The organism is Haloarcula regularis (assembly GCF_029338315.1).
Classification (GTDB): domain Archaea; phylum Halobacteriota; class Halobacteria; order Halobacteriales; family Haloarculaceae; genus Haloarcula; species Haloarcula regularis.
The window spans coordinates 3,361,243-3,415,866 of record NZ_CP119794.1 but is presented as its reverse complement, the minus strand read 5'-3'; the positions used below and the strand labels follow the sequence as shown (position 1 = coordinate 3,415,866).

At 68.0% G+C, this 54,624-nt stretch carries 53 protein-coding genes, 1 tRNA gene and 11 pseudogenes (2 of these 65 cut by a window edge); 29 read left to right on the top strand and 36 right to left on the bottom strand.

Features of this window, described 5'->3' with window-relative positions:
- Together P1N55_RS18470 and P1N55_RS18465 are read right to left on the bottom strand one after the other, a co-directional pair.
- A pseudogene (locus tag P1N55_RS18470) lies at positions 1–1,176 on the bottom strand (Glu/Leu/Phe/Val family dehydrogenase); it reaches 79 nt to the left of the window's first position.
- Positions 1,177–1,248: 72 nt separating this feature from the next.
- Positions 1,249–2,088, bottom strand: a complete 840-nt coding sequence (locus tag P1N55_RS18465) for an HpcH/HpaI aldolase/citrate lyase family protein (protein ID WP_276276922.1) — start codon at positions 2,086–2,088, stop codon at positions 1,249–1,251.
- Positions 2,089–2,164: 76 nt separating this feature from the next.
- Between P1N55_RS18465 and P1N55_RS18460 the strand changes: the two genes are divergently transcribed.
- The 3 genes from P1N55_RS18460 to P1N55_RS18450 all read left to right on the top strand — a co-directional run bounded on the left by P1N55_RS18460 (position 2,165) and on the right by P1N55_RS18450 (position 3,437).
- Positions 2,165–2,614 carry a MaoC family dehydratase gene (locus tag P1N55_RS18460; protein ID WP_276276921.1) on the top strand — a complete coding sequence of 150 codons (450 nt, stop codon included), beginning with the start codon at positions 2,165–2,167 and terminating at the stop codon, positions 2,612–2,614.
- Positions 2,614–3,015: a DoxX family membrane protein gene (locus P1N55_RS18455; protein ID WP_276276920.1), complete on the top strand. Its 402-nt coding sequence runs from the start codon at positions 2,614–2,616 to the stop codon at positions 3,013–3,015. The genes P1N55_RS18460 and P1N55_RS18455 overlap by 1 nt, the downstream gene beginning before the upstream one ends.
- 62 nt (positions 3,016–3,077) lie before the next feature.
- Positions 3,078–3,437: a DUF5518 domain-containing protein gene (locus P1N55_RS18450; RefSeq protein ID WP_276276919.1), complete on the top strand. Its 360-nt coding sequence runs from the start codon at positions 3,078–3,080 to the stop codon at positions 3,435–3,437.
- Between the two features lie 18 nt (positions 3,438–3,455).
- On the opposite strand, the gene P1N55_RS18445 is transcribed toward P1N55_RS18450, so the two are convergent.
- Positions 3,456–5,135 carry a PAS domain-containing protein gene (locus P1N55_RS18445; protein WP_276276918.1) on the bottom strand — a complete coding sequence of 560 codons (1,680 nt, stop codon included), beginning with the start codon at positions 5,133–5,135 and terminating at the stop codon, positions 3,456–3,458.
- Position 5,136: 1 nt separating this feature from the next.
- Between P1N55_RS18445 and P1N55_RS18440 the strand changes: the two genes are divergently transcribed.
- Positions 5,137–5,418, top strand: a complete 282-nt coding sequence (locus P1N55_RS18440) for a hypothetical protein (RefSeq protein WP_276276917.1) — start codon at positions 5,137–5,139, stop codon at positions 5,416–5,418.
- A gap of 236 nt (positions 5,419–5,654) precedes the next feature.
- Here the strand turns inward: P1N55_RS18440 and P1N55_RS18435 are convergent, their stop codons facing one another.
- Both P1N55_RS18435 and P1N55_RS18430 read right to left on the bottom strand, forming a co-directional pair.
- Positions 5,655–7,133 (bottom strand): ATPase domain-containing protein, encoded by a 1,479-nt coding sequence (locus P1N55_RS18435; RefSeq protein WP_276276916.1) that lies wholly within the window; start codon positions 7,131–7,133, stop codon positions 5,655–5,657.
- Positions 7,134–7,285: 152 nt separating this feature from the next.
- Positions 7,286–9,046, bottom strand: a complete 1,761-nt coding sequence (locus tag P1N55_RS18430) for an acyl-CoA carboxylase subunit beta (RefSeq protein WP_276276915.1) — start codon at positions 9,044–9,046, stop codon at positions 7,286–7,288.
- A 180-nt stretch (positions 9,047–9,226) separates the two neighbouring features.
- Here P1N55_RS18430 and P1N55_RS18425 point away from each other — a divergent pair, with 180 nt between their 5' ends.
- Positions 9,227–11,143: a PKD domain-containing protein gene (locus tag P1N55_RS18425; protein WP_276276914.1), complete on the top strand. Its 1,917-nt coding sequence runs from the start codon at positions 9,227–9,229 to the stop codon at positions 11,141–11,143.
- Here P1N55_RS18425 and P1N55_RS18420 read toward each other — a convergent pair.
- Positions 11,137–12,012, bottom strand: coding sequence for a class 1 fructose-bisphosphatase (locus P1N55_RS18420; protein WP_276276913.1), 876 nt, complete (start codon positions 12,010–12,012; stop codon positions 11,137–11,139). The genes P1N55_RS18425 and P1N55_RS18420 overlap by 7 nt on opposite strands.
- A gap of 260 nt (positions 12,013–12,272) precedes the next feature.
- On the opposite strand from P1N55_RS18420, the gene P1N55_RS18415 reads away from it, so the two are divergent.
- From P1N55_RS18415 to P1N55_RS18400, 4 genes and pseudogenes are all read left to right on the top strand, one after another.
- A complete protein-coding gene (locus P1N55_RS18415) occupies positions 12,273–13,130 on the top strand; it encodes a 3-hydroxyacyl-CoA dehydrogenase family protein (protein ID WP_276276912.1) in 858 nt (285 codons plus the stop codon).
- Positions 13,131–13,222: 92 nt separating this feature from the next.
- A pseudogene (locus P1N55_RS18410) lies at positions 13,223–14,363 on the top strand (acyl-CoA dehydrogenase).
- Between the two features lie 58 nt (positions 14,364–14,421).
- A complete protein-coding gene (locus P1N55_RS18405; protein WP_276276911.1) occupies positions 14,422–15,180 on the top strand; it encodes a hypothetical protein in 759 nt (252 codons plus the stop codon).
- Positions 15,155–15,436 (top strand): hypothetical protein, encoded by a 282-nt coding sequence (locus P1N55_RS18400; RefSeq protein WP_276276910.1) that lies wholly within the window; start codon positions 15,155–15,157, stop codon positions 15,434–15,436. Before P1N55_RS18405 ends, P1N55_RS18400 begins: the two co-directional genes overlap by 26 nt.
- On the opposite strand, the gene P1N55_RS18395 is transcribed toward P1N55_RS18400, so the two are convergent.
- The 3 genes from P1N55_RS18395 to P1N55_RS18385 are packed head-to-tail and all read right to left on the bottom strand — an operon-like array spanning position 15,433 to position 17,184.
- Positions 15,433–15,714 carry a helix-turn-helix transcriptional regulator gene (locus P1N55_RS18395; RefSeq protein ID WP_276276909.1) on the bottom strand — a complete coding sequence of 94 codons (282 nt, stop codon included), beginning with the start codon at positions 15,712–15,714 and terminating at the stop codon, positions 15,433–15,435. The two genes, P1N55_RS18400 and P1N55_RS18395, sit on opposite strands and share 4 nt — an antisense overlap.
- Positions 15,715–15,754: 40 nt before the next feature.
- A complete protein-coding gene (locus P1N55_RS18390) occupies positions 15,755–16,564 on the bottom strand; it encodes a hypothetical protein (RefSeq protein WP_276276908.1) in 810 nt (269 codons plus the stop codon).
- A complete protein-coding gene (locus P1N55_RS18385; RefSeq protein WP_276276907.1) occupies positions 16,522–17,184 on the bottom strand; it encodes a hypothetical protein in 663 nt (220 codons plus the stop codon). The genes P1N55_RS18390 and P1N55_RS18385 overlap by 43 nt, the downstream gene beginning before the upstream one ends.
- 93 nt (positions 17,185–17,277) lie before the next feature.
- Here P1N55_RS18385 and P1N55_RS18380 point away from each other — a divergent pair, with 93 nt between their 5' ends.
- The 5 genes from P1N55_RS18380 to P1N55_RS18360 all read left to right on the top strand — a co-directional run bounded on the left by P1N55_RS18380 (position 17,278) and on the right by P1N55_RS18360 (position 20,304).
- Positions 17,278–17,565, top strand: coding sequence for a DUF7111 family protein (locus tag P1N55_RS18380; protein WP_276276906.1), 288 nt, complete (start codon positions 17,278–17,280; stop codon positions 17,563–17,565).
- Between the two features lie 50 nt (positions 17,566–17,615).
- Positions 17,616–17,753: a hypothetical protein gene (locus P1N55_RS18375; RefSeq protein ID WP_276276905.1), complete on the top strand. Its 138-nt coding sequence runs from the start codon at positions 17,616–17,618 to the stop codon at positions 17,751–17,753.
- A 52-nt stretch (positions 17,754–17,805) separates the two neighbouring features.
- Positions 17,806–18,228: a cobalamin B12-binding domain-containing protein gene (locus tag P1N55_RS18370; RefSeq protein WP_276276904.1), complete on the top strand. Its 423-nt coding sequence runs from the start codon at positions 17,806–17,808 to the stop codon at positions 18,226–18,228.
- Complete coding sequence (gene meaB / locus P1N55_RS18365; protein ID WP_276276903.1) at positions 18,225–19,283, top strand: methylmalonyl Co-A mutase-associated GTPase MeaB; 1,059 nt, start codon at positions 18,225–18,227, stop codon at positions 19,281–19,283. The genes P1N55_RS18370 and meaB overlap by 4 nt, the downstream gene beginning before the upstream one ends.
- Positions 19,284–19,365: 82 nt before the next feature.
- The gene (locus P1N55_RS18360; RefSeq protein WP_276276902.1) at positions 19,366–20,304 is read left to right on the top strand and encodes an alpha/beta fold hydrolase; all 939 of its coding nucleotides are present in this window, start codon (positions 19,366–19,368) and stop codon (positions 20,302–20,304) included.
- Between the two features lie 12 nt (positions 20,305–20,316).
- Here P1N55_RS18360 and P1N55_RS18355 read toward each other — a convergent pair whose 3' ends face one another.
- The 3 genes and pseudogenes from P1N55_RS18355 to P1N55_RS18345 form a co-directional block, all read right to left on the bottom strand.
- Positions 20,317–20,703: a Zn-ribbon domain-containing OB-fold protein gene (locus P1N55_RS18355; RefSeq protein ID WP_276276901.1), complete on the bottom strand. Its 387-nt coding sequence runs from the start codon at positions 20,701–20,703 to the stop codon at positions 20,317–20,319.
- Positions 20,700–21,865, bottom strand: a pseudogene (locus tag P1N55_RS18350) (thiolase C-terminal domain-containing protein). Before P1N55_RS18350 ends, P1N55_RS18355 begins: the two are co-directional and overlap by 4 nt.
- 167 nt (positions 21,866–22,032) lie before the next feature.
- Complete coding sequence (locus P1N55_RS18345; RefSeq protein WP_276276900.1) at positions 22,033–22,230, bottom strand: DUF5800 family protein; 198 nt, start codon at positions 22,228–22,230, stop codon at positions 22,033–22,035.
- Positions 22,231–22,351: 121 nt separating this feature from the next.
- Here P1N55_RS18345 and P1N55_RS18340 point away from each other — a divergent pair.
- Positions 22,352–23,385: pseudogene (locus P1N55_RS18340) on the top strand (polymer-forming cytoskeletal protein).
- A 1-nt stretch (position 23,386) separates the two neighbouring features.
- On the opposite strand, the gene P1N55_RS18335 reads toward P1N55_RS18340, so the two are convergent.
- Positions 23,387–23,815 (bottom strand): hypothetical protein, encoded by a 429-nt coding sequence (locus P1N55_RS18335; protein ID WP_276276899.1) that lies wholly within the window; start codon positions 23,813–23,815, stop codon positions 23,387–23,389.
- A gap of 96 nt (positions 23,816–23,911) precedes the next feature.
- Here P1N55_RS18335 and P1N55_RS18330 point away from each other — a divergent pair, with 96 nt between their 5' ends.
- Entirely contained in the window at positions 23,912–25,090 is a 1,179-nt protein-coding gene (locus P1N55_RS18330; protein ID WP_276276898.1) for a redox-regulated ATPase YchF, read from the top strand.
- Positions 25,091–25,102: 12 nt separating this feature from the next.
- Here P1N55_RS18330 and P1N55_RS18325 read toward each other — a convergent pair whose 3' ends face one another.
- The 5 genes from P1N55_RS18325 to P1N55_RS18305 form a co-directional block, all read right to left on the bottom strand.
- The gene (locus P1N55_RS18325; RefSeq protein ID WP_276276897.1) at positions 25,103–25,852 is read right to left on the bottom strand and encodes a DUF5305 domain-containing protein; all 750 of its coding nucleotides are present in this window, start codon (positions 25,850–25,852) and stop codon (positions 25,103–25,105) included.
- A gap of 49 nt (positions 25,853–25,901) precedes the next feature.
- Complete coding sequence (locus P1N55_RS18320) at positions 25,902–26,225, bottom strand: hypothetical protein (protein WP_276276896.1); 324 nt, start codon at positions 26,223–26,225, stop codon at positions 25,902–25,904.
- A 74-nt stretch (positions 26,226–26,299) separates the two neighbouring features.
- Positions 26,300–27,463 carry a signal peptidase I gene (locus P1N55_RS18315; protein WP_276276895.1) on the bottom strand — a complete coding sequence of 388 codons (1,164 nt, stop codon included), beginning with the start codon at positions 27,461–27,463 and terminating at the stop codon, positions 26,300–26,302.
- Between the two features lie 279 nt (positions 27,464–27,742).
- Positions 27,743–28,324 (bottom strand): DUF1102 domain-containing protein, encoded by a 582-nt coding sequence (locus tag P1N55_RS18310; protein WP_276276894.1) that lies wholly within the window; start codon positions 28,322–28,324, stop codon positions 27,743–27,745.
- A 360-nt stretch (positions 28,325–28,684) separates the two neighbouring features.
- Positions 28,685–29,203, bottom strand: coding sequence for a hypothetical protein (locus tag P1N55_RS18305; RefSeq protein ID WP_276276893.1), 519 nt, complete (start codon positions 29,201–29,203; stop codon positions 28,685–28,687).
- Between the two features lie 323 nt (positions 29,204–29,526).
- Between P1N55_RS18305 and P1N55_RS18300 the strand changes: the two genes are divergently transcribed.
- The 3 genes from P1N55_RS18300 to P1N55_RS18290 all read left to right on the top strand — a co-directional run bounded on the left by P1N55_RS18300 (position 29,527) and on the right by P1N55_RS18290 (position 31,798).
- The gene (locus P1N55_RS18300; protein WP_276276892.1) at positions 29,527–30,123 is read left to right on the top strand and encodes a DUF7344 domain-containing protein; all 597 of its coding nucleotides are present in this window, start codon (positions 29,527–29,529) and stop codon (positions 30,121–30,123) included.
- Positions 30,120–30,647 carry a hypothetical protein gene (locus tag P1N55_RS18295; RefSeq protein WP_276276891.1) on the top strand — a complete coding sequence of 176 codons (528 nt, stop codon included), beginning with the start codon at positions 30,120–30,122 and terminating at the stop codon, positions 30,645–30,647. The genes P1N55_RS18300 and P1N55_RS18295 overlap by 4 nt, the downstream gene beginning before the upstream one ends.
- Positions 30,648–30,958: 311 nt before the next feature.
- Positions 30,959–31,798: a hypothetical protein gene (locus P1N55_RS18290; RefSeq protein ID WP_276276890.1), complete on the top strand. Its 840-nt coding sequence runs from the start codon at positions 30,959–30,961 to the stop codon at positions 31,796–31,798.
- Between the two features lie 23 nt (positions 31,799–31,821).
- On the opposite strand, the gene P1N55_RS18285 is transcribed toward P1N55_RS18290, so the two are convergent.
- The 8 genes and pseudogenes from P1N55_RS18285 to P1N55_RS18250 all read right to left on the bottom strand — a co-directional run bounded on the left by P1N55_RS18285 (position 31,822) and on the right by P1N55_RS18250 (position 37,609).
- Positions 31,822–32,676 carry a UbiA family prenyltransferase gene (locus P1N55_RS18285; protein ID WP_276276889.1) on the bottom strand — a complete coding sequence of 285 codons (855 nt, stop codon included), beginning with the start codon at positions 32,674–32,676 and terminating at the stop codon, positions 31,822–31,824.
- A 61-nt stretch (positions 32,677–32,737) separates the two neighbouring features.
- A complete protein-coding gene (locus P1N55_RS18280; protein ID WP_276276888.1) occupies positions 32,738–33,109 on the bottom strand; it encodes a hypothetical protein in 372 nt (123 codons plus the stop codon).
- Between the two features lie 54 nt (positions 33,110–33,163).
- Positions 33,164–33,460, bottom strand: coding sequence for a hypothetical protein (locus tag P1N55_RS18275; protein ID WP_276276887.1), 297 nt, complete (start codon positions 33,458–33,460; stop codon positions 33,164–33,166).
- Positions 33,461–33,518: 58 nt separating this feature from the next.
- A pseudogene (locus tag P1N55_RS18270) lies at positions 33,519–33,798 on the bottom strand (ArsR/SmtB family transcription factor).
- Between the two features lie 202 nt (positions 33,799–34,000).
- Positions 34,001–35,120 (bottom strand): annotated as a pseudogene (locus P1N55_RS18265) (pyridoxal phosphate-dependent aminotransferase).
- 308 nt (positions 35,121–35,428) lie between these two features.
- Positions 35,429–36,592 carry a thiolase family protein gene (locus P1N55_RS18260; RefSeq protein ID WP_276276885.1) on the bottom strand — a complete coding sequence of 388 codons (1,164 nt, stop codon included), beginning with the start codon at positions 36,590–36,592 and terminating at the stop codon, positions 35,429–35,431.
- Positions 36,593–36,635: 43 nt separating this feature from the next.
- Positions 36,636–36,800 (bottom strand): hypothetical protein, encoded by a 165-nt coding sequence (locus tag P1N55_RS18255; protein ID WP_276276884.1) that lies wholly within the window; start codon positions 36,798–36,800, stop codon positions 36,636–36,638.
- Between the two features lie 36 nt (positions 36,801–36,836).
- Positions 36,837–37,609 (bottom strand): annotated as a pseudogene (locus P1N55_RS18250) (DUF7839 domain-containing protein).
- An 85-nt stretch (positions 37,610–37,694) separates the two neighbouring features.
- Here P1N55_RS18250 and P1N55_RS18245 point away from each other — a divergent pair.
- Together P1N55_RS18245 and P1N55_RS18240 are read left to right on the top strand one after the other, a co-directional pair.
- Positions 37,695–38,373 (top strand): annotated as a pseudogene (locus P1N55_RS18245) (metallophosphoesterase).
- Positions 38,374–38,410: 37 nt separating this feature from the next.
- Positions 38,411–38,569 carry a hypothetical protein gene (locus P1N55_RS18240; protein ID WP_276276883.1) on the top strand — a complete coding sequence of 53 codons (159 nt, stop codon included), beginning with the start codon at positions 38,411–38,413 and terminating at the stop codon, positions 38,567–38,569.
- Between the two features lie 26 nt (positions 38,570–38,595).
- Here the strand turns inward: P1N55_RS18240 and P1N55_RS18235 are convergent, their stop codons facing one another.
- On the bottom strand, positions 38,596–39,855 hold the full coding sequence (locus P1N55_RS18235; protein ID WP_276276882.1) for an NAD(P)/FAD-dependent oxidoreductase: 1,260 nt from the start codon (positions 39,853–39,855) through the stop codon (positions 38,596–38,598).
- 82 nt (positions 39,856–39,937) lie between these two features.
- Between P1N55_RS18235 and P1N55_RS18230 the strand changes: the two genes are divergently transcribed.
- The 3 genes from P1N55_RS18230 (at position 39,938) to P1N55_RS18220 (ending at position 42,489) form a co-directional block, all read left to right on the top strand.
- Entirely contained in the window at positions 39,938–41,098 is a 1,161-nt protein-coding gene (locus P1N55_RS18230; protein ID WP_276278764.1) for a threonine synthase, read from the top strand.
- Positions 41,099–41,140: 42 nt separating this feature from the next.
- The gene (locus P1N55_RS18225) at positions 41,141–41,590 is read left to right on the top strand and encodes a DUF6653 family protein (protein WP_276276881.1); all 450 of its coding nucleotides are present in this window, start codon (positions 41,141–41,143) and stop codon (positions 41,588–41,590) included.
- Between the two features lie 77 nt (positions 41,591–41,667).
- Positions 41,668–42,489: a hypothetical protein gene (locus tag P1N55_RS18220; RefSeq protein ID WP_276276880.1), complete on the top strand. Its 822-nt coding sequence runs from the start codon at positions 41,668–41,670 to the stop codon at positions 42,487–42,489.
- Here the strand turns inward: P1N55_RS18220 and P1N55_RS18215 are convergent, their stop codons facing one another.
- From P1N55_RS18215 to P1N55_RS18190, 6 genes and pseudogenes are all read right to left on the bottom strand, one after another.
- Complete coding sequence (locus P1N55_RS18215) at positions 42,490–43,050, bottom strand: J domain-containing protein (protein ID WP_379689297.1); 561 nt, start codon at positions 43,048–43,050, stop codon at positions 42,490–42,492. It abuts the gene before it with no gap.
- An 85-nt stretch (positions 43,051–43,135) separates the two neighbouring features.
- Positions 43,136–43,894: a proteasome assembly chaperone family protein gene (locus tag P1N55_RS18210; RefSeq protein ID WP_276276878.1), complete on the bottom strand. Its 759-nt coding sequence runs from the start codon at positions 43,892–43,894 to the stop codon at positions 43,136–43,138.
- 5 nt (positions 43,895–43,899) lie between these two features.
- The gene (locus P1N55_RS18205) at positions 43,900–44,082 is read right to left on the bottom strand and encodes an RNA-protein complex protein Nop10 (protein ID WP_276276877.1); all 183 of its coding nucleotides are present in this window, start codon (positions 44,080–44,082) and stop codon (positions 43,900–43,902) included.
- A 4-nt stretch (positions 44,083–44,086) separates the two neighbouring features.
- Positions 44,087–44,887: pseudogene (locus P1N55_RS18200) on the bottom strand (translation initiation factor IF-2 subunit alpha).
- Between the two features lies 1 nt (position 44,888).
- Positions 44,889–45,062, bottom strand: a complete 174-nt coding sequence (locus P1N55_RS18195; protein ID WP_276276876.1) for a 30S ribosomal protein S27e — start codon at positions 45,060–45,062, stop codon at positions 44,889–44,891.
- 2 nt (positions 45,063–45,064) lie between these two features.
- A complete protein-coding gene (locus tag P1N55_RS18190) occupies positions 45,065–45,343 on the bottom strand; it encodes a 50S ribosomal protein L44e (protein WP_276276875.1) in 279 nt (92 codons plus the stop codon).
- Positions 45,344–46,231: 888 nt separating this feature from the next.
- On the opposite strand from P1N55_RS18190, the pseudogene P1N55_RS18180 reads away from it, so the two are divergent.
- Together P1N55_RS18180 and P1N55_RS18175 are read left to right on the top strand one after the other, a co-directional pair.
- Positions 46,232–47,214: pseudogene (locus tag P1N55_RS18180) on the top strand (LLM class flavin-dependent oxidoreductase).
- 179 nt (positions 47,215–47,393) lie between these two features.
- Positions 47,394–47,666 (top strand): HAH_0734 family protein, encoded by a 273-nt coding sequence (locus P1N55_RS18175; protein WP_276276872.1) that lies wholly within the window; start codon positions 47,394–47,396, stop codon positions 47,664–47,666.
- A 24-nt stretch (positions 47,667–47,690) separates the two neighbouring features.
- On the opposite strand, the gene P1N55_RS18170 is transcribed toward P1N55_RS18175, so the two are convergent.
- A complete protein-coding gene (locus tag P1N55_RS18170; protein WP_276276871.1) occupies positions 47,691–50,018 on the bottom strand; it encodes a DUF2298 domain-containing protein in 2,328 nt (775 codons plus the stop codon).
- A 98-nt stretch (positions 50,019–50,116) separates the two neighbouring features.
- Here P1N55_RS18170 and P1N55_RS18165 point away from each other — a divergent pair.
- The 3 genes and pseudogenes from P1N55_RS18165 to P1N55_RS18155 all read left to right on the top strand — a co-directional run bounded on the left by P1N55_RS18165 (position 50,117) and on the right by P1N55_RS18155 (position 51,508).
- A pseudogene (locus P1N55_RS18165) lies at positions 50,117–50,883 on the top strand (glycosyltransferase).
- Complete coding sequence (locus P1N55_RS18160) at positions 50,880–51,359, top strand: GtrA family protein (protein ID WP_276276870.1); 480 nt, start codon at positions 50,880–50,882, stop codon at positions 51,357–51,359. Before P1N55_RS18165 ends, P1N55_RS18160 begins: the two are co-directional and overlap by 4 nt.
- Positions 51,360–51,433: 74 nt before the next feature.
- Positions 51,434–51,508, top strand: a tRNA-Met gene (locus tag P1N55_RS18155).
- A 721-nt stretch (positions 51,509–52,229) separates the two neighbouring features.
- Here the strand turns inward: P1N55_RS18155 and hpt are convergent.
- The gene (hpt, locus tag P1N55_RS18150; RefSeq protein WP_276276869.1) at positions 52,230–52,799 is read right to left on the bottom strand and encodes a hypoxanthine/guanine phosphoribosyltransferase; all 570 of its coding nucleotides are present in this window, start codon (positions 52,797–52,799) and stop codon (positions 52,230–52,232) included.
- Between the two features lie 44 nt (positions 52,800–52,843).
- Positions 52,844–54,624, bottom strand: the 3' portion of a protein-coding gene (locus P1N55_RS18145) for a hypothetical protein (RefSeq protein ID WP_276276868.1). Its footprint extends 118 nt past the window's final position; the window shows 1,781 of its 1,899 coding nt (coding positions 119–1,899); its start codon lies beyond the right edge, outside the window — the gene reads right to left on this strand; it ends in the stop codon at positions 52,844–52,846.

Below are 54,624 nucleotides of genomic sequence, written 5' to 3'. Positions count from 1 at the left end.
GGCGCGCCGGTGTTCTCGTAGGTGTCGACCAGGTCCTCGAAGGCGTTGGTGATGATGGTCTCCAGTTCGTCGTTGACCCGCTGTTCGGACCAGTAGAATCGCTGGCGGTTCTGGACCCACTCGAAGTACGAGACGGTCACGCCGCCGGCGTTCGCGAGGATGTCGGGGAAGACGTGGACGTCGCGGTCGGTGAGGACGTCGTCTGCTCGCGGCGTAAGCGGCCCGTTGGCGGCCTCGACGATCATGTCGGCCTGGACCTCCGCGGCCAGGTCGCCGTCGATGGCGTTCTCCAGCGCCGCGGGCACCAGCAGGTCGACGTCCAGCGTCAGGAGGTCCTCGTTGGTCAGTTCCTCCGTCGCACCCTCGTAGCCGGCGAGTGTCCCCGTCTCACGTTTGTGGTCCTTGGCGGCGCGCGTGTCCAGGCCGTCGGCGTTGTACACCGCGCCGGAGGAGTCGGAGACGGCGACGACGTTCGCGCCGAGGTCGTCGATGAGTTTCGCCGCGACGGAGCCGGCGTTACCGTACCCCTGGACGGCGACGGTCGCGTCCTCGATGTTCCGGTCGAGGTAGTCGAAGGCCTCGCGGGTGACGAGCATCACCGAGCGCCCGGTGGCCTCGACGCGGCCCGCGCTCCCGCCGGACTCGGGCGCCTTCCCCGTGATGACGCCCGGTTCGGTCGTGTTCTCAAGCGTCTCGTAGGTGTCTTTGATCCAGTTCATCTCCCGCTGTCCGGTGTTGACGTCCGGCGCGGGGATGTCGAGGTCCTCGCCGATGATGGGGCGCAGTTCCTTCGCGAACGACCGTGTGATGCGCTCTATCTCGCCGTCGGAGTACTGGCGGGGGTCGATCCGGATGCCCTTTCCCGCCGCCGTAGGGGATGTTCACGGCGGCACACTTGTAGACCATCCACCCCGAGAGCGCCTTCACCTCGTCGCGCGAGACCTGCGGGTGGTAGCGGATGCCGCCCTTGTAGGGGCCGCGGTCGCCGTTGAATTGCGAGCGGTACGCGCGAAACACCTCGACGGAGCCGTCGTCCATCTCGACGGAGAGGTTCGTCTCGAGCACCCGCTCCGGGTGTTTCAACCGTTCGAGGACGTCGGTCGAGTATTCGAGATACGCCGCCGCGTCGTCGATCTGCTCCTGCAGACTCTCGAACGGGTTCACCTCGGTGGACATACCATAGCGATTGACACAGCGACGGGAAAAGGATACCGCCGGCCATGGTCGCCCTCGGGTGGTCGGCGGTCCTCAGGGGCGGTCTCGCGCGGCCTCGGCCCGCGCCACGACGCGCTCGGCTTGTCGGACCTGTGGCGCGTCGACCATCTCGCCGTCGACGACGAACACGCCGCCGTCGGCCGCATCGCGGGCGGCCAGAATCCGCTCGGCCCAGGCCAGTCGCTCCGCCGTCGGCGTGAACACCTCGTTGATGACCGTCGCCTGGGCCGGGTGGATGGCGAGTTTGCCGTCGTAGCCCAGGCCGACGGCCGTCTCGGTGTCTGCGCGCAGCCCCTCGTGGTCCTCGTAGGCAGTGTAGAGCGTGTCGATTGGGTCGACCCCCGCCGCTCTGGCCGCGAGGACCACGTGCTGGCGGGCGTGCGAGACCTCCGCCCCCCCGCTCGTCCGTGTGGCTCCGATATCGCCCGCGAGGTCCTCGGCTCCGAAGACGAGCGCGACGGTGGCGTCGGCGGCGGCAATTGCCTCCGCGTGGAGGACACCCGCGGCCGACTCGACGAGCGCCAGCACCGGCAGGGCCACCCCGTGGTCGGAAAGCAGCGCCGTGAGTCTGTCGACGTCCGCCGCGCCGCTGGTCTTCGGGAGGACGACGGCGTCCGGGTGCGGGCCGGAGAGCACCACGTCGAGGTCCGCGGCTGCGCCCTGCCCGACGGGGTTGACACGGACACACACCTCCGGGTCGGCCGGGAGCACGTCGGCCAGGGCGTCGCGGACCGCCTCGCGTGCGGCCGGTTTCGCGGCGGGCGCGACCGCGTCCTCGAGATCGAACACCACCACGTCGGCGTCGCTCCCGATGGCTTTCCGGAGCTTCGCGCCGTCGTCGCCGGGCGAGAAGAGGACGCTCCTGCGGACCATGCCCCCGCTTGGACCGGCGGGACCGTAAGTGTCGGCCTGCCCCCACCCCTAAGGCCGCCGCGCACGTGAGCCTGCCATGGCGGGCAAGCACTACGAGGAGTTCACCGAGGGCGAGACCATCGTCCACGAGGCGCGCCGCACGATAAGCGAGAGCGACAACCAGCGCTTCTGTGACCTGACGATGAACCAGCAACCGCTCCACCTGGACGCCGTGTTCGCCGCCGACACCCAGTTCGGCGAGCGCGTCGTGAACGGCCTCTACACGATGTCGCTTGCCGTCGGGCTCACTATCCCTGACACGACCGACGGGACCATCGTCGCCAACCTCGGCTACGACGACGTCGAACACCCCGCGCCGGTCTTCCACGGCGACACCGTCCGGGCGGAGACGACGGTGACGGGGACGCGACTCACGAGCGACGAGGAACGTGGCGTGGTCACGATGGAGGTCGAGGCGTACAACCAAGAGGACACGCTCGTCTGTTCGTTCGAGCGGACGGCACTGGTCGAGCGGGCACCCGGGTGATGGTCGTTGCGCGCACCCGGGCGGCCCTGGGCACACTCGACGCGAACGCCGTCGCCCGGGTGGGGCTGGGCGCGATGCTGGTTCTCGCCGGCGTCCACAAACTGCTCGACCCCGTGTCGTGGGCCGCCTACGTCGTCGCCTGGCTGGAACCACTGCTGATCGTCACGCCGGTCCAGTTCATGCTCGTCAACGGCGTGCTGGAACTCGGCTTCGGCGCGGCGCTGGTCGCAGACCGGTACACGACCGTGGCCGCGACCGTCGCTGCCGTCTCGCTGGCTGCGACGACGCTGTACCTTCTCGTGGTCGGGCTGACACAGGGCGGTGTCTTCCTCGACGTGATGGTCCGGGACGTGGGGCTGACGGCGCTCGCGCTTGCCGTCCTCGTGCAGTCGGTGGAGTGACCACTCCCTGACATGGGCCACCATGCAGAACCGCTAATCCCGTCGGCGTCCTACGGACGGGTATGACTGACTGGCGAGCGGTCGGAATCGGGTTCGTGGTGAGCATCGTCGCGGGACTCCTGGCGTTCCTCGTCCCGGTCATCGGCCACATCGGTGCGGGCCTCATCGGGGGCTTCGCCGCGGGCTACGTCGCCGGCGGCAACGTCTGGAGCGGACTGTGGCACGGGCTCCTGGCCGGCGCTATCGGTGGCGTCGTCGTGGCAGTGCTGTTCGGCGTCGTCGCCATCCTCGTCGGCGGCATCGGTGCGGGCCCCATCGGTGGGCTGGCTGGGCTGAGCGTCCTCGTGGTGGGTGTCCTCATCGCGTTCGTGCTCGCCCTGGACTCGGCCATCGGCGGCGCCGTCGGGTCGCTGCTGGCCTGAGTGGGGTCCGACGGCCGCTCACTCGACCTCGCCGGACTCCTTCGCGCGCGGGACCTCGATCGTGACGACGTTGTCCCCGGAGTCGCGCTGGCTGAACTCGAGCGTCCCACCCGACCGGTTCACGATCAGCTGGACCAGCCAGAGTCCCATCCCCCGGCCGTGGTGCACGGTCGTCTCCGTATCCGGGTTGCTGAGGACGTCGACCTCGTCGGCCGGCACGCCAGGGCCATCGTCGACGACGTGGATGCAGACGGTATCGCCCGTGGGCTCGACCGCGATCTCGACGGTCGGCGACGGCCTGTCGCTGTGCTCGACCGCGTTCGCGACGAGTTCTTCGAACGCGAGCGACAGTTCGGGGAGTGCTTCGATCGCGACCGAGTCCGGTCCGCTGTGGGTGATGGTCGCGTCGGGGTATCGGTGAGTGCACGTCGTGACGACCGACTGAACGAGTTCGGACGTATCGATCCGCATCGGGGCCTGCTCAGTGCCGAGCAGGGTCGTGACCCTGCGTTCCTTCTCCAGGTTCTTCACGAGCGCCTCCCCCGCTTGTTCGATGGCGTTCGCGTAGTCCGTCACCGGCGGTTGCCCCTCCTCCTGGATCGACTCGGCGAGACCGTTGACGACGGTCATCTTGTTCCTGATGTTGTGTCTGAGATACCGGTCCAGTATCTCGAGTTGGCGCTGGCGTTCGACGCTCTCGGTTACGTCCTGCTGAAAACCGATGTGGTTGACGACCGTCCCCTCGTCGTCGCGAACGGGAGCGATCTGGAGTTGGTTCCAGTAGGCGGACCCGTCGGCGCGGTAGTTCCGGATCGTCTCCGTAACCGGGTCGTCGGCGTCGATCTTTCGCCTGAGTCTGGCGACCGTATCTTCCCCCGTGTCCGGGCCCTGGAGGAATCGACAGTTTCGGCCGAGCGCCTCCTCACGAGTGTAGCCCGTTATCTCGACGAATCCCTCGTTGACGTAGATGAGTGGATTGTCCTCCTGTGACGGGTCGGTGAGCGTGATGCCGATGGGTGCGTTGTCGACCGCGTTCCGCATCCGCTGGAGTTGCTCTTCGCGCTCCCTCCGGTCGGTGACGTCCTGTATAGTTCCCCGGAGGCGGACGACGTCGCCGTCCACGAACTGTGGCTCGCCACGGGTGTTCACCCACCGCTGCTCGCCGTCGTCGCGGACGAGTCGGAGTTCGAGGTCGTACGGTTCGCCGGCTTCGATCGCCCGATAGAACGCATCCTTGATCACGGGCTGGTCCTCGGGATGGAAAACCTCGAGCGCCTTCTCGACCGGCAGGGCGACGTCGGTCGACAGCCCGTGGATGTTGTACACCTCGTCCGTCCAGTAGAGCTGGTCGTCCGGGACCTCGTACTCCCACGCCCCCACGCTGGCGATGGCCTGTGCCTTCCGAAACAGGTCGACCTGCCGTTCGAGTTCCCGGGCCTGCGCGTGGCGAACCGTCACGTCCTCGATCACCACGACCACGTGCTTGAGGTGGGCCGACTCGTCCCATATCGGTGCCATATTCACGGACACCCACATGTCGTCGTACCTGGGGCGCGAGATGACGTGTTCGTACTCGTAGACCGGCTTGCCGGATTCGAGAAGCCGTTCGAGCGGTCGCTCCTCGACGGGGATCTCCGATCCGTCCCCCCCGCTCCGCGCGCCAGTCCCCGTTGTTGTATTTCTGTCCGACGAGGTCACTTTGCGCTACGTCGAACAGTTCGCCAGCGCGATTGTTCGCCCGGACCACCGTTCCATCCGGGTCGAGGACGAGTTTCGCCAACGGGCTCGCCTCGAACACCGTCTCCGTGAACTGTTTCTCTTCGACCAGGTCCCGCGAGAACTCGCGCATCTGAAGCAGGTTGTCGATACGCGCTCCGAGTTCGGCTTTCGGCAGCGGGATGCGGAAGACGGCATCGATGGGGCCACCCAGCAGCCCCTCGAAGCTCCCGCGAGACGTCGACGCGCCCGCGTCCGACAGTAACACGACCGGTGCGAACGCCGGTGATTGCCGAGCATGCCACGCCTCGAACCGGTCGGACGAGCGCTCCAGCGCACGTTCGTCGATGATACAGAGGTCCGTCTCGTCGGGGACCGGCCCGGAGAACTCTCGGACCTCGGAGTCGACGAACAGTTTCGCGAGCAGCTCCCGGTCCCGGTCCCTGTCGACGTCGAGCCCGATCTGTGCCGACGGTCGGGTACGGTCCCTGGCCATATGTTCTATTCGTCACCGTCGCCGTCGCCGGTGGACTGGTCCGCGGGCTTGGCGATGCCGGTCAGGAGCCCGTGGTAGCCAGTGATCGGGTTACCGACGGTCAGGCCAGTCCCCGACTCGATCGAGACTAAGCGGAGTGCTCTCTCGAAGTCGCCGTATCGCTTCTTGAGGACGCCGATGGCCTTCTCGAGGGTTCCCCCGGATTCGAGATACCGCATGAAGACGATGTTGTCCGCCAGGTAGCTGATCTTGTGCTCCGTGGGCGAGAACTCCCCCGTCACGTACTGGACTTCCTCGACGAGCACGACGGTCACGCCCATGCGCTTGAGATATCGACAGAGCGCGTGTAGTTCCCGCGACAGGGCCTCCGCCGAGTCGTCACCTCGCAATCCCTGGCGATAGCCCACGATCCCGTCGAGCATGATGAACTCGACGTCCCGCTCTTCGACGGCCTCCCGAACGTGAGCGGCGAACTCGTCGGGGCTTCGGGTGAGCGCCTCGACCTCCTCGAGTTCGAGAATCCCGGCCTCAACGTGCTCTTCGATGTTCATCCCCAGTTCTGTCGCGCGATAAAGGTAATCGGAACGGAGCTCCTCGAAGAGGTACACGAGCGAGCGGTGTCCGCGGTCGGCGGCGGCCTGCAGGAACTGCGAGCCCGTTATCGTCTTGCCGACGCCAGACGGTCCCGAGATGACAGTCACCGACCCGCGCTCGATGCCGCCGTGGAGCAACTCGTCGAGCCGGGGGACGTCCGACGGGAGCTGAGTCCGCTCGTGTGCCCGCTCGTGGTCGCCGGGCTCGAGCTTGGGATAGACGTGCCCGCCGGTGCCGGTGTGGATGCGGTACGTGTGAACGCCGGACGCGAACTCCGAGCCCCGGTACTTCGTCACCTCGAGCGTCCGGTGGTCGGTCGTCCGCTGGAGTTCGAGGACGGTGTTCCCGAGAAACTGGAGGTCGTCCTGGGTGGCGCCGTCCGGCGACTGTGCGGTACAGACCGTGGTGACACCGCGGTCGGTGAGGGCGTTGAACAGCGAGCTGATCTTCCGCCTGAACTGGAAGTCACCGGGGAGGAGCGACCGGAGTTCCGAGAGCGGATCGACGACGAGCCGGTCGACGTCACTCGCCTCGAGTTCCGTGGCAATCTGTGCGAGCAGGTCCTCGCCCTCAACCTCCTCGGTCGGGAACACGGTGTAGGAGTCGTCGGTGAAGAACTGCTCGCCCGCCGGACTGAGATTGAGCACGTCGACGTTCGAGAGGTCGATGCCCAGCGCGTCGGCGTTCCGTCGAAGCTCCCGTTCCCGTTCTTCGAATCCGACGTACAGGCCGGGCCCACCCGCGGCGAGGAACTGGAGCGCGAGGATGGTCTTGCCGCTCCCCGGACCTCCGTAGACGATGGTCGTGTGCCCCTCTGGAACACCACCACCGAGAACGGAATCCAGACCGGGCGTACCGGAAGGGATCTTCGAAAGAACGTCGGTAGCCATTGCCTAACATATCCATCGAATCGGTATAAATGACAGGGTGGAATACTACGGCAGGTATCACTGCTAGGAAACTCCCGAATCGACACGCTCGGGCCGAGTGAGACGACAGCCTTCCGCGGATCTGACAGCACGGGAGACGTTCGAGTCCGCGCTCAGAGGATCGTCCCGTGTTTCTTCTCTGGCCGGTCCTTCTCGACGGTCTCGTACAGCTCGAACCGCGCCGCGAGTTCCGCCCGCAGGTCGCTCGGCGGGACGATCTCGTCGATGACCACCTCGCTGGCCATCCGGTGGGCGTCGATGTCCTCGCGGTACGCCTCGCGGAGTTCCCGTTCGCGCTCGGCCCGCTCCTCGGGGTCGTCGATGGCGTCGAGTTTGTTCGCGTAGACGGCGTTGATGGCTGCCTCGGGGCCCATGATGGCGATCTCCGCGGAGGGGAGCGCGATGGTCGACTCGGGGTCGTAGGCCGGTCCCGACATGGCGTAGATGCCCGCCCCGTAGGCCTTGCGGACGACGACACACTGCTTTGGCACCGTCGCCTCCGAGGTGGCGTATATCATCTTCTTGCCGGCCTCCAGGATGCCTTCCTTCTCGACGCCCGACCCGGCCATGAACCCCGGCGTGTCACAGAGATAGAGGAGCGGGACGTTGAACGCGTCGCACTTCCAGACGAACTCGGCGGCCTTGCGCGCCGAATCGGGGAAGATGGCCCCGGCGCGGTGGCTCGGCTGGTTCGCCACGACGCCGACCGCCCGGCCGTCGATGCGAGCGAACCCGGTGAGGATCTCTTTGCCGTACTCCGGCTGGAGTTCGAAGAAGGAGTCGGCGTCGACGACGCGCTCGATGACCCGGTGCATGTCGTAGCCCTTGTTGGGTTCGGCCGGTACGACGCCGTCGAGTTCGGACGGCGAGTGGGCAGGGTCGGTGCCCTCACGACGAGGCGGCCGCTCGTCACAGTTGTCCGGCAGGTACGTGATGAGGTCGGCGACCAGCTCGCGAGCGTGGTCCTCGTCCTCGGCGACCAGGTCGGCGCTGCCCGAGTACTTCGCGTGGACGTCCGGACCACCCAGTTCCTGCAGGTCGATATCCTCGCCCGTGACCATCTCGACCATCCGCGGGGAGGCGATGGCCAGCGCGCTCATCCCGCGGACCATCACCGTGAAGTCGGAGAACACCGGCGTGTAGGCAGCCCCGGCGATACAGGGGCCGTAGAGGACGCATATCTGTGGGACGACCCCGGAGATGCGCGAGTGGTTGTAGTAGAACTTCCCGATGCCCTCGCGATTGGCGAAGAAGCCACGCTGCTCGTCGATGCGGCCGCCCGAGGAGTCGACCAGATACAGCGCCGGCCGCCCGGTCTTCAGGGCGCGCTCCTGGAGGCGGATGAACTTCTCGACGCCGCGCGCGGCGACCGACCCGGCCTTGACGGTGAAGTCGTTGGCGCCGACGTGGACCTGCCGGCCGTCGAGCGTGCCCGCACCCGTGACGAGGCCGTCGGCCGGGAGGCGGGTGTCGGGGTCCGCGTCCTCGACGTCGGGGCTGTCGGGGTGCCAGCTGTCGAAGTTGGCGAAGCGGCCGTCCTCGAAGTCCAGTCCCGCCTCCCCGAACCAGAGCCTGAGGCGGTCGCGCACGAACAGCTTCCCCTGGTCGGCGAGCCGCTCCCGGTACTTTTCGGGGCCGCCGCGTTCGATGTCGGCGATCTCCTCGCGCAGGCGGGCCTCGCGCTCGGTCGGGCCGAGGTCCTCGTCGGCCGTCGCGCCCGCGTCGTCGTCCGACTGGAGGACCTCCCGGACCAGCGTCGGTTCCTCGGCATCGCCGACGTACACCTCGACGGTCTCGCCGACGTGCTCGGCGACCGCGGCGGCGATTGCCGAGGCCTCGTCCCGGCTGGCCTCTGCAGCGATGCGAACCTTCATACCACACCTCACGGCCGGAGGGGTTTCAGTAGTTACCCCTCCAAGCACGCGGTTATCAACCACGGTAATGTCGCCGTGCGATTGATACCGGGCGCTGGGCAACTACGTAGCAATGTACCGGGAGGCGGGGGGAGAGCGCAGCCCCGGACGGCGGTATCGCCAGTGGCGTCTGGGGGTGGTGTGCGTGGTGGGGGTGCTGGTGGCGCTCGTCGCCCTCCCCGCGTTCACCGGGGCCGTCGCGGCCGCCGACACCGAGGCCCCGAGTGGGGAACGGCCACGAAGGGCAACGCGACGACCATCGAGGTCACCGTCTACGACAACGGGACCTTGGACACCGGGAGCATCACGCGAGACGACTTCCTGCTGTCGAGCGGGACCGTCGAGAACGTCTCGGTCACGTCGATCAACGCTTCGGGCGCGAACCGCACGGGTGCGCGGGTGTCGCTGCGCCTGGCCGAGCGCCTGAACGTGAACAACGTCACCGTCGGTCTCCGGAGCGGCGCCACCATCGTCGACGAGGCCGGCAACCCGCTCACCGACGGGACGGTGACCGCGACCGGCATGGACACGGTGACGCCACGCTACCAGGCCTTCGAGACGACGCGGGTGAACACCTCGACCGTCGAGATGGCGATCACGGTCAGCGAGCGTCTGGGCAACCTCACGCTCTCCATCGGCGGCCCGCAAATAGACACGCTTTACCGCTCGAACTTCAGCGTCGACGCGGGCGGTTCGGTGACCTACACCACCCGATACACCTTCCCCGAGGAAGGCGAGTACTCCATGATACTGCTCTCGGTCGAGGACCAGCACGACAACGCCATCCGGTTCGGCCACCAGCGGACGTTCAGGTACGACGGGTCGGCCCCCACCGTCACCGTCGCGGGTCCGACCAACGCGACGGTCGGCGAGTCGGTCACCGTCACCGCGAACGCGACCGACGCCCAGGGCATCGCGTCCTACCGGTGGCGCGTCGACGGCGGCACGATCCTGCCGGGCGACGCCGTGACGGTGGCGTTTGCCAGTCCCGGGACCCACGAGCTCAGCGTCGCGGTGACCGACCCGTTCGGGAACAGGGCCGTCGAGACCCACCGGGTGGCGGTCGTCGGTGCCGGCATCGACGGCGGTGTGGACGTCAGGAAACCGAGCGCGCGGCGCGCCGTGGCGAATCTGACCGGCACCGGGACCACCCAGCGAGTCACGCCGACGAATGGGTCGCTGGTGACCGGCGCGAACGCCTCGGTAGAGCGCATCCGGGCGACGTTCCCGGCGAACGAGACGGTCACGCTGTCCGTCCGGGCTAGGGACCGGACGCCGCCGTCGTTCGCGACGGCCACCGGCGAGGTGGGCCTCGTCCGGTTCGACCTCGCACACGGCAGCGCCACCGCCAGCGGCGTCACGTTCACCTTCGCCGTCTCACGGGCGGCGCTGAACGCCACCGACACCGACCCGGCCAGCGTCACGCTCTATCGTGACGAGGGCGGGTGGGTCCCGCTGGAGACCGCCGTCGTGGACCGCACCGGTTCGCGGGTAGTCTACCAGGCATCCTCGCCCGGGCTCTCGACCTTCGTCGTCGGTACGGGGGCGTCCAAACCAGGGGACGACACCGAATCCGGCGCGACGGCGCAGGCACAGGAACAGTCGACGCCCGCACCCACCGAGCGCGGCGAGCCGAACGTCGTCGTCGCGAACGTCACCGTCACGCCCGAGGCGCCGAGCGCGGGCGACCAGGCGGTGGTGTCCGTGGACCTTGCGAACCGCGGCACAGCCACCGGAGACCGCCGCGTCGTCGTCGCCCTGAACGGGAGTGTCCTGACCAGTCGGACGGTGACGGTGCCGGCCGGCGAGACGCGGACGACCGAGTTCGCACGGACGGTGCCGGAGGGCGGGACTCTGACGGTGGCGAACCGGCGGGTCGCGAACGTCAGTGCGGGCGGCCCGTCGCTCCCGTCACTCTCGCTGCCCGACCTGGGGGTGCCCAATCCGCTCTCGCTGTGGCCCAGCGGCATCGTCGGCACGATACTCTCGGCAGCCGTCGGGCTGGTGGTCGTCGTCTACGGCGTCCTGAAGGCGCTCGCGATATACCTGGGTTACTGAAGCGACGCCTCGAGCCGGTCGATGAGCTCCGCGTTCCCGAGGTGGAGCGGCGTCCGCTCGTGGAGTTCGGCCGGCTCGGGGTCGAGCAGGGACTGCGTGCCGTCGCTGGAGCGGCCGCCCGCCGTCTCGACGATGTAGGCCATGGGCTGGCCCTCGAACTGGAGCCGGAGCTTGCCCTCGGGCCGGGACTGCAGCGCCGGGTACGCGAAGACGCCGCCGTAGGAGAGCACCTGGCTGATGTCGGCTATCATCGCGCCGCCGTAGCGGAGCTTGAGCTCCTTTCGAATCTCGTCGGCGTAGTCGGTGAAGGGGTCCGTCCAGGAGTCCTCGCCGCCGCCGAACCCGAACACCGTCGGGTCCTCGGGGAGGGTCACGTCGTCGTCGACCAGGCGCTGCTCGCCATCCTCGACGATGTACTCGCGGACGTGGCCGTCCCGGGCGACCACCATCGACGTCACCGGGCCGTAGATGACGAACCCGGCGGCCAGGAGGTTCCGACCGGCCGTCGGCGGGCGCTCGCTGTAGACGCCGAAGATGGTTCCCATGCCGCTGTTGGGGACCAGGTTCGAGGAGCCGTCCAGGGGGTCCATCGCGACGTGGAGGCGGCCGTCGGCCGTCGCGAGGGACTCGCGCTCCTCGCTGGCGTAGGTGGCGACGCCGTCGACGTCGAGCACGCGGCGCTCGAACAGCTCGTCGGCCCTGACGTCGGCGGCCAGCTGGGTGTCGCCGGTGGGGTTGGTGGTCCCGGCCGTCTCCCGGTGGCCGGCGATGGCCGAGCGAACGTCCGTCGTCGTCGACGAGATGGTGTCGAGAATCGTATCTATCGTCCGGTCGGTCGAACTGGTCGGGATGTCGAGTGACTTGCTCATTGGTTGGGAAGGAGTCGCGCGGCTTCGGACGCCGAGAGCCCGACTGACGGGGGTAGAGCCGGAGGTCGTCCGAAGGCTGTCATCGAACACTGATACTCGCGGCACCCATAAGTATCTTTTCTCTGACATTTACTACAAGCCGAGTGAACCTTTCGACGCAGCGGCGGACGCGGGCGAGCGAACGTCCCGCCGGACTCTGCGCCACGCAGGCCGAAAGAACGTCGGCAGACTTACACGAAGGGTCTGCGAAGGGTTCACATATGGAAATTCAAGAGATAGACACCGTCGGTGTCGTCGGTGCGGGGACGATGGGGAGCGGTATCGCACAGATCGCGTCGACGGCGGGCTACGACGTCGTCATGCGCGACGTGAACCAGCACCTGGTCTCAAAGGGGTTCGACGCCATCGAGGAGAGTCTCCACCGACTGGTCGCGCGCGAGGCCGTCTCCGAGGGCGAGTCGGCGGCCGCCCGCGAGCGTATCGAGGGCACGACGGACCTCGCGGACCTGGCGGGCGCCGACCTGATCGTCGAGGCGGTCACCGAGGACATGGAGGTCAAACAGACGGTCTTCGAGGAGCTGTCGGCGGTCTGTGGGCCGGAGACGGTCCTGGCGACGAACACCAGCACGCTCTCGGTGACGACCATCGCGAGCGTCACCGACCACCCCGAGCACGTGCTGGGGCTGCACTTCATGAACCCGGTCCCGATCATGAAGGGCGTCGAGGTGGTCGTGGGAGAGCGGACGAGCGCCGGAACGGTGCGCCTGGCCCACGACTTCGCGGCCGACCTGGACAAGGAGACGTGGGAGGCCGACGACAAACCGGGGTTTGTCGTCAACCGCATCCTCATGCCCTGGATAAACGAGGGGGTCCGCGCCTTGGACGAGGGGGTCGCCGAGAAGGCCGACATCGACCGGGGGATGACCCTGGGGACGAACGTGCCGATGGGACCGCTCGAACTGGCCGACCACATCGGCCTGGACGTCGTCCTCGACGCGAGCGAGACCCTCCACGAGGAACTGGGTGACCGGTACCAGCCGGCCTACCTCCTCAAGCGAAAGGTCGCCGCCGGCGACCTCGGGAAGAAGACCGGCGCCGGGTTCTACGAGTACGAGTAGAGCGGACGCGGTCGGTCGCCCGCGGCCCAAACCCCCGACAACGAGTGTCCCGTTGGCCAACAGTAAAGAGTCGCTAGTCGGTACGTGGTCGCATGGATTTCAGCCCCACCCAGGAGCAGCGCCAGATACGGGAGATGGTCGCGGAGTTCGTCGACGAGGAGGTCGTCCCAGGCCGCCGACATCGACGCGAGCGACCAGTTCCCCGCGGACCTCGTCTCGGAGATGGCCGACCTCGGCCTGATGGGGATGCCCATCCCCGAGTCGTACGGCGGCGCCGGCCTGGACTACCACAGTTACGCGATGGCCCTGGAGGAGATCTCCCGCGGGAGCGGCGGTCTCGGGACCATCGTCGCCGCCCACATCTCGCTGGCCTGCAACATGATCTACGAGTTCGGCGACGAGGCCCAAAAGGAGGCGTACCTCGTCCCGCTCGCCGAGGGCGAGGATATCGGCGCCTTCGCTCTCTCGGAGGCCGGCGCCGGCAGCGACGTGCCGGCGATGGAGACGACGGCCCGACGCGAGGGCGACGAGTACGTCGTCAACGGGGGAAAACTGTGGATCTCGAACGGGTCGGTCGCCGACACGGTCGTCCTCTTCGCGAAGACGGACCCAGACGCGGGCAACAAGGGCATCTCCTCGTTCGTCGTCCGCCCGGAGGCCGACGACGGCTTTGTCGTCGAGGGGACCGAACACAAACTCGGCGACAAGGGCTGTCCGACGGCGGAACTGCGCTTCGACGACCTGCGACTGCCCGAATCCCGCCGACTCGGTGAGGAGGGGCGGGGCTTCGTCCAGGCGCTGAAGACGCTCAACGGCGGGCGCATCACCATCGCCGCCCGCGGGGTCGGCATCGCGCAGGCCGCGCTGGACGAGGCCCTCGCGTACGCCCAGGAGCGCGAGCAGTTCGACCAGCCCATCGCGGAGTTCCAGGCCATCCAGCACAAGCTGGCCGACATGGACACGAAGACCGAGGCCGCCCGGTTGCTGATGCACCGGGCCGCGGACAAGAAGATGCGCGGCGAGCGCTTCGTCAAGGAGGCCGCCCAGGCCAAACTCTACGCCTCGGAGGTCTCCCGCGAAGTCGCCAACGAGGGCATCCAGATCCACGGCGGCTACGGCTACACCGAGGACTTCCCCGTCGAGCGGTTCTTCCGAGACGCCAAGCTCAACGAGCTATACGAGGGCACCAGCGAGGTGCTCCGGAACACCATCGCCGACCAACTGCTCGAGTAGGTCGGCGGCGTTTTGAGCGTCCAGAAGGCCTTTTCCGGCACGGGCGCACGCTCCGGGTATGATCCGCAGGCGCGCGCTGCTCGCGACTGTCGCCTCGGCGGTAGGTGCCGGGTGCGTCGCGCCGGTCGGGCGAGACGCCGAGGTCTCGCCGGCCCCGCCTCCCGAGTCCGAACCGAACGAGACGGCGAGCCCACCCGACCGCGGCTCGGAGGAGCGCCCCACCGAGACACACTCCCACACGGAGGCGCCCGACTGCGACGAGGGGCTGAACGTCTCCGCCGAGCGGTTCGACCCGGTCGAGCAGCTGCCGCTGCCCCTCGAGGGCGAGCGCCTCGCGCTCGTGGAGCGCGCCGTCGGAGACGGCACGACGACCGTCGAGTCCTACAACCACCGGCCGCACGTCCCGTCCGGGGCGTTCGTCGAACTCGAGGGACGCTACTACCGGCTGGCTGCGACCACGACGGACGAGACTGCTGTCACCGCGCTCGTCCTGAACGTCGAGTGGAAGAAAGGACAGTCACCGCCAGAGGACGCGACCACCGTCCAGTTCGAAGCCCTCCCAGACCGACCAGCAGGCGCTCGATGCGGTCGTCTTCGGCACCGGGTCCGAACGCCGCGAGGAACTCCCGACGCGGGGCCTCTCCGTCCGGGAGTCACCGGTCCCTTATCCCGACGGACTCGAGAACTCGCGGTTCGCCGCCGCCAGCGACGTGCTGTGGGTACACTGGCGGGACCGCTGGTTCCGGGCCTGGAGCGATGGTCGGTCGACCAAAGAGCGGTTCACACACGAGGTGGCTGCTTCTGCGGTCGCGCCTGACCGGGACGCCTTCAGGGCGCTCGCCCGCGAGCAGTATCTTCTCCCGGCGGAGCGGTTCTCGGACGCCGAGCGCGACATCCTTCGAGCGGCGAGTGCCGACCAGTACCGGGAGTGTCTCCCCGCCTCCGAACCCCTCACCTCGCTCCGGGAGACGCTGACCGACGACGCGAGGCTCCCGCCGCCGTTCGAGTACTCGTGGCTCGTGGGCCTCGACGGCGACAGGTACCGCGTCGAGACGCTCGAGTGGGTCGTCTAGTCCAGCTGGTCGCTCATCCACTCGAACTGCTCGCGGAGGCGCCGCTCGCCGGCCGCGGTCAGGGCGTACGTCTCGGCGATGCCGTCGACGCGCTTCTCGACGAACCCCGCGTCCGCCATCGCCTCCAGGGCCCCGTAGAAACTCCTTGGTTCGATGCGGGTGTCGTAGCGGTCCTCCAGCCGGGTCTTGAGGCGCTGGCCGGCCAGTTCCCCGTCCTCGGCCCCGGCGAGCAGGATACACATGTCCCGCCGGCGCCCGCTCTGTAACCACTTGGCCATACCGTGACGGGGCTCGAGACGCTCTTTTGTGTTGCGGTCCTCAGGAGACCGCCGCGCAGTCGAACGCGGCGAACTGCTCGCGTTCGACCGTCTCGGGGCCGTCGAGGTCCGTCGGTTCGCGAAGCTGGACCAATCGAACCCGGACCATCCGGTCCCCGTGGGTCCGGTTCCACCGCCAGCAGAGGTGTGCGGCCAGGGACCGCTGGAGCGCGGGCTCGCGGCGTGCGTCGTCCAGGAACTTCCGCCAGCGCTCGTTGGAGTAGGCGCTCGCGGCGTCCGACGGCCGCGAGAGGTCGACCGATTCCCGGCTGAGGGCGTCGACGCGTTCGCCCGACGCGAGCGTGGCCGGCGCGGCGTACCACCACGTCCCCAGCGGCGGCGACGGCGCGAACATGTCCCAGGACCGGTCGGCGACGGCGTCCGGCGTCCCGGCGGGCGGGGCCACGAGCCCGAGGCCGACGGCGTTGACGAGAAGGAGTGCGACGAGACAAACAGTCGCGACCCCGCGAGTGACCGACCGGAGCCCATCGGGTACCCGAAGGGTGCCTCGTCGCTCGGGTAGCGACGCGACGAGCGCCCCCAGTCCGGTCGGCGCACGCCGTTGGAGCCGGTTCCAGACGACCGGCGGGACGAACGGCACGAGCGCCGTGACCGACACCAGCGGGAAGATGCCCAGCGAGAGCGTCAGCACCATCCCGAGGTGCACCGAGGCGAAGGCGGCCGCCAGCGCTGCTCGTGGGTACCCGGTCAGGGCGACCAGCAGCGGCGAGGCGACCAGGAGCGCCACCCACCCCCAGTCCGCCAGCGTCAGGAGCGTCGCGTGTCCGGCCAGCACGTCGCCCAGCAGCACCGTGAAGTGGTCCAGTGGAAGGCGTAGCGGACCGCGTCGCCCCGGAGCCAGACGTCCGCCCGGAACTTCACGACGGCGTTCGTCGCGTAGACGGCGACGACCTGGAGCAGGAGGCCCGCCGTCGCTGGGCCGACGACCGACGGCCGCCAGTCCTCACCGGAGGCGTCGACGGCCCACCGCTCGCCCAGCGGGAGAAACAGGCCCCAGAACAGGAGCCGACGGAAGAGCGTGTCGCCGCTGTTGAGAATCGCGGGGTTGCGCGCCTGTATCGAGACCAGCAGGACCAGGGAGACGAGGACGGCCAGGCGGGTTCGGTACCCGACCAGCAGCGAGACGGCCGCGAGCGCCGCGACGGCAAAGAGCGTCCACTGGACCCACGCCGCCCCCGAGAGGGCGTGCAGCGAGACGTACTGGTAGCCCGGTTCGACCACGGGCAGCAGTGCCCGCGGGAACACGCCGCGGTCGGTGTAGAAGGCCACGAGGTCCGTCGCCCGTCGCGCCAGGTCGACGAGCAGGAGCGTCGCCAGCGCGACGCGAAAGACCGCCAGCGCTCGCGTGTCGACGGCGAACCGCGTCGCGAGCGCACGGCGAAGCCATGCCGTGCCGGCGCGTGGAGTCATCTGCCAGAAGGGTGCGGGGAGCACCGCATAAATCTTCCAGTCCCGCGCGGGCCATCGACAGCTTTCACTATGGGCAGTCCTAACACCGCGGCGATGACCGACTCCGAGCCAGCGACCGAGGCGTCGGCCGGCGGCGTCACCGCCCGCTACCACGAGACGGAGACCGAGCGCGTGCTGACCTTCGAGAGCGAGTCCGGGACGGCGGCCATCGCGCAGAACCGCGAGGGCTACGCGATGCTGAAGGTGCGCCCCACGGCCGACGGCGACGAGCTCGAGCGGTACTACGGGTTCGACATGGCCCTGGACCACGCCGCCGAGCTGCTGGGGGCCGCGCCCCACTCTCTCCCGGTTCCCGCGGCGGCCGAAGATATGGGGATGTAGGCGACTCGCAGCGCCGGAACGGCTATCCCGGCGGGTGTCGAAGGGCTGGCATGGCCTCTCGCGTCGCCCAGTTCGACCACCCGGCGTGGCTCACTGCGGCCAGTACCCTCGCGGGCTACGGGCTGATTCTACTCGTTCTGTTCGTCCTGCTGTTCGTCGTGCCCTACCTGGCCCTCGCACTGTCCTGAGGGCGGGGCCGCGTGGGCAAGAGTGAAACCACCGGACGTGGTAGCTGTTCCCATGAGCGTCGAGCACGAACAGAGCGAGCGGACCATTCGCTGCCTGGTCGCGAAAGTGGGCCTGGACGGCCACGACCGGGGCGCACACGTCATCGCCCGTGCCCTCCGGGACGCCGGGTTCGAGGTCATCTACTCCGGCCTGCACCGCTCCCCCGATGAAGTGGTCCAGGCCGCCGTCCAGGAGGACGTCGACGTCGTCGGCATCTCGATTCTCTCGGGCGCACACAACACGCTGGTCCCGAAGATCCTCGACGGCCTCAAGCAGTACGACGCCTTCGACGACCGCCTCGTGCTCGTCGGGGGCATCGTCCCGGACGACGACAAGGCGGAACTGCGCACCCAGGGCGTCGACGAGATATTCGGGCCCGGCGCGTCGATGGAAGAGATGATAGCCTACATCCGCGAGCACGCGCCCGAGCGATGAGCGACCTCGTCGCGGACCTGCTCGCGGGCAAGCACAGCGCGCTGGCCCGGGTCATCACGAAGATAGAGAACCGGGCACCGGGCTATCGAGACATCGTCTCGGCGCTCCATCAACACACCGGCCATGCGGACGTCGTCGGCGTCACCGGGAGCCCTGGGGCCGGCAAGTCGACACTCGTCGACAAGGTGGCCGCGGCCTACCGCAAGCAGGGACTGACCGTGGGCGTCATCGCCATCGACCCCTCCTCCCCGTACTCCGGGGGCGCGGTGCTGGGCGACCGCATCCGCATGGCCTCCAACGCCGGCGACATGGACGTCTTCTTCCGGTCGATGTCCGCCCGCGGGTCGCTTGGCGGCCTCTCGACGGCGACCACCGACGCCGTCACCGCGCTCGACGCCTTCGGCAAGGACAAGATCATCGTCGAGACGGTCGGCGCCGGGCAGAACGAGGTCGACATCGTCCGCACGGCCGACACCGTGGCCGTGCTGGTCCCGCCCGGCAGCGGCGACGACGTCCAGATGCTCAAGGCCGGCATCCTCGAGATCGGCGACGTCTTCGTCGTCAACAAAGCCGACCTCGACGGCGCGGACCGAACCGTCCAGCAGCTGCGCGAGATGTTGCAGAACCGGGGCGACGGCGGGAGAAGCGGCCGGGCGGACAGCGGCCACCACGGCCCCGACCAGACCGCCGGAGAGGCGACTGAGGGGGACCTGGCGACGAACGGGGCCGAGGACATCGACACGTGGCGCCCGCCCATCGTAGAGACAGTCGCCAACCGCGGCGAGGGGGTCGAGGGGTTCCTCGACGCGCTGGCCGACCACGGCGACTTCCTCGACCGGACCGGCCGGCGAGACGACCAGGAGCGGGCGCGCTTTGCCGCCGAGATACGGACGCTCCTTCGGGAGGACGCCAACGGACTCGTCACCCGCGAGCTCGAGCGTCAGGGCGGCCTCGACCGACTGGTCGACGACGTGGTCGCCCGCGAGATCGACCCCTACACGGTGGTCGACGAGGTCCTGGCGCCGCTCCGGGACTGTCTGGACCGCGAGACGTAGTCGCAGGCGGCCCCGTCGTCCGTCGGTTCGCCACGTGTCGCCGTCCTTACGTATTAAGGCCTTCTGTCCCCTACGGTCGGGCATGAAACTCCGCAACGTGCTCGGACTCGCGGCGGGAACCGTCGGCGCGACGGCGCTCGCCAACCGACTCCTCCGGGCCTCGCCCGACGAGTTCGACCCCTTCCTGCCGGGAACCCAGCGGACTTACCGCTGGCGTGGATTCGACGTCGCCTACACCGAGGCCGGTGACCCAGAGGCCCCGGACCTGGTGCTGTTGCACGGCATCAACGCCGCCGGGTCCAGCCACGAGTTCCACACCGTGGTCGAGGAGCTGGCAGAGGACTACCACGTCCTCGCCCCGGACCTCCCCGGGTTCGGCCACTCCGACCGGCCGCCGCTGCTGTACTCCGCGTCGCTGCTGACCACGTTCGTCAGTGACTTCCTGGACGACGAAGTGACGGACCCGACGGTCGTCGCCTCCTCGCTGACCGGCGCCTACGCCGCGTCGGCCGCCCGGGACGTCGACGTCGCCGAACTGATTCTGGTCTGTCCGACAGACTCGTCGATGGGCGGCGGGAACGTCTGGCTCCGGTCGCTGCTCCGCGCGCCCGTCGTCGGCCAGGCCGTCTACAACCTCATCGTCTCGAGGCCCTCCATCCGGCACTTCCACGCCGACCACGGCTACTACGACATGGACAACCTCACCGACGACGTGGTCGACTACGAGTGGCAGACCGGCCACCAGCCGGGCGCCCGGTTCGCGCCGGCGTCGTTCGTCTCCGGGTTCCTCGACCCACAGGAGGACCTCGGGGCGGTGCTCGAATCGCTCGACGTCCCGACGACGCTCGTCTGGGGCGAGGACGCCGACATCACGCCGCTTTCCGACGGACGCGAGCTGGCCGAGCGTGCCGACGCGCGACTCGTCGTCTTCGGCGACTCACTTCTGCTGCCACACGTCGAACACCCCGACCAGTTCGTCGCGGTCGTCCGCGGCGAGACGGCCTCGATCACCGTCGAGTGACCGCCGGCGCTCTCAGCGCGGCCGGAAGACGACGGCCCGGTCGCCCGTCGTCACCCGCTCGCCGACCTCGATGCCGACGACCGTGCCGATCTCGACGTCTTCCGGGTCGATGCCACGGACCATCCCGGTGATAGAGACGGGTCCGAAGTCCGCGACGGCAGTGACGTACGGAGCGTCGTCCTCGAACTGCGGCGTCGGGACGGTGATGGTCGTGTGCGTCGTCACCTCGCCTGAAGCGGGGAGCAGTTCCTCGCTGAGGTCGCGCGAGCGACACTCCGGACAGATGCGTCTGGGCGGGAGCCAGCCGTGCCCGTTCGCACACACCAGATAGTAGCCCTCGTCGTCCTCGATTGCGTCCAGCCAGGCGTCGTACTGCCCGTCGGGGGCCGCGTCGGTCATTCTGCCACCTCCAGGACGTGGACCGTCGTGGAGGCGACGGTACCACCGGCGTTGTGACAGACGCCGACCCTCCCGTCCGCGACGGCGTCGGCCCGCGGATGCGAGCCGTCGAGCACCCAGGCGATGGTCGCGAGCTGGGCGACGCCCGTCGCGCCGACCGGGTGGCCCTTGGCCTTGAGGCCCCCGGAGAGGTTGACCGGCAGTCGCCGTGGCGCGTCGTCTCGCCGTCGGTGGCGGCGCTGATGCCCTCGCCGCGCTCGTAGAACCCGAGCGACTCGATAGCGAGCACCTCGGCGATGGTGAAACAGTCGTGGACCTCGGCCACGTCGACGTCGCCAGGGCCGATTCCGGCGTCCGCGTAGGCCTCCTCGGCCGCCGCGTCGGCCGCGGGCGTCTGGGCGAAGTGGGCGCGGTCCTGCAGGGCGAGGTTGTCGCCACCCTGGCCGGTCCCGGTGACGGCGACGGGAGCATCCAGGCCGTGTTCCTCGGCGTAAGCCTCGCTGGTGAGGACGGCCGCCGCGGCGCCGTCGGTGATGGGACAGGAGTCGTACAGGCCCAGCGGGCTGGCGATGGTCGGCGCTTCGAGCGCGTCCTCGACGGTGATCTCCTTCTGAATCTGGGCGTGGTCGTTGACCAGCGCGTGCTCGTGGTTCTTGACCGCGATGTGTGCCAGGTCCTCCCGAGAGCCGCCGTAGGCCTCGAAGTACGAGCGGGCCATCAGGGCGTAGGCGCCGGGGAAGGTCATCCCCGCGCGCACCTCGTAGAGGTCGTCGGCGGCGATGGCCAACGCGTCCGTCGCCGCCGCCGTCCCGATGTTCGTCATCCGCTCGGCCCCGCCGACGACGATGACGTCGGCCTCGCCGTTGCGGAGTTCCTTGACCGCCGCCCGAATGGTCGCGCCCGCGGACGCACAGGCGGCCTCGAACCGGGTCGCCGGTACGTCCAGGCCGATAGCCTCGGCCATCAGCGGGCCCTGGTGCCCCTGGTGTTCCGCGAGTTCGCCCATGAAGTTGCCGTAGAACAGGGCCTCGACGTCGTCCGGATCGACCCCGGACTGGTCGAGTGCTTCGAGCCCCGCTTGTGCGAACAGGTCACGGCCGGTGCGTTCGGGGTGTTTCCCGAACTTCGTGACACCGGCTCCCGCGACACGTGGGTTTGACATTAATCTTCATTCGACCGCTAACACGTAAATGCTTGCCGCCATTGTGAGTTTTTGCCACGATTTCGGACGCTCGGTATCGCAAGACGGCGGCACAATAGTTGGAATACAGAAGGTTTCTCTCGAAGGTATTAAATCCTTCGTAGGTACCACACCACGGCGGTCCGGTCTCACCGGACGATTTCAGCGATTCGGCTGGGTTCGCCGGACAGGGACGGGTCGGGTTCGACGATCTGGAGGACTTCGTGGTCGGTGACGTCCGGGTAGGACTTCTGGATGGCGTCCTCGATGAGGTCTTTCTCGAGGCGGAACTCGGTTCCCTCGTAGACGACGTCGACCCCCTGCTCGTCGAACGAAAGGACGGTCATGGCCAGCGGTAGGCGACGGCCGGATAAAAGTGTAGTCTCTCGCGGGCCGCGGCAGGTGCGTCAGACGTCCGTCAGACGCCCGTCGTGCACGTCCTGAGGGTTTAATACGCCGGATTCCCACATGTGCGTCGTGCAACTCGGCTCTGACCCGCTCTCCGAACTCGCGATTCCCGACGGCACCACCGTCGAGGAACACGACCTGGTGACCGAGGGTGACGTCCTTATCGGCGGGCAGAGCACGGTGGAGTTCGGCGTCCGCGGGCGGTCGGTCGTCGCGGACGAACGCGTTCGCTTCGGCGGCCACATCGAGGCCGAGGGGACTGCCGACTCGACATGTGGTGTGACGTCCAGGACAACGTGCTGGTCGGCGAGGACGCCTACATCGGCGAGCGCGTCCACATCGGCGGCGAACTCCGCGTCGCGGGCGACTTAGACGTCGGAGACGACGTCGACATCGAGGAGGGGTTCGAGGCCAACGGCTGGATCGTCATCCGGAACCCGATGCCGACCATCGTGTTCCTGTTCGTCTACCTCTCGCACCTGCTGCGTATCGGCGAGGAGGCAGCCGCAAAGGACGTACTCGACGAGATGCTCGGCGACGAGAGTGAACACGACCCCATCCGCATCCCGCGGGGCGCCACAGTCTCCGACGACGCCTGGCGGGTCTCGACGCCGGCGACGGTCGGCGACGACTGCCGCCTCCACGGCAACATCCGGGCGAAGTCCCTCGAGGTGGGTCGCGACACCGTCGTCTTCGGCAGTCTGCGCGCCCGCCAGGACGTCGTCGTCGGCCGCGGCACCGAGATCAAAGGCGACGTGACGACCCGGAACGGCGACGTCCGAATCGGCCCCGGCGCGAAGGTCTGGGGCGACATCTCCGGCAAGACGGTCCACCTCCACGAGAACGCCACCGTCGACGGGACCATCCGCGCCCGCGAGGAGATGCGGATGCACACAGAAGCGGTGCTCGACCGGCCCGACGAGTCGGCCGCGGCGATGGCCGAGATGGCGGAGGCGATGGAGAACGGCGACGCCGACGACGGTGACGACGAGGCGACCAGCGAGGCGGAATCCAAATCCACCGACGACGGTGCCGAGAGCGAGGAGGAGACGGCGGCCGACTCAAAGAACGAGTCCGCAGAAGCCTCCGACTGAATCACGCGCCGAGTCCGTCGCTGCGCGCATGTCGGACGAGTCGGTACCCCGAGCGCCCGAGGACGACTGCGACCAGACAGCTGCCGAGCACCAGCGCCGGCACACCCGCGAAGAAGACGCCGCCCGGCGAGGTGTTCAGCGAGACCTGCGCGAAGATCGACGCGAGGACGGTCAAGACACCGAGAAGTCCGGTCCCGATCCCTTCGAGTCCGTCCCGGCTCTCGCCGACCCGACGCCGAATCCAGTCAGCGACGACGACACACCCGAGCAAGAGCGCCAGCAGGCTGAGCGTATCGAGCGTGACGGGCCCGACGTAGAGCCACGTGGGGACGAGGTCGATAGCGAGCAGTCGCGCGGCGATTCCGAGGCCCACCAGCACCGCGACGGCGGTGGGGAGCGCCGAACGGTCGGAACGAGACGGCGGGGACATACGGGAACGTGCCACCGAGACGGACATAACAACTGGGGACGGTCACACTCCCGTCGAACCGAAACCCCCTTTCCCGGGCCACTGGTACGCACTCGCATGCTCTCTATCGCGCTGGCTGGCAAGCCCAACGCCGGGAAGTCTACCTTCTACAAGGCCGCGACGATGGCCGACGTCGACGTCGGAAACTACCCGTTTACCACCATCGACGCGAACCGCGGCGTGAGCCACGTCCGGACCGAGTGCCCCTGCCTGGACCGCGCAGAACGATGTGGCGACGAGAACTGCCGGGACGGCAAGCGCTACGTCCCCGTCGAACTCATCGACGTCGCGGGCCTGGTCCCCGGCGCCCACGAGGGTCGCGGCCTGGGCAACCAGTTCCTCGACGAACTGACGAACGCCGACGTCATCCTGAACGTCGTCGACGCCTCCGGCGGGACGAACGCCGAGGGCGAACCCGTCGAGGTGGGCGAACACGACCCAGTGGAGGACGTCGACTTCGTCGAAGAAGAGATGGACCTCTGGCTGGCCAGCATCGTCGACCGCAACTGGGAGTCCATCGAGCGCCAGTCCCGGTCGCCGGACTTCTCGCTGGACGAGGCGCTCGTGGACATGCTCGCGGGCGTCGGCGCGAGCGAGCTCGACGTGGCCCGCACGCTACGTGAACTCGAGTACCCCGAGGACCCCATCGCGTGGACCGACGACCACCGCGAGTCGCTGGCCCGCGAGATCCGCGAGCGGACCAAACCCATCGTCGTCGTCGCGAACAAGGCCGACGTCGCGCCCGAGGGGAACGTCGAGCGGTTGCGAGAGGCGGCAGAGATCGTCGTCCCGGCGACGGCCGACGGCGAACTCGCCCTGCGCAACGCCGCCGAGGCCGGCGTCGTCGACTACGACCCGGGCGACCCCGACTTCGAGATAACCGGCGACGTGAGCGACCAGCAACGGGCCGGCCTCGACCGGATCCGCGACGTCATGGAGCAGTGGGGCGGCACCGGCGTCCAGCAGGCGATGGACACCGCGGTCTACGACCTGCTGGATCACATCACGGCCTATCCCGTCCAGAACGACACCAAGTGGACCGACGGGCAGGGGAACATGCTCCCCGACGCCCACCTGTTGCCCCGCGGGTCGACCCCGAAGGACCTCGCCTACGCCGTCCACTCGGACATCGGCGACGGTTACATCCACGCCGTCGACGCCCGGAAGGAGATGCGGGTCTCCGACGAGACGGAACTGGAGGAGGGCGCGGTCGTCAAGATCGTGAGTTCGAACTGAGCCGAGCGCGGACTACTGGTCGTTGCCCCCGTCAAGATCACCATCGACCTCCGGCGACGAATCGCCAGCCGACGAATCTCCTGGGGCGTCCGGCGCTGGCGGTTCGTAGGTGTACAGCACGCCGTCGTGGCGGACGTAGTAGGTCTCCGAGCCCGGGTTCTCGACGACGCTGTTGTTGGTGTCGATGGCGAAGTCCACCAGGTCGGCGAGCGACGACGCCTCCGCCCGGGGGAGGTCCAGCGCCTCCGGCGGCAACTCGAACGACGTGAGCCACTCGGAGAACTCGTCGCGGTCGGTCTCGAAGGCGAGGCGCGCTCGCTCCCGGTCGGTCAACTCGACGTCGCCCCGGACGCGCATGGTGGCGATGACGACGAGTCCCAGGAGCCCGAGCGCGAAGAGCAAGGGGCCGCCGGTGGCGGGGAGCGTCCCGGGCTCGCGGGGCACCTCGACGAGGGCCGTCGTCTCGTCGCGGGTCGTGTCTGCCGAGGCGTTCACCCGGTAGGCGTTCTGCGAGAACGTTATCGGCATGGCGTAGGCCGCCGTCCGGTTGACCGCCTGACCGTTGACCGTCCCCGAGAGCTGGACCGTCGTGACGAGGAGCACGCGGGGCTCGCCGGGCGGGTTCCCCAGTCGCTCCGAGATCTGCTCGGTCCGGTTCTGGGTCCGGTTGACGTCCAGCGAGAACGGGACGGTCACCCGCGATCCCGGCGCCACGTCGGACTCGGCGCGCGTCTCGAGCGTCCGGGACTGCTCCCAGACCACTGCCGTCCCCTCCTGTTGTTCGTCGACGGCCCGGACGACGAGCGCCTCCTCAAAGCTCGACGTCGAGACTGCCGCCGTCGGTGGCGTTGTACGAGAAGGCGAACTGCCCGCCGAGGTCCGGCGTCGCGGCCAGCAGGTACATCGACCGGTTCCGAAGCGTCGTCCCGCGGTCGTACACCGGGTTCGGTTCGGTGACTGTCGCCTCGTGGGTGTAGGTCCCCGTCGTCGCCCACGACGAGACGGTCCGTTCCTCCGTGGTCGTGCCCGGGTCGACGTGCGCACCGTAGGCCACCCAGCCACCGACGAGTGCCAGGACGAGAAACACGACGACGAGACCGTCGAACCACGACTCGAGTGCTGCCCGCGCCTGCAACCAGCGGTCCCATGACCTCCAAGGCCGATGGGGACGGTTATTGTTATGCTACCGATATTTCCGGTTGGCTCGGGCTAGCGGTACAGCCGGCGCACCCGACGCCGGACGCGGGCCGTCGTCGACCGGCCGGTGTCCCGTGACCGCCTCCGCACCCGCCCGGTCCCGACCAGTGTGACGCCGACGAGGTAGAACGGCACGCCGAGCAGCGCGTCGATGACGACGATGGGCGCCCACGGGTGGACCTCGTACAGCGCCCGGATATGCGCCTGCGGCAGCAGCGCCAGGTACCGGTGTTGCGTGACGAAGTAGCGGTAATAGCCCGTCTCGGGCGGCGCGTGAATCGCCAGGGTCGCGTTGACCACCGACTGTCGCGGGACGGTGAGCTCGCGCGGCTGGACGTCGACGTTCCCGTCGCTCGGCTCTAGAAAGACGATTGCGGAGACGAACCCACCGTTGCCAACGGGATAGGTGGTCGATTCGGTGGTCCCCTGTTCGATGACCCGCAGCCCCGGCGAGTCGCTCTCGGCGCTGACGACGCCGAACTCCTGTGTACCCGCGGGCCCGACCATCGCCGCGGTGGCGCTCACGACGACGACGGCGGCGAGCACGGCGACGATCAGGCGTGCGCTGGTGCCGGTGCTCCGCGACCGGTCGCGCGAGCCCCGGTCCCGGCCGCTGTCACGCCACGCATCGACGCCGTAGAGCAGCAGCGAGAGCGCGAAGACGAGGTACGCGAGTCCCTGGACGCCGAGTAGTGAACGGGTTCCCAATGCCGAAGCGAGCGTGCCCTGTACAACCTGGAGGACGCGCTGAGTGCCGGTGACGACGGTGCCGACGCCCGGTATCGCCAGCACCTCGCCGCCGGGTTGCCAGGCGACGGCGACGATCTGCTCTGACTTTACCGGTGGCTCACCGCTGTCCTGGTCGGTGAACGGATTGGCGTCGCCTTTCGTGATGTATCCTCTGTCGGTTTCCTCGACGATTCGGTGAGTGGTGAGACCGCCGCCCTGGATGTCTTCAGCGCGGAAGACGACGACGTCACCCGCTTCCGGATCGTCGGTGATGGCTGCCGGGATAGCGACGAAGCCGTCACCTTCCCTGATTGTGGGTTCCATGCTTCCCGAGGTAACGAACCCCAAGAGGGTCGGCTGGCCGAGGATGGATCCTAAAACCAGAGATAACACGGCGAGAAGGATTGTAAGTTGTAAAATCACAACCAAAACTTGTAGGCGACCCATGTCAGGGATGATGGATCATGTACAAACCTATTTGTTATTTGGTGATTTTAGTCTGCTGAGTCGGTCTCTACGGAGTTAAGAGAGGGAAAAGTATCTATTTAACTGCGGCACGGTTTAGAAGAATCCCAGTAATCGTTGTTCTAATTTACAGCATGATAATTTCCGGACACCACGCGTCTGCGGTAGCAACTCTATCAAGAGGTAGAACGTGTAATCCGGCAAAATAATTGAAAAGACAGAATATAGGGCGCTACACCAAATTACTCCGGATTCGAGACACTATCCGCTTCCGTATGGTCCGTCTTCATCCGTGACTGCATATCTGATTTCGCCACCTGGAACACTGGCCATGTCCCGCGCGTCTATCGCCACACCAACTAGCGTAGAATTACCCGAGTCAAGACCACCTCCACTTGCATTGGTACTCTCGTACCCGCCGAAGTCGTCCCAGCTCGGGTAGAAGCTATCTTCGGGATAGGAACCACTGTACTCGTCGTATACTTCTTTGGGGACGAAATGCCATCGATCCGGGTTAGCCAAACCGGATTTATCGATAGTGATGTCGAGATTGTTCGGACCGTTATTCGTCATCCGAAAAACGCCGTCAAAGGTAGTGACCGAGTCGGCGTTGATACCGCTGCCACCGTTATTGTTGTTACTGAAGTCCAAGACGAGTTGTTTCCCGCTGTATTCCGCGTAAGGTGACGTCGCTTCCAAACCGAGATAAGCAGCTTGGTCACCTGCCACATTGACACCGACGGTACGAGTCGCCTCAACACTAGCAAACGCACCAGTACCCATTGCAGCCGCTGATCCGGCGGCGAGCGATCCCATTCCGACGAGGAATTTGCGTCGTTGCATCGTTGTAGTCTCCGTGCACACCCGTGCGACCGGTCGCGTCGCCGACACGTCGTCAGGGGTGCGCTCGTTACGTGCATGGACCCACCACCATTTGTGTATATACAGTGACAGCAACGCAATGATACTCTGTGAGTACAGAACCTCCCTCTGAGTGCTGAATAGAATGTTTTCAGAGTGTAAGATAGTATTACTCGGTGAGTGTCGTCGGCGCGCTCGGCGAATGATAACGAAATTAACATGAGCCCGACGAGACCGCTGAAGATTCCAGGCGATCCACAGCTCGGAACCGAACTGTCCCATCAAATCAGGATTCCTGCCTCCTGAATTTCTGGCCCCGAAATCGAGCGGAACCGTACGTGTTCAGTCCGTGACTATCGTGAGAGTGCCACCTGCCCCGTTGCCGACCTCGCTGTCGCCGTCGGGCCCTTCGACGATGGCGACGTCGATGAACGCGGCGTCGCCGGACGCGACCGTCGGACTGCGGACTGCGAAGTAGATACCTTCGCCGGAGTCCATGTCGACGTTGTCGACGTCCCCGACGACCGAGACGTTGCCACCGTCGCCCTCGAGAGAGACAGAGAGGCTGTTCGGCCCCTGGTTCACCACCGTCACGACACCCTCCACGCGCGTCGCGGCGTCGTAGTTGAACGCGGACCCGCCGTTGCCCGATGTCCCCCCGAGGTCGATGGTCAGTTCGCCGCTGTTGTCCGTGACGTACTCGTTGTCACCGTCGAGTTTGAGATATGCCGAGTCGTCGCCGGTGGTCTGGACGGTGACGCCACGGCCGGCTTCGACGAAACTAAACGCCCCTGTACCCACTGCGGCCGCCGAGCCGGCGGCGAGCGATCCCATTCCGACGAGGAAGTTGCGTCGTTGCATCGTTGGAAGTTCCGTGTACACACCCAGCGGCCAGTCGCGCCGGTGGGCGTGACTGCACCGGTGTGCGCGGGAAAAGCAACGACCCGTCGTATCTTTTGTATACACGAGGGGCACATCGAAGAGAACCGTTGCAGGATAGAAATCGGCCTATTCGGTGTGCAATGGGTCTGTTCTGGTGAGTAATACGGCCTTATCTAGATGGCCCGCAGTATTCGGGGCATACAGCGGCTAACATGTAAGGATTACCACATAGTGTAATATTACTAACTAAATGGGCGCGGAATGAGATGTCGATATCCGTCGACGTTCGGGGGAGACGAGGCATGAGCCAGGCACGGACGGAGCTATCCAGACACACCGGGGGATCGGACGACGAACAGACACCATCGCAGGACGAGGTGTTCGAGGTTCTGAGCAACAGGCGACGGCGGTTCGTCTTCCACTATCTCAAGCGGGAGCGACGGGAGGTGTACCTCAGGGAACTGGCCGAACACGTGGCCGCCTGGGAGAACGACAAACCGGTCGCTGAACTCACCTCGATGGAGACAAAGCGCGTCAAGACGGCGCTCCACCAGCACCACCTGCCGAAGATGGACGAGAGCGGGTTCGTCGTGTACGACTCGGGCAGAGAGACGGTCGAACTCGCCGACGCCGTCGCGGACCTGGAGGTGTATCTGGACGTGGTTCCGGGGGCCGACGTGCCCTGGAGCCTCTACTACCTCGGCCTGTCGGTGGTGGGACTGGTCGTCCTGGGGGGCGCGTGGTCGGACCTCGGTCCGTTCGCGTCGGTCCCGCACCTCTCCGGGGCCGCCTTCCTGGCCGTCATCTTGCTCGTCTCGGCGGTGGTCCACACGTACTTCAATTTCTCGCGGCTGCGTCTCGGCACCACCGCGGACCCGCCGGAGGTGCGCGACCGATGAGCGCCGGCCGCCGGGTCGCACTCGTCGGCCTGGGTCTCTCACTCGCCCTCGCCGTGACACAGACCGGGGCCTTCACTGCGACGATCGCCGACCGGGGGGTCGACGTCGACATCGGCGACGACCAGTCCGCCTATCTCGGCGTCCAGGAGCACGCCGTCTCGGTTCCGGGGAATGTTACCACCCGGGCAACGCTCGCGACGGTCACGAACCGTTTCGGGTCGGCCCTAGACGTCTCCGTCAGCGTCGACGGGGCCGAGCATACGCCACCGACGCTGTCGAGCGTGCGCGGTCCGGGGACGCTCTCGACCGGCGAACGCGGCGCCGTCGTCGCGGACGTCTCGTGTGACGACAGCGCGGCCGTGGAACCGGTCGACGTCGTCGTCGAGGGAACGGGCCCCGACGTCGGTGTCGAGCTGACGCGGTCGGTGACTGTCACCTGCGAGGCGGTGGTCGAGACGGGATCCGCCGAGACGACCGCGACGGCGACAGCGACCGCAACCAGTTCGCCGACCGAGAGCGGCTGAGACGACCTCGAGGTGCCCCGTGCGGACCACGAGGTCGGTGAGGCTGGTCGTCACCTGCAAGTGAGTGACGCGCTCGCGAGGGTCACGGGTTCGAGCAGATAGACCGCCGGTCCTGCCCCCAGGCCGCCGGTTGTCAATTTTTCAACAATATCTACTTATCCGACCCTCTTTGTGAGATTTCCACACGGAATCCGTCACTGAGAATCGGTCTTCAAGAATCGTATGTTTCTGGTATGCAAATAGAATCGTCTGCGGAGTAGCGAACAGTTCTCGGTACGAATTCCTTTAAGTAGGTTGGTCCCATCGAATCGATGGCAAGACACGACGAGCAGAGTCGAACGACGGATAGCCAGCACGCAGGGTCGGGTCAACGAGGCGTGTTCAGCAGGCGGTCGGTACTGAAACTGACGGGCGCTCTCGGGGCTGTCGCGGCCTCCTCACTCGGTGTCGGCAACGTCGCCGCCGCCGACAGCACGGCCGGGTTCGGAGAGGGCGGCTACGGGGCGGACGGCTACGGGACGGAGGAGACGACGACGACGTCGTCACTGGCCGTGACGACCGACGGAGCGACGGACGTCCAGACGACGGCGGCGACGCTCACCGGGTCGGTCACCGACCTCGGCGGCGCCGATTCCGTGGACGCCGCCTTCGAGTACCGGCCCGTCGGCGGGTCCTGGTCGACCACCGCGTCGCAGACGGTCACCGCCACGGGGAGCGTCTCCCAGTCGGTCTCCGGACTGGCAAGCGGGACCGACTACGAGTTCCGCACGACGGCACTCTCCTCGAGTGGCGAGTCGGCCACCGGCACCGCGGCGACGTTCACCACGGTCACGGAGAGCACCGAGTCCCCGCCGGCCGTCACCCGGTTCAACGTCTCCGAGGCCGGTCGGAAGGACCCACACGCGGAGATCACCGTCAACTGGGACGTCACGGACGTCGACGCCGACCTCGCCTCGGTGACGCTGGAAGTCGCCGACAGCAGCGGCGCCACCCTCCGGAGCACCGCCTGGAGCTACGACGGCATCGCCACGGCCTCGGACACGGACGAGTTCCGGTTCAAGAAGGGCGGCGGCGTCGACTACCAGGTCAGCATCTCGGTGACCGACCAGGCCGGCAACACCGTCTCGGACCAGACGACCGTCTCGGCCTGAGGTCGGCGACCGAGACCGGGTCGCTATCCCAGCGGGCGAAACCAGACAGCGGCCACCAGCACCGCGAGAAAGAGGTACGACCCGCGGATCAGTAGCTTCGTCGCCAGCGACGACTCGGCCCGCTGGGCGACGAGCGCGACGGCGCCGAACACCAGCGCGGCGCCGGCACCGCTCGGGGGCATCCCCGGGAGCGTCACCGTCAGCGCCACCACCCCGACGAGCGCAGTGGCCAGCAGGCCGAGCGCCAGGCGGCGGGCGCGCCGCGGGCCGAGGACGACGGCGACGGTCCGCTTCTGGATGGACCGGTCGTAGTCGTAATCCTTCTCGTCGTCGATTATCTTGATGCCGGTCAGCAGGACCAGGAAGACGGCGGCGAGTCCCAGCACCCGGGGCGAGAACGACGTCGCCTGGACGTAGTACCCGCCGACGAGCGCCAGCGCGATCCCGGTCGGATAGCCCATCGTCGCGCCGACGGTGTTGAGGTCCAGCTGTGGCGCGTGGGCGTAGCCGATGAGCCACGTCGGCGCCGTCAGGAGGGCCGCCCACGGGCCGACGGCGAGGGCGATACCGGCCGTGCAGGCGACAAACCCCGCCGTCGCCCCGGCGAGCGCGAGGCGACACCCGGTTTCGGTCATCGGGTGGTCGTCGTCCTCGCCGCGGACGTGGAAGTCGACGTAGCCGTCCTTGACGTGGGCGGTGTAGACCGCAAAGAACATCGCCCCGGCGTGGAGGACCGCGGTCGGCAGGGAAAGACCGCCTGCCAGCAAGCCACCGAACAGGGACGTCGCGAGTGGCGGGAGCATGAAGACCGGGTGGACCTGGGAGGCGAGGGCGCGCCCCGCTGAGAGCGGCCCCGTGTCGTGTCGCGCGACTGCCATACGACGAGTCAGGGGCGCCGTCGGCAAAAAGTCTCGTACGGATGACGTTTATTGCGAGCGGTCAGCGCCAGTTGCGCCGGTCGAGGACGAACTCGGAGATGTGCGAGGCGAGGTCGCGTCCCTCCCGTTCGGTCCGGGTGTGCAACGCCCCGGAGACGGCACCGGCCTCGCCGCCGACCCCTTCGGACTCCGAGATGGGGTCTGTATCGGTCGGATAGGTCCGACGCGCCCGAACGCGATCACGGAGCGCCTGGACGGCCGCCGGTGTGAGTTCCCGGTCGAGGTGCTGGAGGTCGTACCTGACGATGTAGCCGCGGGTGGCCACGCGGACGGCCAGCACCGGATGGCCCCGGTCCGCACAGCGGTCCCAGATTGCCCGGTGTTCCGTCGGTGTCGTGTACACCGGCACGTTAGACGGTGCGAGATGATCCATCGGCCGGGCTACGGGCCGGGCCCATATCCACCCTTCGGCGTCACGTCAGACAGACTACCGGAGCGTGCTGTAACTCAGCACGGCGATGGCGACGAACTGGACGGCCCGGAGGACGAGGACGGCCTGCTGGACGTGCGGGTCGCCGGCGTAGAAGCTCTGCATCGAGAAGAAAAAGTACAGCGCGAGCGCGTTCTCGACCAGCATCGCGACGCCGAAGGTCAGCAACCCGCCGACCAGCCCCGAACGGAACGTCGTGAAGTTGCGCACCCAGACGCCCACCAGCGGGAGCAAGAGGAGGACGTTCAGCCCCGCGAGCGCCGCGGCGGCCGTGATGAGCGGCCCCATCGCCATCAGCGGACCACCCCCACGAGGCGTCGCGTGCCGTCATCGACGGCGTCGGGTCGCCCCGTCATTCGTCCATCTGCTCCACGATTCGTTCGAACGTGTCCCGGTAGTTGTCGAACCGGTCGGTCAGGAAGTACAGCTTTCGCGTAGTTCTCGTCGCCGGATTCGACGACGTCGTGTTCTTCGAGCAGTTCCATGTGGTGTCGAATCGTCTTGTAGCCCACGTCGAGTTCCTGGGCGAGTTCGTTGGCGTTCATCGGTCGCTCAGACAGCGTGTCGATGATGCGCGCTCTGTTCGCCCCGCCGCGCGTCGCCGTCAAGAGGTACCAGAGCGCCTTCTCCATCGACCGTTCCCGGTTCTGTGTGCTCGTGCCCTGGTTATAGGCCTGACTCTCGCGGGCTGGGAACGGACTGCCGGTGTGGTGTGTGGGCGACACGGAGCACTCACCGGATCGACACGTCGGAGACACATAACCGTTCTTCGCACTCTCTACCAAATTCAGGTCGAATCGGCAGCGTCCGCGAGCGCCACCGGGAGGGCGGCGCTCAGCGGAGGGCCGCGGTGGCCTCGGCCATGACGTCGATAGCCTCCTCGAGCGTCTCCAGGTCCGTCGCGTACGAGATGCGCGCGTACCCCGCCCCGCGCTCGCCGAACGCGTCGCCCGGCACGACGACCACGCCGCGGTCGATGACTTCCTCGACCCACCCGTCGGGCACCTTCGGCATCGCGTAGAAGGCTCCCTTCGGCGTCGGACACTCAAGCCCCATCGCGTCGAGGCCGTCGAGCAGGACGTCCCGGCGCTCCTCGAAGGCCTCGCGCATCTCCGCGACGGGTTCCTGGGGGCCGGTCAGTGCGGCCTCGGCGGCGAACTGCGCGGGCGCCGAGGCACAGGCCTGTGCGTACTGGTGGACCCGGAGCATCCGCTCGATGCGGTCGTTCGCGCCGGTGACCCAGCCCAGTCGCCACCCGGTCATCGAGTAGGCCTTCGAGCAGGCGTTGACGACGACGACGTTGCCCTCGGTGCTGAACTCCGCCGGCGAGCGGTGCTCGCCCTCGAACACCTGGTGCTCGTAGACCTCGTCGGAGATACAGAGCACGTCGTGCTCGTCGGCGATGCGCGCGAACGCGCGCATGTCCTCGGGCGACTGGACCGCCCGTCGGGTTGGCCGGCGAGTTCACGACGAACGCCGCCGTGTCCTCGGTGATGGCGTCCTCGACGGCCTCGGGCGCGAGCGTCAGGTCCTCGCGCAGGCCGACCGGCGTCGGCTGGCCGCCCGCGAGGTGGGTCAGCGCCTCGTAGGAGACAAAGCCGGGGTCGGGGAAGACGACCTCCTGGCCCTCGTCGACGTGAGCCTCCAGCGCGATGTGCAGCGCCTCGCTCCCGCCGGAGGTGGCGATAACGTCCGCGGGGTCGACCTCGAGGTCGTTGTCCCGGGCGTGCTTCGCGGCGATGGCCTCCCGGAGTTCCAGCGTTCCCTTGTTCGACGTGTAGGCGTCGGCCTTCCCCGCGCGGATGGCCTCGACGGCCGCCTCGCGGGCGTGTTCCGGGGTGGGGAAGTCGGGTTGCCCCAGCCCGAGGTTGATGGCGTCCTCGCCGGCGGCCTCGAACACCTCGCGGATTCCGGAGATCGACACCTGCTCGACGCGGTGGGAGAATTCGGTCATAGTATACTGTGTGAGGTGAGTGCCGGGCCGATAATTCTTCCCGTCGACTCTCGATCGACCCGGTCGTTCGAGAACCACCAGAAAGCCCCCGCCGTCTGCGGTCCCGGGACTCGCTGCGGTCCTCGGCCGCCGGCCTGCGGTCCTTGCTTCGTCCGGGTTCCCGCAGACGGCGGCCCCTTTCAGTCCCACCCGACAGCAACACCCTCTCCAGCCGATTCGCTCGGTCACAGGCTCTCTCGCGCATCCCTCGCACAGTTCCGTCGCTCGACGCAGCGAGCGACAGCGCGCACCAGGGTTCCGGGTGTAGTTCACCGCACCAGCGACATCGCGATGGCGCCGCCCCCACCCACACTCATCCCCACGATGCCCCGGTCGTGGTCCTCGCGCTCCATCGCGTACAGCAGCGTCGTCGTCAGGATGCCGCCGCTGGCACCGATGGGGTGGCCCAGCGCCACCGCGCCGCCGAGCGGATTGTGTTTCTCGGGGGGCAGGCCGAGTTCGTCGGCGACGTAGACCATCTGGGCCGAGAAGGCCTCGTTGAGTTCGAAGTGGTCGACGTCGGCCACCGAGAGGTCGTTTGTCTCGAGGAGGTCCGAGACGGCGTCACAGACGGCGAGCGTGAACTCCGCGGGGTCGCGGTAGGCGACGGCGTAGTCCTCGACGTGGGCCATCGGGCCCATCCCGGCCGCATCGACTGTCTCGGCGTCGGCGAGCAGCACCGCGCCGGCGCCGTCGGAGAGTTTCGAGGCGTTGCCGGCCGTGACGGTCCCGTCCTCGCCGAAGGCCGGCGGGAGCCGAGCGAGTTTCTCAACCGTCGTGTCCGGCCGAGGGCCCTCGTCCTCGGTGACGAGGTGGTCGCCCACCTCGACGGGGACGATCTCCTCGTCGAAGACGCCAGACTCGACGGCCTCGCTGGCCCGATGGTTGCTCCGGCGGGCGTATTCGTCCTGTGCCTGCCGGCTGATCTCGAAGCGGTCGGCGATGCGGTCGGTCAGCGTCCCCATGTGGGCGTCGTAGTGGGTGTCCCACAGGGAGTCACGAATCATCGCGTCGACGAGTGTCGTGTCGCCGTGCCGGCGCCCCTCGCGCATATCGGTGACGAGGTAGGGGGCGTTCGACATCGACTCCGTGCCGCCGGCGAGACACAGCGACGCGCGGCCGGCCTCGATGCGGTCGACGGCCGACGCGATGGCCCGCAGTCCCGACCCCGAGGCCTCGTTCACGGTGGTCGCGGCCACAGAGTCCGGGAGTGGCGACTCGACGACGACCTGGCGCGCCGGGACCTGCCCCACCCCGGCCTGGACGGCGTTGCCCATCGCGACCCAGTCCACGAGGCCGTGGTCGACCCCGGTCCGGTCCAGCAACCCCTCGATGGCTGCGCGTCCGAGTTCGGTCGCGGACCGCTCCGAGAGCGCGCCCAGGAGCGACCCGTGTGCGGTGCGTGCCCCGTCGACGACGACCACGTCGGTCATACCAGAGACGTGACGCCGAGCCTACAATACTGTTCGCCCCGTGTCACTCGGACTCGGTCGCCGACCGCAGGTCTGAAATCGCTCGCTCGAGGCGCCGCAGCGTCGCGTCCGCGTCCGTGTAGCCACGCTCGTACTCGTCGAGGGCGTCCTCGGCCGCACTGAAGAACGTCGCCAGAGCCTCGTCGGTCGGATCGTCGGTGTCAGCCATGTCCGGAGAGAGGTACGTGGGCTCCGAAAAGGTTGCTCACTGGGTCACGTCGTAGTCGACGCCGGCGTCCCGGAGCGCATCGGTGACGCGCCCGACGGCGTCACGCGTCGTCACGACGGCGGCATCGAGACCGCGGGAGGCCGCGTCGGCGGCCACCTCGCCCGGCGCGAAGTACGTCGTCGGTTCGACGCCGACGTCCCTGAGTGCGGCGACGGCTTCGACCCCCGCCGCGGTGACGATGGGGCGTCCTCGCAGGCGTCGGCGACGCCGGCGGCGTCCTCGACCGGGCCCGACCGGATGGGCGGGATCTGGACGACGGTGACGTGCCCCGGGTCGAGATCGATGACCCCCTCGAAGCCCGTGACGCCGACGACGTCGCCCGCCGCGGCGCTCGTGGTCGTCACGCCCGTCGCACCGCCGTCGTCGGTGTCCGGGGCCGCGTGCAGGAGCCCCTCGGAGAGCGAGAGCGAGACGGTCTGGCCCGCCGCCAGGTCGGCCGTAGCGATGGCGGCGTCCTCCTGGACGCTGCCCAGGACGTCCTCGGTCACCCGCTCGGTGAACCGGCGGAGGTCGGTGGCCGACTGGAAGACCCAGTCGACGCCCTCCTTGGTGACCCGGTAGCGCGACCGGCCCTCCTTCTCGACGAAGCCGTCGTCGACCAGCTCGCGGATGTACTCGCTGACGGCCTGACTGGTCACGCCGACGGCCTCCGCGATCTCGCCCTGGCTCACCGCGGGCTGGCGCTCGGCGATCTCGACGAGGACGCGAAAGCGCGTCGCGGCCCGCTTGTTCTCGAGGACGTCGACCATACTGGGTCCACGGGGGTGGGACCTAAAAACTCCACCGACGGCGCGGGCGTCACGGCTTTGTGTGGCCGGCCCCGACCCGGAGGCGATGACGCCCACCTACGACGACCGGGCGGTCCTGCTCGGGGAGACGCTCGTGGTGGCCGACCTCCACCTCGGCCGCGGGACCGGTGGGTCCCTGGAGCTCCCGGTCGGGTCGAGCGCCGACGTCGCCCGGCGGTTCGAGGCGCTGGTCGACCGACACCGCCCGAGCGAGGTCGTCGTGGCCGGGGACCTGCTACACTCCTTCCAGACGGTCCCCAGGACCGTCGAGGACGCCGTCGCCGGCCTCCGGGCGGCCTGTGCCGACGCCGGCGCCGACCTGGTCGTCACCCGGCAACCACGACACGATGCTCGGCGCCGTCTGGGACGGGCCCGCCCCGCCGTCCGTCCGCGTCGGCGACACCGTGGTCTGTCACGGCCACGAGGTCCCCGACACCGAGGCCGACCGGTACGTCGTCGGCCACGACCACCCGACCATCACCATCGAGGGGCAGCGCCGGCCCTGTTACCTCGTCGGCAGCGACCAGCTGCGCGGCGCGACAGTCGTGATGCTCCCCTCGTTCAACACGCTCAACGCGGGCGTCGAGGTCAACCAGATGCGGGCCACCGACTTCCAGTCGCCGCTCGTGACGGACGCCGACGGACTCGAACCCGTCGTCTGGGACGAGAGCGGCCGCGAGACGCTCCGGTTCCCCGTCCTCGGGGAGTTCCGTGAGATGCTATAACGGTAGGTATTTGAGCCATCGCAGTGGACCGTCGAACATGGTCCAGACCACTGCCGCACTCGCGCTTATCGGGGTCACGCTCGTCGCGCTCCTGGCGTTGTACTACGCGACGATCAAGTACGTCTCCGCGGTCCTCCTCGACGACGAGGGCGAGGACCACGAGGGAAACACGAATAGCGGCGGTCGACCCGTCTAGACCGTCGCGCGTTCTGCGACCCGTCCCTATCGCAGCAGGTCGGCAGCGACGCGGCCGCTCTCTAAGGCCCCCTGTATCGACGACCAGCGGGTGTAGTCCCCGGCCAACACGACGTTCCCCCCAGGCGCGTTGGGAGCGGGGAGAGCGGCGCGGAACCCCGGCGGCTGGGCGAACTGGGCGAAGGGAACGCGGTCGGTCCGACAGAGCTCGAGCCCGTCGAAGCCCGCCGCGGGGTACCACGACTGGAGGACCTGGCGCACCTCGCTGGCCAGGTCGGCGTCGCTCTCGTCGGGTACGCCCAGGAACGTCGCGCTGTACAGCTCCATCCCTTCGGGCGCGTACTCCGGCGCGACGGCCGACATCGGGGCCACGGTGTTGGGCCGGTCGTCGGCGGCGTTGAGGACGATGCGCTTGCCGGTGTCGGGCGCCCGGTTCGTCGGCAGCGAGAAGTACTGGGTGACACAGCCCAGCCCCTCGGTCGGGATGGCGTCGACACCGGTCAGGTCACGGGCGGTCTGTGGGTCCGTCGCCACGACGGCACCGTCGACGGCGAGCGTCTCGGCGCCGACCTCCACGGTGGTCTCGCCGGGGTCGTCGGCCCCGTCGACACTCGTCACCGCGCGTCCGGTCTCGATGGTCGCGCCGGCGGCCCGGGCCCGCCGGGCGAGTTGTTCCGGCATCGCCTGCATCCCCCGGGCCGGGACGAATATCTCTCCCTCGCTCAGCATCTTGTAGGTATACTCGAAGACGGCGCTGTCGGTCCCCAGCGAGCGGTCGAGCGTGATGCCGCCGTAGAACGGCGCGGCGAATCGCTCGACAAAGCGCGTCGAGAACCCGTAGTCGACGAGGTAGTCACGGATCGTCGACCCGCCACGGTCAAGCAGCGCCTCGGGGTCCTCGCCGGCCAGCTCTCGCTGGAGCCGGAAGAGCCGCACTTTGTCGGCCGTGCTCACCTCGCGGTTGAACAGCGTCTCGACGGCCGCCGAAGGGACCCGGAGCGGGTCCGACAGCACCGAGCGGTGGTTCGGACGCGCGATGGTCGCTCCGGGCGAGAACCGTCGCGGCGACAGGGCGTTCACGTCCAGCTCGCGCTGGACCGCCGGATAGGCCGAGAAGAGCACCTGGAACCCCCGGTCGTACGTGTAGCCGTCCTCGTGGACCGTCCGGACCCGGCCCCCCACCTCGTCGCGGTCCTCGAACACGGTCACGTCGACTCCGGCCTCGGCCAGGTGGCGCGCGGCGACCAGCCCCGCGAGTCCGCCCCCGGCGACGGCGACATCGGTCATGCGCGGGGCTTGGACCGCACCCTCCAAGAGGGTGCTGGAGGAGACCGGACGACACTTGGTTCTCCCGGCCCCAGAAGCGGTCATGGAGACGACGGCGGCCTTCCGCGGCCTGCGATGCACCGAGTGCGGCGAGCGAACCGACCCAGGGGTCAAGCGCTGTCCGGCGTGCCAGGGCCTGCTCGTCGCCGACTACGACGTGCCGGCCCTCGACCCCGAGGACCTGCCCCACGTCCGCGGGCCGGGGCGATACGAACCGTTGCTCCCGTTCCCGCGTGATGCGACGGTGAGCCTCGACGAGGGGGCGACGCCGCTGGTCCCGGTCCCCGAGCTCGCGGACGAACTGGGCGTCGCCGCGGTGTACGTGAAAGACGAGGGCCGCAACCCCACCGGGTCGCTGGCCGACCGGAAGCTGTCGCTCCCGGTGACAACGGCCGTCCAGCGAGGGGCCGAGCGAGTCGCGACGCCGTCGACGGGCAACGGCGCACAGGCCACTGCTGCCTACGCCGCCCGGGCCGGCATCGACTCGACGGGCTTCGTCCCCTCGCGGTGTCCCTTCCTCAACAAGGCGATGGTCAACGTCCACGGCGGCGACATGCGCGTCGTCGAGGGGCGCTACCCCGACGCCGTCGACGCCTTCCGCGAGGCCGACGGCGACTGGACCGCCGTCGCGCCGGGCGACCCCTTCCGCGTCGAGGGGGCGAAATCGGTCGCTCTCGAGGTCCTGGAGACACTGTCGTGGACTGCCCCGGACGCCGTCGTCCACCCGACCGGCCACGGCGAGACGCTCGTCGGCCTCCAGCGCGGGTTCGATGCGGCGGCCGAGAGCGGCCTGAGCGAGGCTACCCCGCGGCTCTACGCCGCCCAGCCTGCCACCGCCGACGCCGTCGCCGAGGCGTGGGCCGCAGGCCAGTCCGAACCGGCGCGAATCGAGCACCCGGACACCATCGTCGGCCCGCTGGAGATCCCGGACCCCGCCGCCGGCGAGGCGGCGCTGGGCGCCATCGACGAGAGCGACGGCGGCGCCGTCAGCGTCGAGGACGAGGACACCCTCCGGGGTGCCGTCGACTGCTGTGAACTGGGGCCGGAGGTCGGCGCGACCGGCGGCACGGCCGTCGCCGGCGCCCGCACGCTCGCCGCGCGGGGCGCGTTCGACGCCGACGACGTCGTGGTGCTGGTCAACCCCGTCGCCGGGAGCAAGGAGGCCGACCTCCTGCGCTCACACCTGATGAGCCGCGGGCTCTGAGACCACCCGAATCGCTTTGTCGCGGACGCTCCTCGCTCCGCTATGCCCTCCGACGTCCGCCCCGACCCCGACGCCTCGCGCCTCGACCGTTACTTCTGGGCCCGCCACGCAAATCCCAAGAGCGGGTGGTCCCGTGTCGTCTCGCTGCCGCTGCTCGTGACCTGCATCTACTACCGCAACTGGCGCGGACTCGCGGCAACCCTCGCCTTCGTCGTCCTCAACCCGGTCCTGTTTCCCCCGCCCGCTGACGACAGCGCGTGGATGACGAGAGTCGTGCACGGGGAGCGACTCTGGACGAGGGGCGAGCACGACCGCTTTGGCTACCCGGCGGTGCTCAACTACGGGAACGGGGCAGCCACACTGTACGCAATCTACGCGGCCCTTCGCCGTCATCCCCGGGAGATGGCGCTCGCGACGGCGCTCGCGATGGCGCTGAAGCTCTGGTTCGTCGCCGAGATGGTCCACCTGTACGAGGCTCAACAGCGAGGCTGAGTCCGCCGTGGTCACACCGGCCCCGAACATTTTTGTGAAATGGTTGTCAATTCCGGTCGTCGAACCACTCGCCATCCATGTCCGCCAGAGCTACACTCGCCCTCCTGCTCGTCGCCTGTCTCGTCGTGACCGCCGGCTGTTCGTTCCTCGGCCCGAACCCGGACAGCTACACCAGCACCTACGAGTACAGCGTCGGCGTCGATGCCAACGAGACGCTGCGGAACGTGACCGTCAGGGTTCCCCTGCCAATCGTCGACGGCGAGTCCGTGGTCGACGCCGAACTGGTCGCCCCGAACGGCACCTTCGGCGCGGACTTCGACTCCGGCGGCGAGGCGGCAGGCGAGACGTTCGACGCGGCGGTCGTCGAGACCGACCGCGGACCGATGCTCGAGCTCTCGACCGACCGCCTGGCCGTCGAGACGCGCTACTTCCGGTACGTGGAGGAAGACGGGCTGGGTCGCCAGGAAGAGATCTCCGAGGCGGAGTACGACCCCGACAATCCCAATCACGCCAAGCGGGACCGGCGGACCGTCGCGACGACGGTGACCGTCGACGCGACCTACCCCGTCGAGACGCGCGACCCGGTCGGCGTCTCGCCGACGCTCTACGGCGACGGCGTGTCCCGCGAACTGACCGAGTGTGCGCCCCCCTACCGCGACGAGACGGTCTGTTACGACTACGACGCACCGGTGTATCTCGACTACGAGACGACCGACCGGGCGCTGGTCGAGAGCACGGTGTCCGTCAGGGGCGCCAACGAGTGGTTCTCCGGCGGATGGACGGGCAACGACTATCAGGACAGAGTCTACGTGCGGGCAACCGGGTCACAGGACGGGTGGAGTACGGCGTCCGGATACACCGAGACCGGCCGAGGAAACTACCCGTCGCCAGAGCCGTGACTAGGAGGCGTGCTGTTTGGCCGTCGTGTAGGCCTCGCGGACGCGCTTGAACTCCGCCTCGTCGCCCCCGTGGTCCGGGTGGACCTCCTTGACGCGGCGCCGGTAGGCCGACTTCACCTCGTCGATGGTGGCGGTCTGCTGGAGACCCAGTTCGGCGAACGCCTGCACCGTCGGGTGGACCTGTGTCTTCGGGTCCGGCCCCAGGTCGACCTCCGGGACGTCGAAGGGGAGGCGGGCCCCGAGTTGCACGCCCGGCATCTCGTGTTCGACCAGCACCGGAATCGTCGGCGAGCGCTCGATGCGGTAGTACGCCCGGGCGTCGAACGTGATGGCGACGTCGCGCTCGGGCAGATAGAAGGCGACGTGCTGGCCCTCGACGAAGTGATTCTCGGCGAACTGCTCGTCGATGGCCCGCAAGTACTCGCGGAGCTCGGTCCGGCGCTTGGTCTCGCCGCCGTCGTACAGCTGTCGGGCCGGTCGCTCGGTCGGGAACAGGCGGTCCGCGGCCACGAAGACGACCGCGACGGCGAGGCTAAACCCACCCCCGAGCAGGAGTCCCATGGCCAGCCAGTCCGGCAGCGTCCCCAGTGCGCTCTGCACGCGCCAGCGTTGGAGCCGAGCGGTAAAGAAATGCTCGCTGCCCGCCTCAGCCGATGTAGCGGAGGTCCTCGTCCGACGGAGCCGGCGCGTTCTGTCCCTCCATCTCCTGTATCTTGCGCACGACCTCCTCCATCTCGTCGGCGCGCTCCTCGAGCGACGCGTAGTCGACGTCGAAGCCGATGACGTCCTGCAGGACCTCGAGGACCGCCTGGGCGCTCTTGGGATCGACGAGGTACCCGGAGGTCTCGCCCATGAGACAGGTCGCGGGGACGTCGCGGCGCTCGGAGAGGCCCAGCAGCAGGCCCGAGACGCCGACGATGCCGCCCGCGGGTTCGTCCTCGCGGAACTCGACGCCCGCCGCTTCGAGTTCGTCGGCGAACTCGTCGGTGGTGGTCGCGCCAAGCACGTCGTACTCCTCGATGAGTTCGCCGGTGGGCACGCCGCCGAGGGCGAACACCCGCCGGACGCCGAAGTCCGCAGCGACGTCGAGGAAGGTGTCGGTCAGGCCGTAGTGCCCCTGGGTGTCCTGTGCCTGGTGGTCGCCCGAGAGGACCAGCAGGTCCGGGCCCTGCTCGGTTCGTACCGCGTGGAACTCGGCACAGGCAAGTTGGGCGCGACCCTCGTCGATGGTGACCTGCGGCGGGAAATGCGTCGAGTAGACCCGCCGGACCAGTTCGCTGTCCAGTTCCTCAAGCAGGTGCTCCGCGGCGAGTTTGCCGACGTGCCCCACCCCGGGCAGTCCCTCGATGAGGACCGGGTCCTCGAGGGCCGGGTCCGCCACTACGTCGATGTCGAATTCGTCCATACCCGCTAATCCCGGCGCCGGCGCTTAAGAGAACGTCGATACTCGCCGTACCGGTCGGTCGGGTCGAACGGCGCCGGGGCGCTGTTGACCGCCTCGGCGCCGCAGTCGGGACACGTCGCCGCGAGTGTGTACACCGGGCGCTCGTGTGCCGTCTCCCAGTCCGAGCACACCCGGATGTCCGATTTCATCGCCCTACTCGTCGTCTTCGTGGCGCTCGCGGTGGAACTCGGCGGTGCCGCCGTGCTCCTCGACGACGACCCGTGCGCGGTCCGCGCTCGCTTCGAAGCTCGCTCTCGGCCGTCTTGTAGTCGGGCGCTCGCACCTGGATGCGGTACTCGGGGGACCCGACGTAGGTGACCTCGAGTTCGATCTCCTCGGGAACCTCGCCGTTGCCCTCGGCGGCCTTGAGCGACTCCTTGATGACGTCCACGCCGTCGCTGGTCGGACAGCGCAGGTCGACGTAGCCGGTGACGTTGACGTAGGGCACCGAGACGTTGTTGCGCGCCGTCTCGACGATTGCCTCGACCTCGTCGTCGTCGAGGTCGGTGTCCTCGAGCGCGCTCTCGCCGTGGATCGCCGCCGCCTCGAAGCCGTCGTACAGCGACCCGAACTCCGCGAGCAGCGCGTTGGCGATGGCGCCGTAGGTCTCGTCGTCTAAGTCCTCGCCGAAGGCCAGCTCCATCCAGTTGTCGGCCTTCTGCTCGTTTTTCCACTCCTGGATCTTCTCCTTGCGCTGGTGGTCGTTGACGTCCTTGATCGAGAGGTCGATCTGCTGAGCGCTCTCGTCGACGTCTAAGACCTTCGCGACGACCGTCTGACCCTCGTTGACGTGGTCGCGGACGTTCTTGATCCACCCGCTGGCGACCTCGGAGACGTGGACGAGCCCGCGCTTGCCCTCGTACTCCTCTAGTCGACGAACACGCCGAAATCCTCGATCTCGTCGATCTTGCCCACGACGAGTTCGCTGGGCTCTGGCCAGCCGCTGTATTTCATCCTATCGTGCCTCGACGACGGCGGTCACTTCGCCCTCGATGTCGGCCTTCCCGCCGGTCGGGCGGGCGAGCGTGTGGCCACAGACGGCACACGAGACCTCGCTTGCGGCCTTCTCGAAGATGGTCTGTTCGTTCTCGCAGTCCGGACAGGCGACGGTGATGAAGCTCCCTGCCATGCTTACTCCTGGAAGGTGAGCCGGCCGGCGCGCCATCCCTCGCGGAGGTGGGCCTTGCCACACTCCGAACAGCGGTACTTCAGGTCCGTCTTCTTGGTGGGTTTGTCCCCACCCGGGACCTTCGAGAACTTGCCGTCGTTCCCGATACCGGAGTTGCGCTTGCGCTGGCGGTCGATCCACTTCATCCCGGTCTCACGGCCGGACCGGACCTTCTCGACCTCGTGTTCGTGGTGCTCGTTACAGTGCGGACAGTACGTGTTAAAGCGTCGCGGCATCTCCATAGATATCGACCTTACGGAGCGATTTGACGTGACCGCTTAAAACCCGTTTGGTTCGGAGTCGGGCCGCCGTGCGTGGTTTGGTGGGCGTTGCCGCACTCGACCACGCGCTCGGACACGCCCGTCGTGTCACCGTTTGAACCCCGACGAGGCCACGAACGGCACATTCACACCCACAACCCGTGATGGGGTCTGGATGCCGTGGCAACAGCGCGCGCCCCGCTCGCGAGGGCGTCCGTACTCGGTGTCACGACTCGCTCCCCGTTCGGATTCGCCGGCGAGTCGAGGAGGCAGTGTTTACTTTAGCAGCAATCGGTTCAGAGAGCCAGAAAGCCCCGGCCGAAGCCAGGTGATCAGCCGGCATGGATGGGGCTGAAAGGCAGCGAGGGACCGGCGGTCCCTCGGGCCGTGCGAACGGGCACCGCGTGCCCGTGAGCAGAGGCCGCGCTATCGGCGAACCCCGACGACGTCACCGAAAGCCGCGACGCGTCTTTCGAGATGCTGAAAATCGCCGCTGGCGATCTTCAGATCACAAGCACCTACCGGAGCGTGGTTCGAGAGACCGGCGGTCTCTCGTCATCTGCTCACGGGCCGTTGGCCCGTTCGCAGATTCGTGGGACTCACAGAGTCCCACGTTCATCACGAAAATCTTCGATGTTCGAACGACAGCGAGTCGCGGGTCGCGTGGGACCGACGGTCCCACGTCTTGATGAGCGGGCCTTGCGCGGCGCTACGCACCGCGAAGTCGAGGCGGCAATGCCGCCTCGCTGCCCGCGAACCAAAGCCGATAGCGCGGGGGCTTTCTGGCTGGTCACGACCTGAATCTCGTAACTAAACACCGCCGTCGAGAACGGGCGGAGTGTTATATGGCACCGGAGCGGTGGAGTCACCATGGCAACCGGCCTCTTGCTTCCGGCAGAGCACGACGACGTCAGGGCGTTCGCGGACCGGGCCGAGTCGCTGGGGTACGATTCGCTGTGGGCGAGCGAACTGTGGGGTCGGGACGCGTTCGTGACGCTCACCACGGCCGCAGCACAGACGGAGACGATAGACCTCGGGACCGCTATCGTCAACGTCTACGGCCGCTCGCCGGCCACGTGGCACAGGCCGCGGCGACCCTCGCCGACGCCGCGTCCGGCCGGGTCCGACTCGGTCTCGGGACGAGCACGGCCAAAGCCGTGACCGACCTCCACGGAATGGCCTTCGACAATCCGCCGCGTCGACTCCACGAGACCGTCGAACTCGTCAAGCTGTTCCTGGACGGCGACGACCGGGTGACCTACGACGGGCAGGTGTTTCAGGTCGCGGACTTCCCGCCCTTAGACCAGCCCCTCCCGGTCTACGCGGCGGCCCTCGGAGCCGCGAACCGGCGCGCGACCGGTCGCGTCGCCGACGGCTGGTTGCCACACAACATCCCCTTCGACAAGTTAGCAGAGAGCTACGAGACGGTCGCAGAGACCGCCAGTGACGCGGGCCGGGACCCGAGCGAGATCACGGTCGTGCCGTACGTCCCGTGCGCGGTGAGCGAGGACACCGACGAGGCTGTCGCCGCGGTTCGCAACCACCTCGCGTACTACGTGGGAAGCAGCGAGGGCTACGAGAACGCCGCCGCGCTCTCGTTTCCCGACCAGGCCGCTCGAATCGCTGCCGCCTGGCGCGACGGCGACCGCGACGCGGCCCGGAACGCGGTCACCGACGAGATGATGGCGCAGCTGGCGATCGTCGGTCGCCCGGACGAGGCCCGGACGCAGTTCGAGCGCCTCGCGGCGCGTGACGTGGTCGACGACGTCATCGTCACGATTCCGCTCGGTGCGAGCCGCGCCCTCCAGGAGCGAACTGTCCGGGAACTCGCCCCGAGTAGTCGCGACTGCTGATGATAGGGACGGCGGCAGCCTCCGATGGCCTCGGCCTCGCAGCGCACGCGTGTCACCTATCGTGCAGTGTCGAAGCGGACCGGACCACTCGGACGAACCACTTCTGATATCGACGGGACCCCACGAGCGCCGGACTCGCCTTCGACATTTCTAAGTACGCCGTTTCCGAACCCCTTCGCATGAAGAAGCTCATCATCCACGGGGATCCCGGCCTCCGGAAGGGCGGCCGCATCGAGTACGACGGCGAGGAGTACGAGGTGTTCGCCGTCGCGCGCCAGGGCGACTGGCACGGCCCCGACCGGCCCCAGCTGTGGTGTACTATCGGGAGCGAAGACGAACAGGAGACCTTCGAGAAGCAGGACTACATCCCGATGCACCTCGACACCGAGGACATCGAGGCCGAGGGCGTCACCGTGCTCCGCGAACGCGGCGCACCCGCCGGCGAAGCCTGAGCAGGACGTGTTCTACGACAGCCGCTACAGCTGCTCGGGGTGGACGCGATATATCACGACGTCACCCGCGCGTTCCACCGGCGTGATACCCGAGAGATGGTCGACCGTTATCTCCCCGTAGCGGTTGCGCTCGGCCGGGCCGACGTAGACGTAGCGGACGTCGTAGGCCCGAAGGAGGCGGATTTGCTCGTCGGCGCTGCCGGTGTAGATAGTGCGAACGTCCGCGACGCGGGCGTCGTAGACCGACTGGTTGCGGTACTGGGCCTCGTGGGTCCACCCGGCGACGGTGGGGATGCCCGTCAGGCTCGCCGGCGCACTCGCGCCCTCGCCCTCCGCCGGGTCCCACCCGTAGTCGGCCGGCGCGGCCGTAACTATCGTCGGGCGGCCTTCGACCGTCGCGTCGAGCCACCGAATGGCCTCTGCCTCGCCTGGCTGGGTCCGCTCCAGGTGGGCCAGGCCGTCCAGCGTCGCGTCCCCGCCCCGCTCGGCGTGGTTCGCGAGCGCGAAGGCGCCGTACAGCGACGTCGAGAGGACGAGCAGCGTCACGAACACCGTCGTCGCGGGGCGGACCCAGTGGGTGCCATCGAGCGCGGCCGGCCGCTCTGGTCGCCAGCGCGTCAGCAGCCACGCGAGCACCGGGCCGACGGCGACGCCCCAGAGAATCCACACCTGCATGTAGGTCTTGAAGACGGTGTTCATCCGGCCGATGTTCTCCCGGACGAAGACGAACTCGACGAGCAAGACCAGGCCAGCCCCGGCGAGCACGAGGACGGCCTCGAAGCCGAGCGGGCGGTCGCCGCCGTCGGCCAGGGCCGGGACGGCCGGGACGGTCCGTTCGAGCGCGGGCGAGCGCGCGAGCAGCCACGTCCCGACCAGTATCGGGACCAGGACGCCGACCGCGGCAGCGTCGAGGACCGTCGCGACGGCGACGAGCGCGAGCGTCGCCGCGCCGACGAGGCGGGCCCGGGCGGTCCCGACCCCGCGACCGAGTCGCGCGTACAGGTACAGTGCGAACGGGACGACGAAGGGACCGTGGACCGAGAGCAGTTCCACCAGCGAGATGCGGTCCGGGAGGACGGCTAACTCGCGGCCGCTAGCGGGCCCGAGCCAGAAGGGGAGCGACCAGAGCAGGCCGACGAGGAGGACCCCGGCAGCGACCGAAAGGGCGAGGCCGACTCGGGTCAGCTCGTGAGAGACCCCCGCCGAGGGAATCCGGGCCCGGAGGCCGGCCGGCAGGAGCGACGACGGGTCGGCCGGCGCCACCGCGACGGTCAGGAAGACGAGGCCGCCGACCGACGGGAACGACCAGGTGTTCGTCACCGCGACGACGCCGCCGACCGCCGGTATCGCGCCGAACAGCAGGGCCAGGCGTCGTCGCCGCTCCGTCGCTGGCGTCTGCCAGTAACTGAGACAGAGCGCCGCGACGAGCAACAGGAAGCCCGTACTCATCATGTGGGCGTGGAGGTCGCCGTTGAGCCAGGCGAACAGCGGGAACTCGTCGATGACGAACGCCGCCGACGGTTCGTAGGTGGCGAAGTCGCCGGCGTCGTCGGTGATGACCCGGCTCGCGCCCCAGTAACTGAACGCGTCGGGGCCGTTGGCCAGCCCCTGTGGCTCGTAGCCCGTCGCCGCGAGCACCGACTGTCGGAGACCGCCGGGCAACAGCCAGATCGCGAACTGCGCGGGTGTCGAGAGGTTGCTCGCGAAGCCGACGAAGAAGGCGCCCAGGCCCGCTGCGAGTCGCCGCGGGAGGCCCCGGTCGGCCGCGATGGTCCCCGCGAGCCCGTACGCGGCCGTCACCAGCGTCGCGTAGCCCCCCGCGAGCGCGAGGTTGTAGGCGAACTGGCCGGGCGTCCCGGTGAGTCGAGCCAGTATCGAGGCGGCGAGGTGGCCGCCGTAGTAGTACGCGACCGGCTCGCCGGCGAACCACATGTCCTCCAGAGGGAGGCTGTCGGCCCGCAGCAGCGACTGCAGCAACCCGAAGTCGAGGAACTTCTCGCCACCGAGCGAGACGATGGCGGGGTCGAGCGCGCGAATCCAGACGACAAACAGGAACCCGACCGTGAAGACGACGGCCGCCTCGGCGGCCGCCCGTTCGTCCACCGAAACGCCACGGTAGGACAGTCCGATGGCCGTCGCGACCAGGAGGACGAGGCCGGTCCAGACGCCCAGCGTGAGCGAGAGGCGCCCGACGAAGTACGTCGCGAGCCACATGATGCCGACGGCGACGGGGACGCCAAACGCCGCGCCGCGGTCGGCAAAGCGCGGACAGAGCGACGCCGCGACGGTCCCACCGGTGTAGAGCAACAACAGGTAGAGCGCGAGCCAGAGCCCGACGAGGCCGTACTCCATCGGTAGATAGACCGCAATCCTGTCCTATACCTCTTTTGCACCGCGACGGCACCGTCACATTCGAACTGTTTTTACTCGCCGGGAGTGGACTCTCCCCCATGTCGGATTCCGTCGGCGTCGTCGTGCCCGCCTTCCGCCCCGACGTCGACCAGCTGCGAGCGTACGTCGCGGCCATCGACGACGCCCTCTCGCCGGCGGCCGTCGTCGTCGAACTCGACGACCCTCGGAAGGGCGTGCCCGCCAGCCTCGCCGACCTCCCCGCCGAGATCGAGACGGTCCCGTACCGCCGGGGAAGGGCGCGGCCATCACCGCCGGCTTCGAACGACTCGAGACCGACGTCTACGCCTTCGTCGACGCAGACGCCTCCACGCCGGTCCACTCGCTCGAGCGCATCATCGCACGGGTGACCGACCGCGGCGCGGACCTGGCCGTCGGGTCCCGCCGCCACCCCGACGCGACGGTCACCAGCCACCAGACGTTCGCCCGCCGCTTCCTCGGCGACGGGTTCGCGTGGCTGGCGGGCCGACTGCTCGCCGTCGACCTCTACGACTACCAGTGTGGCGCGAAAGCCGTCAGCGCCAACACCTGGGAGCGTGTCCGCCGGCACATCTACGAACCCGGCTTCGCTTGGGACGTCGAACTGGTCGCCATCGCGGGCGCGCTGGAACAAACCGTGGTCGAAGTCCCCATCGAGTGGGAGGACCGACCCGGGTCGACAGTCTCGCCGGTCCGCACCTCCGTCGCGCTCATGCGTGCCCTGCTGGCCGCCCGCCACCGGGCGAAACGGCTCAGCGACAGTCGCCTCCACACCGCCATCGCCGCCCGGCGCGAGCAACCGACCGCACTCGTCGACCAGGAGCGATGACGGGCCGGCTGGCACGACTCCGCGGGGCCGTCCCCGACCGCTTCGAGGCGCTCGTCTCGGGCGTGCGCTTCGGCCAGTTCGTCTCCGTCGGCGTCGTCGGCGCCCTCTGTGATACGACGGTGCTGGTCGTGCTGACCGAGGTGTTCGGCGTCCTGCCCGAGATCGCTACCATCCTCGGCATCGAGACGGCAATCCTCGTGATGTTCGCCATCAACGACAACTGGACGTTCGACGCCGAGGGGGACCATCGGTCGCTCGGTCGCCGGCTCCTCCGGTCCCACGCCGTGCGGGCTGGTGGGAGCACCACGCAGTTCGTCGTCTTCGTCGTCGTCTACCGGCTCCTCTTCGTCCCGCTCTCGCTGCTCGGACTCGACCTCTGGTTGCTCGTCGCGAAGGCCGGCGGCATCGGGGTCGGGATGTTCGTCAACTACGTCTTCGAGAGCCTGTTCACGTGGCAGGTCCACCGGTCCGACTGAGCCGACCGCGGTACTAATTCACGGACGGCGCCTGAATCACAACCCTTAATGAGCGGCCGGGGTTAGCGAGAGGTAGCGGGATGGGATAGCCAGGAGATTCCGGCGGGCTCATAACCCGCAGATCGGTAGTTCAAATCTACCTCCCGCTATAATTTTGCTGCGAGCAACACGCGAGCAGCAAATTCTCTCGGAGTAGATTTGAAGTAGACCACGAGCGACTGGCAGGAGCGACGTGGGCGTCGTTCAAATCTACCTCTCGCCATCAACCTGATATTCTTTTTACACTTCGTAAGCAGGCTAGGACCTCTACGTCAAGGCGCATCATAGATGTGCGAACGCTGTCGTACTGCTCATCAAAGCACAGTCACGGAAAATCATAAACTCCTTTTCTGAACCCTCTATAAGCAATACAGCGGTGGGTGATCAGCCTCGTATTTAAGTACTATTACGAGCCCAACCACTCTCGTTGGAGTCATCCAGGGTGATTGTACGCCGTAAGAGATCTAACATTCGGCAGACAGGACTGACGGGAACGCACTTATCAAAACGCTCGTGTTCCAGCTCGCGGTCGAGAATGAGACTATTTAGGATCCGTCTCGGAAACAAAATTCCAATCATAATAGCCAGTAAAGACGGTTAGACCACTGGAAGTAGCGTTTCCGACAATCCCCGAACTGAAAGAGCACATCCTACGGGAATCGTCCTAGGTACCGATCGGTCTCCAGTCTACACTATAGGCGGGGGAGCTCTCCAAGGTTGGCCGCCCAACCTGTTTCACCCCCCTATCCCTCGGAAAATCGACGGTGTCAGATGTGACAGGAAAGCTCGATTGAGGGTGCAGTCGGCGAAGAACCGATAACCGGCGCTATCTTATCCGTCGCCGTGCTCGTCGGTGATGACGACCTCGCCGTCGACGACCTTGACGTTGATGAGCGTCTTCGCGTCGTAGCCGGCCTCGTCGAGTTCGTTGACGCCGTCGTCCTTCTTGATGACGCTGACGACGTCACAGATCTCGGCGCCGATGTCCTCGAGCGCGCCGGTGAGCGCGGCCAGCGTGCCGCCGGTCGAGAGGACGTCGTCGAGGACGAGGACGCGGTCGCCCTCGTAGACGTCGTTGACGTACATCTCGTTCTCGGAGTAGCCCGTGACCTGCGAGAGCGACACCTCGCCGTCGAGGCCGTACTTGCGCTTGCGGACGACGACGAGCGGGATGTCCGTCATCAGCGAGACGGCCGTCGAGATGTGGATACCCATCGCGGCCGGCGTGACGATCTTGTCGATGTCGTCGAGCTCCGCCTTCCGGATGATCTTGATGACGATCTCGCGGAGGAGTTCCGGACGGAGCATCGGGACGCCGTCACTGATGGGGTGGACGAAGTAGTGATACCCGTCTTTCTCGATGATCGGCGCCTCGAGCAGCGACTCCTTGAGCTGGTCCATGTCGTCGGTACTGCAAGCCCGTACAAAAATTCTCCGTCAGCGACTCACAGCAGTGTTAGCACGTCGGCAAGTGCTCGCACCATCGGGAGCGCGTGAGCGTTGCCGAGCGGGTAGTACTCGAGGGCGACCAGCAGGACGAACAGCGTCGGGACGGCCGTCGCGACGCCGAGCAGCACGGCCCCGGCGCGGCCGGCCCACCCGTCCGACCGGCCCGCGAGCGCCCACAGACCGAGTGGAATCCCGGCCCCGAGCGCGAGCAGCGCGTGGAACTGGAACGCCTCGCCGAGGCCGTCGGCGGTGAGGGAGACGACCACGACGACGAGTTGCCCGCCGACCAGAAGCGTCCCCGCGACCGTCCAGGCGAACGGTCGCCAGTGTTCGGTGAGCGTCTGCCGGACGACCGGAAGGCGAACGACCAGGTAGACGCCAAGCGGGAAGAGCGGGAACAGGTACCGGACGGTTATCTGGGCGTGGATCGGGAGCCGGCTGACGTACTGCAGCGTGAGCCCGACGACGGTGAGGAGAGCAAAGCGGTCCACGACGCGAGTCGCCGGGAGGACCCGAGGTGGGAGAGACAGGTCGGTGGCTCGCACCTGCGCGGCTCGAAGTGCACCCACGGCGACCAGCAACACGGGGGCCGACTCGAGCACCGCGAGGTTGACCGCCTCCTCGTTGTCCAGGTTCAGCGTGCCCGAGGTGTGGCCGGACCGGACGAGCGTGTGGTAGATTTCGGCCGGCCCGGCCAGTATCGACTCGAAGCCGACGAGAAGTTCGCCGGCGAGGATCGCGAGCGGCCGGAGGAACGTCGAGACGACCGACAGGAACGGCGAGAGGGCGAGGAGCAACGGCTCGAGCGGGCCGGTCGAGCCTCCACTGGGCCCACCGACTGCCGAACTCACCGCGTCGCCACCACCGCCCGAGACGGCGAACAACCGCGGCGGTTTGAGCGGCGACCCGACGACGAGCGCGTTCGTCACGAGGAACGGAACCAGCGAGAGGGCGAACGCCACCCCGACGATGGCGAGCGTCCGGGCGCTGTTGTCAGGGGCCGTCGGCACGTCGGCGACGGCGAGCGCGACGAGCAACAGGAGCGCCTCGGGCGCGTGGACCCAGGCGTATAGGCCGACCGTCGCGTACGCGAGGCCGCGAAACGTCGCCGGGCGACCCACCAGCGTGCCGTCGGCGTCGGTCCGACTCCTGTAGAGGAAGTACGCGACGGCGACGACGGCCGTCGCCGTGAGCGCGTGGCGCTTCGGCACGCTGGCCCAGAGCGCGAGCGGCGTGCCCAGGACCAGCACCACGGTACCGGCCAGCCCCACGCGCGCCGAGTGCAGCCGCGACACGAGGCGGTAGAAGAGGACCGGCGTGAACGCTGCGACGCCGAGGTGGAACAGCTGCAGGGCGTAGAGGTGCGTCATCTCGCCGTCGAGCGGGCGCGCGAGCGCGACGTTCAGGCCGAACAGCGCGAGCACGCCGACGCTCCCGGCGACCGTGAGACGCTCGTCGTCGAGGTGACGCCCGACGGTGACGACGAGCGCCAGCAGCGCCAGCGACCAGAGCGCGACGAGCGCAATGCGGAGGTCGACGGCGCGTTCGAGGCCCTCCAGCGCGAGCCAGACCGGGAGCGAGAGCACGATGGCGCCGTAGTTCCGCGCGATGAGCGCGTCGCCGACGCGTTCCGCACCCGGGGTATCCAGCCGCAGGCCGTAGGCGACGTCGGTGAGGACGAGCTGGCCGTTCGAGAGGCTGTAGAGCCCGTTGGCGAGGGTGTAGGAGTCGGTGATGAGAAAGTCGGTGCGCCAGACGAGGCCAAACAGGCACAGCG

Bases quoted from the DNA above. Each gene is read 5' to 3' on its own strand.
- P1N55_RS18280 (WP_276276888.1), bottom strand. From the start codon at position 33,109: ATGGATCATCTCGCACCGTCTAACGTGCCGGTGTACACGACACCGACG.
- P1N55_RS18450 (WP_276276919.1), top strand. From the start codon at position 3,078: ATGACTGACTGGCGAGCGGTCGGAATCGGGTTCGTGGTGAGCATCGTC.
- P1N55_RS18290 (WP_276276890.1), top strand. From the start codon at position 30,959: ATGGCAAGACACGACGAGCAGAGTCGAACGACGGATAGCCAGCACGCA.
- P1N55_RS18420 (WP_276276913.1), bottom strand. From the start codon at position 12,012: ATGAGCAAGTCACTCGACATCCCGACCAGTTCGACCGACCGGACGATA.
- meaB (WP_276276903.1), top strand. From the start codon at position 18,225: ATGAGCGACCTCGTCGCGGACCTGCTCGCGGGCAAGCACAGCGCGCTG.
- P1N55_RS18210 (WP_276276878.1), bottom strand. From the start codon at position 43,894: ATGGACGAATTCGACATCGACGTAGTGGCGGACCCGGCCCTCGAGGAC.
- P1N55_RS18330 (WP_276276898.1), top strand. From the start codon at position 23,912: ATGCTCTCTATCGCGCTGGCTGGCAAGCCCAACGCCGGGAAGTCTACC.
- P1N55_RS18375 (WP_276276905.1), top strand. From the start codon at position 17,616: ATGGCCTCTCGCGTCGCCCAGTTCGACCACCCGGCGTGGCTCACTGCG.
- P1N55_RS18295 (WP_276276891.1), top strand. From the start codon at position 30,120: ATGAGCGCCGGCCGCCGGGTCGCACTCGTCGGCCTGGGTCTCTCACTC.
- P1N55_RS18195 (WP_276276876.1), bottom strand. From the start codon at position 45,062: ATGGCAGGGAGCTTCATCACCGTCGCCTGTCCGGACTGCGAGAACGAA.
- P1N55_RS18315 (WP_276276895.1), bottom strand. From the start codon at position 27,463: ATGGGTCGCCTACAAGTTTTGGTTGTGATTTTACAACTTACAATCCTT.
- P1N55_RS18335 (WP_276276899.1), bottom strand. From the start codon at position 23,815: ATGTCCCCGCCGTCTCGTTCCGACCGTTCGGCGCTCCCCACCGCCGTC.
- P1N55_RS18300 (WP_276276892.1), top strand. From the start codon at position 29,527: ATGAGCCAGGCACGGACGGAGCTATCCAGACACACCGGGGGATCGGAC.
- P1N55_RS18415 (WP_276276912.1), top strand. From the start codon at position 12,273: ATGGAAATTCAAGAGATAGACACCGTCGGTGTCGTCGGTGCGGGGACG.
- P1N55_RS18160 (WP_276276870.1), top strand. From the start codon at position 50,880: ATGACGGGCCGGCTGGCACGACTCCGCGGGGCCGTCCCCGACCGCTTC.
- P1N55_RS18275 (WP_276276887.1), bottom strand. From the start codon at position 33,460: ATGGCGATGGGGCCGCTCATCACGGCCGCCGCGGCGCTCGCGGGGCTG.
- P1N55_RS18385 (WP_276276907.1), bottom strand. From the start codon at position 17,184: ATGACTCCACGCGCCGGCACGGCATGGCTTCGCCGTGCGCTCGCGACG.
- P1N55_RS18220 (WP_276276880.1), top strand. From the start codon at position 41,668: ATGTCCGCCAGAGCTACACTCGCCCTCCTGCTCGTCGCCTGTCTCGTC.
- P1N55_RS18360 (WP_276276902.1), top strand. From the start codon at position 19,366: ATGAAACTCCGCAACGTGCTCGGACTCGCGGCGGGAACCGTCGGCGCG.
- P1N55_RS18205 (WP_276276877.1), bottom strand. From the start codon at position 44,082: ATGAAATCGGACATCCGGGTGTGCTCGGACTGGGAGACGGCACACGAG.
- P1N55_RS18355 (WP_276276901.1), bottom strand. From the start codon at position 20,703: ATGACCGACGCGGCCCCCGACGGGCAGTACGACGCCTGGCTGGACGCA.
- P1N55_RS18215 (WP_379689297.1), bottom strand. From the start codon at position 43,050: ATGGGACTCCTGCTCGGGGGTGGGTTTAGCCTCGCCGTCGCGGTCGTC.
- hpt (WP_276276869.1), bottom strand. From the start codon at position 52,799: ATGGACCAGCTCAAGGAGTCGCTGCTCGAGGCGCCGATCATCGAGAAA.
- P1N55_RS18430 (WP_276276915.1), bottom strand. From the start codon at position 9,046: ATGAAGGTTCGCATCGCTGCAGAGGCCAGCCGGGACGAGGCCTCGGCA.
- P1N55_RS18465 (WP_276276922.1), bottom strand. From the start codon at position 2,088: ATGGTCCGCAGGAGCGTCCTCTTCTCGCCCGGCGACGACGGCGCGAAG.
- P1N55_RS18405 (WP_276276911.1), top strand. From the start codon at position 14,422: ATGATCCGCAGGCGCGCGCTGCTCGCGACTGTCGCCTCGGCGGTAGGT.
- P1N55_RS18380 (WP_276276906.1), top strand. From the start codon at position 17,278: ATGACCGACTCCGAGCCAGCGACCGAGGCGTCGGCCGGCGGCGTCACC.
- P1N55_RS18190 (WP_276276875.1), bottom strand. From the start codon at position 45,343: ATGGAGATGCCGCGACGCTTTAACACGTACTGTCCGCACTGTAACGAG.
- P1N55_RS18235 (WP_276276882.1), bottom strand. From the start codon at position 39,855: ATGACCGATGTCGCCGTCGCCGGGGGCGGACTCGCGGGGCTGGTCGCC.
- P1N55_RS18305 (WP_276276893.1), bottom strand. From the start codon at position 29,203: ATGCAACGACGCAACTTCCTCGTCGGAATGGGATCGCTCGCCGCCGGC.
- P1N55_RS18345 (WP_276276900.1), bottom strand. From the start codon at position 22,230: ATGACCGTCCTTTCGTTCGACGAGCAGGGGGTCGACGTCGTCTACGAG.
- P1N55_RS18230 (WP_276278764.1), top strand. From the start codon at position 39,938: ATGGAGACGACGGCGGCCTTCCGCGGCCTGCGATGCACCGAGTGCGGC.
- P1N55_RS18225 (WP_276276881.1), top strand. From the start codon at position 41,141: ATGCCCTCCGACGTCCGCCCCGACCCCGACGCCTCGCGCCTCGACCGT.
- P1N55_RS18310 (WP_276276894.1), bottom strand. From the start codon at position 28,324: ATGCAACGACGCAAATTCCTCGTCGGAATGGGATCGCTCGCCGCCGGA.
- P1N55_RS18460 (WP_276276921.1), top strand. From the start codon at position 2,165: ATGGCGGGCAAGCACTACGAGGAGTTCACCGAGGGCGAGACCATCGTC.
- P1N55_RS18260 (WP_276276885.1), bottom strand. From the start codon at position 36,592: ATGACCGACGTGGTCGTCGTCGACGGGGCACGCACCGCACACGGGTCG.
- P1N55_RS18255 (WP_276276884.1), bottom strand. From the start codon at position 36,800: ATGGCTGACACCGACGATCCGACCGACGAGGCTCTGGCGACGTTCTTC.
- P1N55_RS18370 (WP_276276904.1), top strand. From the start codon at position 17,806: ATGAGCGTCGAGCACGAACAGAGCGAGCGGACCATTCGCTGCCTGGTC.
- P1N55_RS18170 (WP_276276871.1), bottom strand. From the start codon at position 50,018: ATGGAGTACGGCCTCGTCGGGCTCTGGCTCGCGCTCTACCTGTTGTTG.
- P1N55_RS18285 (WP_276276889.1), bottom strand. From the start codon at position 32,676: ATGGCAGTCGCGCGACACGACACGGGGCCGCTCTCAGCGGGGCGCGCC.
- P1N55_RS18240 (WP_276276883.1), top strand. From the start codon at position 38,411: ATGGTCCAGACCACTGCCGCACTCGCGCTTATCGGGGTCACGCTCGTC.
- P1N55_RS18455 (WP_276276920.1), top strand. From the start codon at position 2,614: ATGGTCGTTGCGCGCACCCGGGCGGCCCTGGGCACACTCGACGCGAAC.
- P1N55_RS18395 (WP_276276909.1), bottom strand. From the start codon at position 15,714: ATGGCCAAGTGGTTACAGAGCGGGCGCCGGCGGGACATGTGTATCCTG.
- P1N55_RS18435 (WP_276276916.1), bottom strand. From the start codon at position 7,133: ATGGCTACCGACGTTCTTTCGAAGATCCCTTCCGGTACGCCCGGTCTG.
- P1N55_RS18175 (WP_276276872.1), top strand. From the start codon at position 47,394: ATGAAGAAGCTCATCATCCACGGGGATCCCGGCCTCCGGAAGGGCGGC.